Raw genomic sequence first — 57,671 nt, forward strand, 5'->3', positions numbered from 1 at the left:
CACACCGGGACACGAGGTCCGCCGGGGCACGGACCGGGCACCCGCACCCGCCGGATGAGCGGCGGGCGGCGGGCGTGTCCGAGCCGGCCCGCGGGGGACGTGACCGCCTGCAACCACCGCATCGCCCTTGGAGGCCGGTCGCCGTGCTCGCGCTTCAGCCGGAGGCCTCGGGTGCCGGGGCCGGCAGGGGCGCGGAGCAGGTCGCCCGGCCGAACTCACCGGCGGCCGTGGCGCTCTGCACGTGCCGTCCGCGCACGGCGACCGCGCAGCGGGCCTGGCCGCCCTGCTCGCCCAAGGTGATCCTGATGACGGGGTTCTCGCCGAGCGGCACCTCGACCGTCTTCTTCCAGGGCAGCCGGGCACCGGAGACGGTCTCCGCCGTGCCCTGCTCGCTCGCTCCCTGGTAGCTGAGGTCGACGGTTCCCTCGCCGGTCACCTCGTACGTCACGGAGGCGGTGGGGGCCTTGGGCTCGGCCCTGTCCTCGTCGCCGCCGCGCAGCACACCGAACAGCACGACGCCGAGGCAGAGCACGAGGAAGCCGACGGCCGCGATCAGTACGGTGCGGTCGGGGTGGGTCTTGCCGTCTTCGCCGCCTGCGTCGTTCCCGGCGTCGGCGTCGGCCGTCCCGGCCGTCTCCGGAGCGTCCGCGTCCGCCTCCGCACGCTCGGCGGTCGACGTGGAGGGCCCCGCCTCGCGCGTCTCGCTGCTCATCCGAACTCCCCTCAAGCGCAGGCCCGGTCGGGCCCCGCCCGATCCAAGAGGCGCGGCGAGATCTCTGTCAAGGAATCCCGGTCCGCCGATCAGGATTGTCCTGATCCCATCGCGTCGATCTCCGGGGACATTCCGCGCAGGAGCGGGAAAGCAGCAGCTCAGGCATCAACGGGCCGGTCTTTTAGGTGAGTTGTGCGAATAGTCTGTCCGGTTGACATGGACAGGGCGTCCCTTGTTAGGAATCTCGGCTGCCAACTGCCGTCCGGCAGATGGCTATTGGTTCCTCCGAAGGGAAACCGATGTACAGACCACGGGCCGTAAGGCTCTTGGCCTCGAGTGCGGCGCTGGCGGTCCTCGCGACCGTCGCACCGATGACACCGGCATTCGCGGCACCACCCGACACCGGACGGCTCGCCGACAGCCTCCGCGGTCTCTTCGGCGACGGGGACGCCGAACCGGCCGACCCGCCAGAGCTCCCCGACACCGACGTCCCGGCCAGTGACAAGCTCGCCAAGGCGCAGGCCGCACCGAAGGCCAAGCGCGTCAAGGAACTGACGGACCGGCGGACGCCCTACTCCCGTCACTGGCGCATGTCCGACGGGCGGGTCCAGTCCGAGGTCTCGGCCATGCCCACCGCCTACGAGACGGGCAAGGGCAAGGACGCCGAGTGGAAGCCGATCCGGACCGCGGTCACCGACACCGACCGCAAGGGCTTCGAGAAGGCGAACACCACCAACCTCGCCCGCACCTACTTCGGCTCGCGCCCCGGTGAGCTGGTCCGTTTCGAGCTCGACGAGGGCCACTGGGTCGCCATCGGCCTCAAGAACGCCGGTGCCGCGAAGCTGGCCCCGGCGGTCGACGGCAACAAGGTCACCTACAAGGACGCCCTGGGCCGGGGCATCGATCTCTCCTACACGGTCGGCAACGGCAGCGTGAAGGAGGACATCGTCCTCAACGAGCGCCCGAAGGGCACCCCGTCCTTCGAGTTCACGCTCACCACAGGCGGCCTGACCGCGAAGTCGGAGAAGAACGGCACCATCTCGCTGTACGGCGAGAACTCCCCCGTCGGCGCTCCCGCGCTGGTGATCCCCGCGCCGTTCATGACGGACGCGAAGAAGAACACCGGCTCCGCGTACGGCACCACCGGCACCGACGCCGTCCGCCAGGTCCTGTCCGGCAAGGAGGGCTCGTACGGCATCAGCCTGAAGCCGGACGCCAAGTGGCTGGCGGCGCCGGAGCGCCAGTACCCGGTGACGGTCGACCCGACCGTCACGATCGCGCCGACTCCGTCGCAGTCCGCGGACGCGATGATCTCCTCGGACGATCCGAGCGCCAACTACGCGGACCTCTGGCGCCTGTCGGTCGGCAACACCAGCACCGGCACGTCGCGTGCGCTGCTGAGGTTCGGGCTGTCGGGCATACCCGCCGGCACGCAGCTGGATTCGGCCGAACTGAAGCTGTACTTCGACCAGACGCACACCACCGGCGCCACCGAGGTCCAGCTGGAGGCGCACCGGGCCACCACGGCCTGGACCGAGGCCGGCGCCACCTGGAACAACGCCAAGGACCTCACCGGAGAGCTGTCCGGCACGTCGGTCCTGGTCGACGACGGCGACTCCGGTACCACGGCCGCCCAGGGCGCCTGGCCCACCTCCGGGAACACCGCGTACACCCAGTACGCGATCGGGCAGGACTACCGGTACAACAAGGACGCCACGGCAGGCGACAGGTACACCTGGCGGCCGAGCCTCCCCGAGGACGGCGAGTACCAGGTCGACGTGCACTACGTCCCGGCCTCCGACCGCGCCGCCAACGCGCCCTACACGGTGACGTACGACGGCGGCACCAAGACCTACCAGGTCGACCAGCGGGCAGGCACCGAGGGCGTCTGGAAGCCGCTGGGCAAGCACCCCTTCCAGGCCGGCACCACCGGCCAGGTCGTGCTCGGTGACGGCCCTGCCTCGACCTCCACGGCCGTCCTCGCGGACGCGGTGCGCTTCACCAAGGGCGGTGTGGTCACCAAGCAGCCGCAGGAGGTCAACACCTGGCACTCCTTCCCGGTGACCAAGACCGTCCAGCAGTGGCTCGACGGCACCTACGACAACCACGGCTTCGTGGTGAAGGCCGCCGACGAGTCCGCGAGCGCCCCCAAGGGCGGCCCGCGGTACGAGGCCGCCGAGTACGCCTACAAGGGCGAGGCCGCCAACTACCCGAAGCTGGTCCTCACCTGGGGCGACGAGGGCGTCGACGTCGATCCGCCGAAGGTCATCCACTCCACCGGTGCCGAGCTGAGCTGGCCCGCGTACACCGACCCGTCGACCTCGCCGGGCGACGACATCGTCGAGTACCAGGTCCACCGAAGCGTCTTCCAGCACTTCAAGCCGTCCTCGCAGACCCTGGTCTCCCCCGTCGCCAAGGACACGCGCGCGTACACGGACACCTCGGCCCGGCCGACCCCGGCCGACTCCGCCGAGGAGTTCGGCGACGCGTACTACTACATGGTCGCGGTGAAGACCCGTGACGGACAGGTCCTCCCGTCCCGCACGGAGCTGGTGCGCCTGCCGAAGGCGGGCCGCACCACGGTCGTGCTGCAGTCCGGGCAGTCCGACACCACGCTCTCCTCGGCGGAGCCGTCCACCGGCCACGACACGCTCACGGACGCGGGTGCCGCCCACCCGTGGCTGTCGGTGGGCAACAACTCGGCCACGTACGGCACCACCCGTGCCGTGCTGAAGTTCCCCGGCGCCGGCGAGATCCCGGGCAACGCCCGGGTGGTCGAGGCGCAGCTGAACATGTGGGGCTTCCAGACGACGACCGACTCCAGTGGCGCGGTCTACGAGGCGCGCGGTCTGACGCGCGACTTCGACGAGGCGACCGCTTCCTGGTCGAAGGCGGACTCCGCCACCTCGTGGACGACCGCCGGCGGCGACATGGACGCCGCCGTCTCCGACACGGTCGGCACGGTCACCAACGACCCGGCCCGGCAGTCCTGGTCCATCACCTCGCTGGCCCAGAGCTGGATATCCGACCCGGCCGCCAACCACGGCGTCGCCGTCAGACTGCGCGACGAGTCGAGTGCCGGCCCGCGCGAGCGGACGCTGTTCCTCTCCTCCGAGGCCGAGGAACCGCAGCTGCGCCCGCAGCTCGTCGTCACGTACCTGACGAAGTCGACGGAGACGACGTACCACGCCCCGTACACGCCGTCCCGGATGATCCCGGGCGACGAGTACACCGTCGACGTCACCGTCACCAACACCACCACCAGCACCTGGGCGGCGGGCGACCACGCCCTGTCCTACACCTGGTCGCTCCCGGACGGCACCGACGCCACCACCGGCGGCAACCAGGTCCAGACGGCGCTGCCGGACGAGGTCCTGCCCGGCGACTCGGTCACCGTGCCGGCGAAGCTCAAGGCCCCGATCAACTCCGACTCCGGCAACAAGCGCCTGGACTACGTGCTGAAGTGGGACCTGAAGAACACCACCACCGGCACCTGGCTGTCCCAGTCGGAGTCCATCGCCCCGCTGGCACAGAACGTCCGCACCGAGGACCCGACGTCCAACCAGCTCGGTCTGGAGAAGTTCTACTCGTACGCGGGCAAGAACACGGGCGCGGGTTCGTCGCTGATGACGAACCTGTACGCGGGCAACAGCGTCTGGCAGTACAACGCGTTTTCCAACCCGGGCCGCGGCATCACGACCTTCGCCCGGTTCGCGTACAACTCCCAGGACACCTCCGACACGGTCCTCGGCCACGGCTGGTCGGCTCAGGCCGCGATGCCGCTGCGGCTCGGCGCCGCGCTGGACTTCCACCCCAATCCGCACCCGACCGAGGTCACCCTCCCCGACGGTGACGGCACCACCCACGTCTTCCGCAAGCAGGAGGACGGGACGTGGCTGGCGCCGGCGGGTGTGCACTACCTGCTGCGGCAGGGCACCGGCGTGGACTGCACCCCGGACAAGGACGGCGACCCGAAGGCGTGGTCGCTGACCCGGCCGGACCGCACCCAGTTCTTCTTCGACTGCGACGGCTACCTGACCTCGATCGTCGACAAGAACGGCAACACGCAGACGTACACGTACGCCGAGCGCAAGTCGAACAACAAGCCGGTCAAGTTCCTCACCTACATCGAGGACCCGGCCGCGCGCCGGTCGCTGACGGTCGAGTACTACACGAAGGCCGACACCAGCAGCCCGAAGATCATCGACCACGTCAAGTCGATGACCGACATCTCGGGCCGGAAGATCACCTTCGAGTACTCGGACAAGGGCCTGCTCACCACCCTCACCGACGGTGCGGGCAGCGCGCAGCCCAAGGTGTTCCGCTTCACGTACGACATGGAGCAGGGCAACAAGAACGCCAAGCTGGTCGCGGTCACCGATCCGCGCGGCAACTCGACCTCGCTGGACTACTACTACCCCAGCGAGGGCGACGACCCGAAGTTCCACTGGAACACGCAGACGCTGACGGACCGCCTGGGCGGGACCACCGGCTATGTGTACACCGATCCGGACGGCACGGCGGGCTCGGTCGTCAACACCAAGGTGACGGACGCCGAGAACCACGACACGCAGTACGTGCTCGACGGGTACGGCCGCGCCACCCAGATGACCAACGCCAAGTCCGAGACCACCAAGACGGCCTGGGACACCGACAACAATGTGACGCGCCTGGAGGAGGCCAACGGCGCGGTCACAACGTGGAAGTACGACACCAGCACCGGCTATCCGCTGGAAATGAAGGACGCCGAGGCCAACAAGAACGGCACCGCGGCGCAGACCCTCACATACTCCTACGGGCTCAACGGCCATATCGCGGACCTCTTCGAGAAGAAGTCCCCGGAGGGCCGCACCTACCGGTTCGGCTATGACACCAAGGGCAACCTGACCTCGGTCACCGACCCCAAGGGCGTCGCATCCGCCACCGAGGACGACTACACCAGCCGTACCGAGTACGACCAGTACGGCCAGGTCACCAAGGAGACCGACGCCAACGGGCACGCGACACAGTACGGCGAGTTCGAGCCGGTCGGCTATCCGAAGACCATCACGGACGCGGCCGGCAACCCCTCGCACTTCGTCTACGACGTGCGAGGCAACGTCACCAAGGTGACCAACGCCCAGGGCGCCGAGGTCACCCAGGCCTATGACGCGTTCGGCAGACCGCTGGAGAAGCGCGAGCCCAAGGACCAGAAGGCAGGCGAGTTCATCGTCACGCCGGAGCCGGTCTATGACGCCAACGACAACATCACCAAGGCCTTCGCCCCCAACGGGGCCGAGACCACGGCGGTGTTCGACAAGGCGGACCAGCGGATCGAGTCGGTCAAGCCGTCCGACGAGCCCGGCGGTCCGGTGCGCAAGTCCACCTCCGTCTACGACAAGGTCGGCAACCTCGTCTCCGGTACCGGCGCACAGGGCAACCTGACGGCGACCGAGGGCGACTACACCGCCACCACCAAGTTCGACGCGATCTACCAGCCGATCGAGATGGTGGACGCCGAGGGCAACAAGGCGACGGTGGAGTACGACAACGTCGGCAACGTCGTCAAGGTCGTGGACGCGCGCAAGAACGCCACCGCGGACGCCGACGACTACACCACGCGCTACGAATACGACCTGAACCACCGGGTCAAGCGCACGGTCGACGCCCTGGGGTGGGCCACCTCGGTCCGCTACGACAAGGACGGCCTCCAGATCGCGCAGACCGACGCGGAGGGCAACGAGTCGCTCGCGACGTACGACGAACGCGGCGCGCTCGTGGAGTCCAAGGTGCCGGTCAAGGAGGACACCTCCGGCAACATCACCTACCGCACGACCAAGTACGCGTACGACCAGGTCGGCAACCGTACGAAGACCATCACCCCGCGCGGTGTCGCCACCGGTGACGACGACGCGGACTTCATGTCGGAGACGGTCTACGACGAGCTGAACCGGGTCAAGGAGGAGCGCTCGCCCTATGACAAGGACGACGCGGTCTACTCCTCACCGGACTCGGTGTTCTACGAGTACGACTCCGTCGGCAACCTGAAGTCGGTCTCGGCTCCCCCGTCGGATGGCCAGACGGTCCGCAACGTCACCGAGTACACGTACTTCGACAACGGCTGGACACGCACGGCCAAGGACCCGTGGGACATCACCACGGCCTACGAGTACAACAAGCTCGGCCAGCAGACGAAGAACACGCTGACCTCGGCGGGCGGCTCCCAGCAGCGCACCATGACGTGGGACTACTACCCGTCGGGCAACAAGAAGGCCCGCTCGGACGACGGTGTGCCGGTCGGCAACCAGGTCGTCCTGGTGGACAGCTCGGACTTCAACAACACCGCGACCCAGGGCAACTGGTCGCGGACGCAGGCCGAGCAGCAGTACGGCTACGACACGTACGCGCACCCCGCGGGTACCGGCACCTCGTCGCTGTCCTGGCAGTTGAACATCCCGCAGAACGGCACCTACGAGGTGTTCGTCCGTTACCCGAAGCTGACGGGTGCCGCCTCGGACGCCAAGTTCAAGGTCGACCACGACGGCGGCAGCACCACCAAGACCGTCGACCAGACCACGAACGCCGGCGCGTGGGTCTCACTCGGGTCCTACGCGTTCGTGGAGGACGGTCCGCAGAAGGTCACGCTGACCGACGCCGCCAATGGCACGGTGCTCGCCGACGCGGTGAAGCTGGTCCGCTCGAACTCCGGTGAAACGGACAACGAGAAGAAGGACTTCACCTACAGCTACAACGCGAACGGCAACATGACCGAGGTCCGTGACCTCTCGCCGGGCGCGAAGATCGACACGTACAAGATCTCGTACGACGGCCTCAACCACATCACCAAGGTGGAGGAGTACGCGGGCGGCACGGTGAAGAACACCACGTCGCTGACCTACGACGAAAACGGCAACCCCGTCACGTCCACGCACGATCTGACCTGGACGAAGATCGAGTACGACGAGCGCGACATGGTCAAGAAGGTGACCAACGCCGATTCGCCCACCGCGGGCGATCAGCAGATCACCACGATGACCTACACCGGGCGCGGCCAGCTCCTGAAGCAGACCAAGCCCAACGGCAACACGCTCGAAATGCGCTACTACCCCGACGGGTCGGTGGAGCAGTCGCTCGAGAAGACCTCGGGCGGCACCGTGGTGGCGCAGCACGACCTGGAGTACTCGCCCAACGGGCACCGCTCCAAGGACGTCCTGAAGCTGATGAACGCCGATGACAACTCGGCCTACATCAACAACACGTACACCTTCGACTACGACCCGCAGGACCGCGTCACCAAGGTCACCAAGAGCGGCGACGACGCCTCCACCGAGTCCTACCGCTACGACCGCAACAGCAACATCGTCGAGCAGACGGTGGACGACGTCACCACGACCCAGCGCTACGACCGCAACCGCCTGCTGTCGGCGAGTTCGGGCGGGGTCACCTCCACCTACAACTACGACCCGCTGGGCCGGCTCGACACCGTCAGCACCGGCGGTCAGACCGTCGAGAAGCACTACTACGACGGCTTCGACCGTGAGGCGAAGGTCCGGCAGGGCGTGGGCGCCACCGCGGTGACCACCTCGTACGTCTACGACCCGTTCGACCGGACGGTCTCCCAGACCACCTCGGGCGACCAGGGCAAGACCACGGCGTTCACCTACCTCGCCATGGACAAGACGCTCCTGCGCGAGACGGTCGACGGCAAGGCGGACAAGGACTACCAGTACATAGCCGGTGGTCAGCGCGCCACGCAGATCAAGCACAAGGACGACGGCAGCAAGGAGGTCTCGCAGTACGTCACGAGTCCGCGCGGCGACGTCGAGGCGATCACGAAGGAGGACGGCAAGACCCGCTCCACGTACGGCTACACGGCCTACGGTTCGGACGACTCCTCCCAGATGACCGGTGCGGACAAGCCGGGCAGCGGCACCGAGGACAAGAGCGACTACAACTCGTTCCGCTTCAACTCCTCGCGCTGGGACGGTGCCTCGGGCACGTACGACATGGGCTTCCGCAACTACGACCCGGGGCTGAACCGCTTCCTCACCCGGGACTCGTACAGCGGCGCCCTGGCCGACATGTCCCTGGCCACCGACCCGTTCACCGGCAACCGGTACGCGTTCGCCGGCGGCAACCCGATCAGCTTCGTCGAGCTCGACGGGCACCTGTTCGGTCTGTCGCTCTCGGACATCGGCCATGCCGCGCTCGACGTGGTCGGCCTGGTCCCCGTCGTCGGTGAGGTCGCCGACGTCGCCAACGGCATCTGGTACGCGGCCGAGGGCAACTATGTCGACGCCGCACTGTCGTTGACCTCGGCGATCCCGCTCGCGGGGTACGCGGCCACCGCCGTCAAGGCCGGCCGCTACGTCGAGAAGGGTGTCGAGGCGGTGGACTCCGCCAACGACGTCCGCAAGACGGTGGACAACGCCGGTGACGCGGCCAACGCCGCGAGCGACACACGCAAGGTGGACGGCGCCGACGCCCCGACGACGAGGTCGCCGGACAAGCCGGAGGCACCCGCCTGCAAGGTGAACAGCTTCCTGCCGGGAACCCAGGTCGTCCTCGCGGACGGCACCACCCGGGCCATCGAGAAGCTGGAGGTCGGCGACCTGGTCGTGGCCACCGACCCGGAGACCGGGGACACCCGGGCCCGGGAGGTCACCGAGACGCGTGATCACGAGGGCACCAAGGACCTCGTCACCCTGACCGTCGACTCCGGCGGCAAGGGCAAGGCGCTCAAGCTGACCTCGACGGCCGCGCACCTGTACTGGCTGCCGGACTTCGGCAAGTGGGTCCCGGCCAAGGACCTCAAGTCCGGTATGTGGCTGCAGACCTCGGCCGGTACCTGGGTCCAGATCAGTGCGGTCGACACCGCCCACCGCTCGGCCAGGGTCTACAACCTGTCGGTCGAGGGCGTCCACACGTACTACGTGGGGTCGGGTGCCGCCGCGGTCCTGGTCCACAACTGTGGCTACAAGGACGAGGCGGTCAGGGCGCAGCAGCGCGCCCAGGAACTCGCCGGTCAGCTCCACTTCTTCAAGGAGTCCATGGTGACCGTCGCTGTCATCGGGGTCCGGAAGAAGGGCACCAAGGACATCATCGAGAAGGTGGGCATGAGCTCCGGTCAGAAGGGCGACCTTCTGGAACTCTTCGACGGCCAGTCGTTCGTGCCAGGCAACCTGGTGCCCGGGCGTGTGACCAAGAAGGGCAATCCCGCCTACGAGCACGCCGAGGAATCGGTGTTCAGGTGGCTCGAGGAGAACCCGGACTACGAGGTGCTGTACGGCGGCACGTCGAAGAACGTGTGCTCCGACATCTGCGCACCACTCGTCGAGCAGAGCAAGATGAAGCTCGACGGTGAGGTGTTCGGCGGAGCGTCCGACAAGACCGACTTCCGGACGTTCTGGCGCTTGAGGCGCTAGGAGACACCGGCGCCACCTCCAGTGGCGCCGCCGGACACGCAAGCAGGACGCCCGGCCGGGGAGCTTACCCGGCCGGGCGTTCGCGTCGCGGGACGCGCTCAGCTCGCGTCGGCCAGACTCCACAGGTGCACGGCCGTGCGGTCCTCGGCGAGGGTGGCCCACAGGCCGGGGCCGGCCCGCAACGGGCTGCCCGAGACCGGCAGGGAGTAGACGATCCGCCCGCGCAGGGCGAGTGTGCCCGGGTCCACGAGCCAGTGACGGGGCTCGGCGGTGTGCCCATCGGTGCTGACGACGGCGCCGTCCTCGTAGGGGTAGGCGCCCTCGTAATCCCAGCGCGCCATGTCCTCACCCGGCGCGGGTGGCACGACATCCCTGGCGTTGAGGCGTCCGGCCTCCTGCGCGCCGGGGGACTCGTGCAGATACAGCGCCCACTGGCCGGGATCCGTGCACAGGAAGTGCCCACCGGACGGACTGACGTCCTGCAGCAGTACCCCTTCGATGCGTTCGAAACCCAGATGGGTACCGTCCCAATGCCCCCACAGGGAAGGGGAGTCCTCATGCCCCTCACCGACGGTCAGTCCCATGTACGAGCCGTCGGGATGCGGGAAGTGGGCGGACGCCGAACCCACGGTCGAGGTCCTGGTCCGGCCGAGCACCGACCCGTCGGCCGCGTCGAGGACCAGCCACTCCTCGTGCGGCCAGTCCTGTGCGTGCCGCACATGGGCCCACACCAGCTTGCCGTCCGGGCTGAACGCGGCGGAACCGCGGCCTGCGCGCCGATGCCGCGGGTCGTCCGCGTACTCCTCGAACGAGGCATGGACCGCCGTGCACTTGGCGGCGGACCAGCACCCGTGCGGGAGCTCCCAGTGGACCTTGCCTGTCCGGTCCACGGCCCGTACGGCGTGCACGCCGCTGAACACGGCGAGGTCGCCCGTGGGAGAGACGGTGACATCGCCGAAGGGCCGAGGCCAGGGGGCGGGGAAGCGGAACTCGGCGCCGTGCTCCTGCCCTGTCGGGCCGAGCCCGACCACGGCGAGCTCGTCGTCCCCGCGCTGGACGAGCAGCCTGTGGCCGGGCCCGTACTGGATGCGCGGAGCGTCGGCGTCCGCGGCGCCGAGGGGGGTGGGGACCGTGGCAACGAGGCGGGCCGTGTGTGCCACAGCGGCCGCGTCTATGGGATCTGTGGACATGGACGGCATGCTTCCACACACGAGTGGCAGGTAGCGTGCCGCCGCGGGGAGAGCCGCGGGATCCGGACCGAGGCGAACGTCGACGTGAAGGCGCAGGCGCACCTCCCCACGGAGCCGCCCACGCTCGACGTGTCGTCCTTGGGCCACGTTCTGGAGGCCGCCCTCGAAGTGCCGTCGAGCCGTGCAGCAGCAGAACCTGGTGCGGGCTGTGGAGGCGGTATCGCAGCGGACGAGTCCGAGGAGACGATGGAACGGATCCGTGGACTGAAGCCGCACCTCGAATAACTACTGCCAAATGAGGCGCAGTTGGTAGAGTCTCGGTATGGACATCACTAAGAGGTTGTCCACCCTCCCCAACGCCAGGCCGTTCCCAGGCGTCCCTGATGCCTGGGAGTGGTCCCCGGGTCCCGCACCGGTTACTACGTGTCCGAGTACGTCCTCGACGACGAGGGGCGGGTGCTCCTTCTCGACCCGTCACTGCCGGAGCCCCGGTTCGTGAACTCCTCGCTGATCGCGTTCCTCGACGCGCTCGCCGCGTAGGACTACCGGTGCGAGCACCTCGACGACTTCGACGACCTCGAGTCCGACGACGAGGACGACGAGGACCCGGCGGAGGCGGCCAGGGTGGCCTTCGGGCTGGAGATCGGGGACCGACTGCGCAAGCTCGACCCACCGGCGTTCGAGATGGACACCTGGTGGGACCGGGTCTACGAGGAGGTCGAACTCGACGCCACCTGACCGGCGTCGTCGCGTGGCGAAGGGCCCTGTCCGGAGAACATCCGGGCAGGGCCCTTCTGCCGTCGACCGATGGCCGGCCCCTGTCCGCAACCGTTGCCGTCGGCGACCTTGACGCCCCCGGAGTGCCGGTCGACACTGCCCGTGTCAGTCGGCATCGCCGTTCAAGTCGACGCAATCCGGTACTGCGCCGCGCGGGCTCCTGTGCTACAAGGCCCCATCCCCCACGGGCGGTTCGGCTGCGACGGCACGCTCGTCACGGACGCCGGGCGGGGCTCGGGACCCCCTGCCTCGGCGGACGTAGCCGTGGGAACGCACCCTGCACTTCAGGACCGGGGCCGACCGTCCCGGGCCAGGGCCTAGGAGCCGCCATGAGCAACGGAGACATTTTCGTCGGCGAAGTCATCGGTACCGCGATCCTCATCCTGTTCGGCGCGGGCGTCTGCGCCGCCGTCACCCTCAGGTACTCCAAGGCGCGGGCCGCGGGGTGGGTGGTCATCGCGTTCGGCTGGGGGTTCGGCGTACTGGCAGGCGCGTACACCGCCGCGCCGCTCTCCGGCGGGCACCTCAATCCCGCCGTCACGCTCGGCATCGCCGTCGACACCGGTGAGTGGGGCAAGGTCTGGGTCTATCTGCTGGGCCAGATGATCGGCGCCATGATCGGCGCGGTGCTGTGCTACCTGACGTACTTCGCCCAGTTCCAGGCCAACGTGAGCAGGACGGGGACGACGCAGGGCACGGCGGACGAGCCGGTTCCGACGCTCGGCATCTTCTCCACGATCCCGGAGATCCGGCACCCGGTCGCCAACCTGGTCACCGAGATCATCGCCACCGTCGGCCTCGTGCTGCCGATCCTCGCCTTCGGGCTGACCGAGGGGCTCGGCGAGTCCGGCACCCTCGTGCTGATCGTCTCCCTCCTGGTGGTCGGCATCGGTCTCTCGCTCGGCGGGCCGACCGGCTACGCCATCAACCCGGCGCGCGATCTCGGCCCGCGCATCGTGCACACCTTCCTGCCGATCCCGAACAAGGGCACCTCCGACTGGAGTTACGCCTGGATCCCGGTGGCCGGCCCGCTGATCGGCGGAGTGCTCGCCGGCCTCGTCTACAACGCGGCCTTCTGACCGGCCGCCCGAGCAGTCGTCTCAGCAGTTCCGTGAACCCAGCCCAAGGGGTAGCCATGACGGACCATGCCGCGAAGTACGTCGCCGCCATCGACCAGGGCACCACTTCGAGCCGCTGCATCATCTTCGACCGGGGCGGCGCGATCGTCGCCGTCGACCAGCGCGAGCACCGCCAGATCTTCCCCAAGCCCGGCTGGGTGGAGCACGACGCCACCGAGATCTGGTCCAAGGTGCAGGCCGTGGTCGCCGGGGCGATCGCCAAGGCCGGGCTGCGCGCCGACCAGTTGAGCGCGCTCGGCATCACCAACCAGCGCGAGACGACGGTCCTGTGGGACCGCGCGACCGGCAAGCCGGTGCACAACGCGATCGTGTGGCAGGACACGCGCACCGCGTCCCTGTGCACCCGGCTGGGCGGCACGGACGGCCAGGACCGCTTCCGCGAGCAGACCGGCCTGCCGCTGGCCAGTTACTTCTCCGGGCCGAAGGCCGCCTGGCTGCTGGACAACGTGCCCGGTCTCAGGGCCCGCGCCGAGCGCGGTGAGATCGCCTTCGGCACCATCGACTCCTGGCTGATCTGGAACCTCACCGGGGGCACGGACGGCGGCCGGCACGTCACCGACGTGACCAACGCCGGGCGCACCATGCTCATGAACCTGCGGACCCTCCAGTGGGACCCCTCGATCCTCGCCGCGATGAACGTCCCCGAGGCCGTCCTGCCCGAGATCAGGTCGTCCGCCGAGGTGTACGGCACCGCCGTCGGCCAGCTCTCCGGCGTGCCGGTGGCCTCCGCGCTGGGCGACCAGCAGGCGGCGGTGTTCGGGCAGGCCTGCTACGACGTGGGCACGGCGAAGAACACGTACGGCACGGGCAGTTTCCTGCTGCTCAACACCGGGAACCGGCCGGTGCCGTCGAAGAACGGGCTGCTCACGACGATGGGCTACAAGATCGGCGACGAGGCGCCCGTCTACTGCCTGGAGGGGTCGATCGCCATCACGGGCGCCCTGGTGCAGTGGTTCCGGGACCAGCTCGGCATCATCCGCACCGCTGACGAGATAGAGCCGCTGGCGGCGAGCGTGGAGGACAACGGTGGCGCGTACGTCGTGCCCGCGTTCTCCGGACTGTTCGCGCCGTACTGGCGCTCCGACGCGCGCGGGGTCGTCACCGGGCTCACCCGGTACGTCACGAAGGCGCACCTCGCGCGCGCGGTGCTGGAGGCGACGAGCTGGCAGACGCGCGAGGTCGTGGACGCCATGTACCAGGACTCCGGGGTGCGCATCACGACCCTGAAGGTCGACGGCGGCATGACGAAGAACAACCTGCTGATGCAGCATCAGGCCGATGTGCTGGGCGTGCCCGTGATCCGGCCCCGGGTCTCCGAGACGACCTGCCTGGGCGCCGCCTACGCGGCCGGGCTGGCCACCGGCGTGTGGAACGGCCTCGACGAGCTCAAGGCGCACTGGCAGAAGGACGTCGAGTGGTCGCCCGCCATGGAGGCCGGGGTACGGGACCGCGAGTACCGCAACTGGCGCAAGGCGGTGGAGAAGAGCTTCGGGTGGATGGAGGAGGACGAGGGGGCCGAGGGGGCCGACGGGAGCTGAGACTGCCCCCCACCCGCCTCCCCGGTTCCCCCGGGGGGCGGGCCGTCCGGCACGCGCGCGTGGCTCAGGTGGTGACGGCTCTGCGCCGCTCCGCCGCCTGGGCCATCGCGTGCTGGACGATGCCGATCAGGACCTCCTTGACCGACTCGCGGTCACGGGCGTCGCACATCACCAGCGGGACGTGCCCGTCGAGGTCGAGGGCCTGGCGGACCGACTCGGCCGGGTAGCGGGCGGCTCCCTCGAAGCAGTTGACGCCGACGAGGAAGGGGATGGAGCGCCGTTCGAAGTAGTCGACGGCGGCGAAGCAGTCCTCCAGCCGCCGGGTGTCGGCGAGGACGACGGCGCCGAGCGCGCCCTCGGAGAGCTCGTCCCACATGAACCAGAAGCGCTCCTGCCCCGGGGTGCCGAAGAGGTACAGCACCAGGTCCTCGCGCAGGGTGATCCGGCCGAAGTCCATGGCGACCGTGGTGGTGTGCTTGCCCTCCACACCGCTGAGGTCGTCGACGGGCCGCCCGGCCTCGGTGAGGAATTCCTCGGTGCGCAGCGGCCTGATCTCGCTGACCGCGCCGACGAGGGTGGTCTTGCCGACACCGAAGCCGCCGGCCACCAGGATCTTGAGCGTGACGGGCTCGACCGGCGGCTTGCCGCGCTCAGAACGCCCGAAGATCATTGCTCTCTTCTCCTCACAGGGGGCCCCGCGTCCTTGCGGGGCCCGGATCCTCACAGTGCCCGCAGGCCGTTGATCACATCGCGCAGAATGTTCTCGTCCGGCAGCTCGGCCGGGGGCACGGGACGGTTCACGTGCACGAGTTCGGCGTCCACGAGATCGCCGATCAGCACGCGTACGACACCGATCGGCAGGTCGAGTCCGGCGGCGAGTTCGGCGACGGACTGCGGGGTGTCCCGGCACAGTCCGACGATCTCGACGTGCTCCGGAGAGAGTGTGGTGTCCGCTTCCGGGTCGTCCGCGTGGGGTTCCGTGACGACCACCGCGATGAGGTCGAGGCGGTGCTGGGCCGCACTGGTGGTACGGCCGCGCGTCATGGCGTACGGGCGGACGACCGGTCCGGCCTCGTCGTCGAACCAGTGGTTTCTTCCCTGACCGTCTGCGCTCATGTCATCCCACTACCCGCCCGAGGGCAGATCGGTGCGCGGAGCGGTGCCCAGGTGCACGCCGACCCGCTTGACGAGGAGGGTCATCTCGTAGGCGACCTGTCCGATGTCGGAGTCTGCGTCCGACAGGACGGCGAGGCAGCTGCCGTCGCCGGCGGCCGTCACGAACAGGAAGGCGTCGTCGAGTTCGACGACCGTCTGCCGGACGCTGCCGGCCTCGAAGTGGCGGCCCACGCCCTTGGCGAGGCTGTGGAAGCCGGAGGCCACGGCGGCCAGGTGCTCGCTGTCCTCCCGGGTCAGGTCCTTCGAGGCCCCGGTCGCCAGGCCGTCCCCCGACAGGACGACGGCCTTCCGGATGCTCGCGACGCGGTCCACCAGGTCGTCGAGGAGCCAGTTGAGTTCCCCGGACTTGGTCGTGGTGTGGCCGGTCGCCTTCGGTGCGGTCATCGACCGTCCCCCTTTGTCATTCCTCGTGGTGCTTGTGGTGCGTTTGGTTCTGGCGCCGCGGTGCCGCTGTGGGCGTCGCCGTCCGCGACGTTCTCCGTCCGGCCGCGCTGCCAGCCGCGCTGGAGCGAGGCCATGCGGCTGCGGACTTCCTCGGCGTCGCGGTCGGCGGGCTCGGAGCGCTCGGCGGTGTCCCGGCCGGCGGACCGCTTGAGCTGGGGAGCCAGGCTGGCCTGCCGTACGCGCCGGGGCAGGGGGAGCGTGCCCGGGCCGGCGTCGGCCGGGCCGGCGTCGGCCGGGCCGGCGTCGGGACCGGTCTCGGCGGGCGGCGGGCCGGTTTCGGTCTCCCGTGGCCCGGGGCCGTGGTGCCGGGCGGTTCCTGCCGGGGTGCTCGGTGCGGTCCCGGCGCGCCGGGTGCGCGCCGGGAGGGCCGGTGTCCTGGGCGTCTCACCGCCGTCCCGGTCACGGGCGGCCGCGCGTTCCTGGTCCCGCTCGGCCGGGGCTGCCGCGCGCGCGGGCGGTGTGCCGCGCCGGCGGGCGGGCAGCGAGGACAGCTCGTCGGGCTCCGGCCGGGCGGCCGCGGGGTCCTCGCGACGGCGCCGGGCCGGCAGCGCGGGGGGCGCGTCCGGGTCCTCGCGGCGCGCGTCCGGCGCGGGCGCCCCATCCGTCGTGTCCCGGGGGAAGCGGTCGGGGACCGGGCGTCCGTGGGAACTGACCAGCTTCGGGGTCCGGCGGCGGGGCAGCGGGACCGGGGCGTTCAGGTCGTCGTCGGTGCCGGAGGGCTCTGGGGCTCCATGCCGGTCGGTCCGGTCGGTCCGGTCGGCATCCTGGTGCCGCCGTTCGCCGCGGCGTGCCGTGGCATCGTCCTCCGGCGCGAGCAGGGAGCGGCGCGGGCGGAACAGGCCGCCACGTTCGCTCTCCTGGTCGCCGAGCCCGTCCGGGAGGTCGTCGAGGGCGTCCAGGTCGACGGGCGCCTCCAGTTCGACCGGCCCGTCCAGCAGCGGGGCGGCCAGTCGTACGGGCACCTGGGCGAGGGCGGAACGGCGGCTCTCCTCGCGCGTGTTCTCCTTGGGGCGCTGGGGGCGGTCGAGCCGGAAGCCGACGCCGTTGGTGTCCGGGGCGTCGTCCGTCAGCAGCGCGTCGGGGATGAAGACGACCGCGGTGGTGCCGCCGTACGGGGAGGGCTGGAGGGACACCCGGACGTTCTGGCGCTGGGCGAGCCGGCTGACCACGAACAGGCCGAGCCGGTCGGTGTCGGACAGCTCGAACTCGGGTGTCTCGGCGAGCCGCAGGTTGGCGTCGAGGAGGGCGTCGGCGGCCATGCCGAGGCCGCGGTCGTGGATCTCCAGGGTGAAGCCGTTGGCGACCCGCTCGCCGAGCACCTGCACGGCGGTGTGCGGCGGGGAGAACACCGTGGCGTTCTCCAGGAGTTCGGCCACCAGGTGGGTGAGGTCGGCGACCGCCGGGCCGGTGACGGCGACGCGGGGCAGCCGGCGGACCTCGATGCGCTCGTAGTCCTCGACCTCGGCGACGGCGGCGCGCACCACGTCCATCAGCTGGACGGGTTTGCGCCACTGACGGGAGGGGGCGGCGCCGGAGAGGATCACCAGGCCCTCGGCGTGCCGGCGCATGCGGGTGGTCAGGTGGTCCAGCCGGAACAGGTCGGCGAGTTCCTCGGTGTCCTCGGTCCGGCGTTCCATGGTGTCGAGCAGCGTGAGCTGCTTGTGCAGCAGCACCTGGCTGCGGCGGGCGAGGTTGACGAACACCTCGGAGACGCCGGCGCGCAGTTCGGCCTGCTTGACGGCGGCTTCGACGGCGGCGCGCTGCAGGGTGTTGAGGGCCTGGCCGACCTCACCCATCTCGTTCTTGTCGTACTCCAGGCGCGGCACCTCGGTCTCCACGTCGACCTGCTCGCCCGCCGAGAGGCGGCGCATCACGCTGGGCAGGCGTACGCCGGACGCCTCGTGGGCCTCCAGGCGCAGCTGCTTCAGGTCCCGGATGAGTCCGCGGCCGACGCGCACGGACACGAAGAGGGAGAACAGCAGGGCGATCAGGCCGAGGGCGCCGGCGACGACCGCCTTGGCGATGACGTTCATCGCGACGGGCCGGACACGGTCCTGGTAGCGGTCGGCGGCGTGGTCGTCGAGGGTGCCGAGCTCGTCGAGCACGTTCCCGGCGGCGGTGTCCCAGCTCTTGGCGGTGACGGAGCGGGGCGTGCCGGCCTCCGCCGACACGGCCGCCTCCTCGGCGACGCGCAGGGGTGCGGAGGAGGCGTTCTTCCAGAAGCGCTCGTAGCGGCCCCGTTCCGCGGCGGGCAGCAGCGGCAGGTTGATGTCGTACAGCAGGGTGCGCTGCGCCACGAGGTCGGAGACGTCCCGGGTCTCGGCGCGCGTGAGCCTGCCGGCGACCAGGGCGGAGCCGAGGAGGGCGTCCTCCCGGGAGAGCAGTTCACGCGCGCGGGAGAGGTTGACGAGCGCGCGGTACTGCTTGTCCAGCCCGACGTCGTCGACGACGTGGAGGCTGGCGAGGAGCACGTGGCAGGGGTCGACGAGGCGGTTGTAGAGGCCGAGCGCCTGCGAGCGGTCGACGGTGCCGTCCTCGACGCTGCTGCGCAGGGAGCCGAGGCCGTCCAGGGCGTCCAGGACGGCCGTCAGCCGCTCGTCCTCGGCCCGGCCCATCGCGTCGCGCACGTCGGGGTCCGCGGCGTTCCGGCGGACCTCGGCGACGGCCTCGTCGGTCGCGGTGCGGCTGCGCTGCAGGGCGGAGAGGCCGTTCGACGCACGCGGGTCGGCGAGGTGGACGAGGGTCTGCCGGCGTTCCTGCTGGAGGACGCGGATGGTGTCCTCGACGGGGAAGCCGACCTTCTCCACGAGGGTCGAGACGTCGAAGAGGCGGCCCGCCTCGCGTCCCGTGAGCACCGTGGCGAAGGCCCAGATCGCGGTCAGGGACACCAGCGGCACGAGAAGCAGCGCCACGATCTTCCGGCGGATCGACTTCCCGCGAAAGCGCATGGCCTCCCCCAGCTCGACCCCCACCGGCAGGGGGTACACGTGTACGTCAACAAACGGCGCGAGCCTACTACCGACGCACAGGTAACTCGAAGACCCGTCCGGAAGCCGAACTTCCGCAGCGGGGGCGCGGGATGGTCAGTTGTCCGGTCATTGCGGGAGATTGCGGTCCGGGATCCGGCGTCGGGCACCGGAAGGGTTCCGGCTGTTCCTGCGGGGCGGTTGGCCGGATTTTTTCGCTTGTCCCGGGTCCCCGGGAATCTTGAGGGCGCCTCGTTCGTCCTTCTTCACGGGAAATGGAGGCGGATTCGGCCACAGGAGCCGCATCCCGCCTCCGGGCGGCGTAAAGCAGCGCAAGCCGGGCAGCCAGAGGGGAGCCGGGTCTTCGGACACGGGCAAGCGGTCTGCCGGCGGTGGGGAGTGACATGGTGATGGGCACGGCGGAGCGGCGCAGGACGCCGGGGGACGGGGAGCGGGCCCACCCGGCGGTCCGGCCGGGCCCCGAGGCACCGGATCGCGACATTCCGGCTACTCCGCGGAAGGGACCGGCGGCCCGGGCGGACGCGGGCGAATTCGCGGAGGAGTACGCGGGCGTGACCGGAGAGGGCATGGACGGCGCGGCGGACGCCGCCGGTCCGGACGGGGAGCCGCAGGCGGCGTACCGGCCGTTGTGGAAGGAAGAGCCCGCCCGGCGCCGCCGGCTGCCGGACCCGGTGCGTACGGCAGCGGTGCGGGCGGTGCTCATCGTCTCGGTGACGCTGATCCAGGCGATGGTGGCGTTCCTGTGCACGTTGGCCGGATCATGGCTGGCCTTCCCGATGGTGATCGGCAGCATCGCGGGCACGGTGGTGGCCACGTGGGGTGTGCTCGACGTGTGGGTGACGCGCCAGGTCTGGAACCAGCGGCACGGGGTGGTGTCGATGCCGAGCAGCACCGCGCGGGCCCTGCGCCGCGAACGGCGCCGGGCCCGGCGGCAGGCCCGCATCGCCGAGCGCGCGCAGGAGCGGATACGGCGGCGGGGCGGCACGGGGCAGCTGTCCCACTCCTGACGGGCAGCCGGCGATGACCCGACGCTAGGCGGTCGTCGTCGGCTGGGCCGGGCGCTTGAACATCCGGGTGGCCGTGATCTCGCTGTGCACCGCCTCGCCCTCACCGGCCGGGCTCTGCTGGGGCAGTCCGGGCCGGAGGTGTTCCTCGACGCTGATGTACTTCAGCCCGGCCCGCAGGTCGGCGTCGTTGCGCAGCCGGATGACCAGCGGGAACTCGGCGAGCGCGGTCGTGTCGAACAGGCCGGTGGTGTACAGCAGCTGCACGCCGAGCGCGTCGGACACGGCCCGCTGGAGCTCCAGCAGGTAGGTGGCGTTGGCCCGGCCGATCGGGTTGTCGAGGAACAGGGTGCCCGCGTGCCGCTGCCTGTCGCGGCCCCGGTCGTTGCTGCGCAGTGCGGCCATCGTGCAGTACAGGGCGATGGCCGCGGTCAGGAGCTGGCCTCCGGAGAAGACGTCGCCCATCTGTCCGACGGGGACGCGCTCGGCGCGCAGCACGGCGTCGGGCTTGAGGATCTCCACGGCGACGCCCTTGGGCTGGAGGGCCGCGGCGACGCCGCGCAGCAGCAGGGACATGCCGTCGCGGCGCAGGTCGGAGTTCTTCTTCACGGCGGCGCGGGTCGCCTCGTCGATGACCTCGCCCAGCCGCTCGGTGAGGGTGGCCTGGTCGGGTTCCTCGAAGCGGATGCGCAGGAACTCCTGACCGGACCACTCGCCGAGCCCTTCCGGCAGCCGGGACAGCCGCTGGGCGGACCTGAGCGTGGCGAGGGCGGACTCGACCAGGCCGCGCAGCCGGTCCACGATCGAGTCGCGGTTGCGCTCCAGCTGCGCCAGCTCGTCGGTCAGGACGCGCAGGCGCGGGGCGAAGGCGTCCGCCCACTTGCCCGCGTGCTCGGGCAGCGCGGAGGCGGGCAGTTCGCGGATCTGCTGCCGGGCGGGGGTGCGGACCTGTTCGTACCGCGTGGAGTTGGCGTGCCGGACGAGGACGTCGCTCGCCTCGCGCACAGCGGCCTCGGCGGCCGACAGGTCGGCGGCGCAGCCGCGCAGCGACCGGCGGGTCTCGGCCGCGGACTGCCGGGCCTCCTCCAGACTGCCGGGGTACGGCTCCGGTTCCTCCGGCTCCTCCTCGGGCGTGGGCTCGCGCAGCAGGTCACGGAGCATGGCGGCGATCTCGTCGAAGCCGCCGGCGGCGTCCTCGGCGGCCCGGTGCGCGTCGAGCAGTCCGGCGTGCGCCTCGCGGGCCTGCGCCAGCGCCTCGGTGCGCGAGGCCAGTTCGGCCGTGGCCGTGCGCAACAGGGCCTGGGCGTGCTCGGCGTCGCCGGGGACCAGGTCCTCGGGAAGCTCGGTGTGGGCGTCGCCGTCCTCGGGCGCGTGGCGTTCGGCTTCGCCGCGGAGCCGGCCGAGCTGTTCGCTCGCGCTCGACATGCGCGTCTCCAGCAGCTGCACCAGTTCCTCGGCGCGGGCGGCGGCGGCCTGCCGGGACGGCCCGTCGGAGCCGTCGGGCGACTGCAGCAGCTGCTCGGCGCGGGTGCGGACCTTGTTGCTGAGCCGGTCCAGCTCGGCGCGGGCCGCGCTCTCGTCGCTCTCCGCGCGGGCCTGCTCGGCGCGCAGGTCGGCGCCGACACCGACCTTCTCGTACACCTGGGAGGCGGCCCGGTAGGCCTCGCGGAGGGCGGGCAGCGACGCCGTCGGCTCCTGGTCGCCGTCCTCGGGTACGTCGTCGGGGGCGCCCGCGATCTCGGAGCGCTCGGCGCGCAGTGCGCGGGCGGTGCGGCGGGCGTCGTCGGCGGCGCGCTGGGCGGCCCGCCGGTCCTCGTCGGCGGCGCGGGCCCGCTCCAGGCAGCTCTGGGCGCGGGCCTCGGCCTCGGTGGCCTCGTCGGCCAGTTCCCGCAGCCTGGCCTGCCAGCCGGCGCGTTCGCGCAGCCGGAAGGCGAGCCCGGCGAGGGCGTCGGCGGCGCGGCGGGCCTTCTGCGCGGCCTCCTGCCGCTCGTCGCGCACCCGCACGGCCTCGGCGGCGGCCTCGTCGGCCTCGGCCCGTACCGTCCGCGCCTCGGCCAGTTCGGCCTCGGTCTCCTCGGCGAAGGCCCGCGCCTCCTCGGCGGTGCGGGCCAGTTCGGCGAGGCGTCCGGCGGGGCAGCCGGTGCGCCAGGAGGCGAGCCGGGCGGACAGTTCGCGGTCCTTGCCGAGCCGGGCGGCGAGCGTGCGGATCTCCTCGTCGCGCTCGGCCGCCCGCGCGCGCAGCGCGTGCCGTTCCTCGTCGGCGGCGTGCTCGTCGTGCATGGCCGGGTTCGGCGGTACGAGGAAGACCTCGGCGGTGTCGGATCCGGCGGCCGGGGTGGGTGCGAGCAGGGCGGCGGCGGTGCCGACGGCGACGGCGGAGCGCGGCAGCAGGGCGGCGCCGCCGAGGACGTCCCGCGCGCGGGTGTGCGAGTCGGGGTCGGTGATGATCACGCCGTCGACCAGCTCGGGCCGGGCGGCGAGGACGCGGGCGTGGTCGGTGGGGTCGACGGCCTGGGCGAGGTAGCGCCAGCCGGGCAGGGCCGGGATGCCGTGCTCGCCGAGGAACTCCACGGTGGCCAGCACGTCCGGGCCGGGCGGCAGCAGCCCGCCGTCGCCGAGCGCGCCGAGGATGCGGGCGTCGTCGGCGGCCGCGGTGCGCAGCTCGAACAGCTGCCGCTCGGCGGAGGAGACGGTGTCGTCCAGCAGCTCGCGCAGCTCGTCGGCGAAGCGGTCGAGTTCCTCGGGGGTGAGGGCGCCCTCGGCGGGCCGGGGTGGCTCGGCCCGGTCGCCGTCGGAGTCCTGGCGGGGCTGCGGGATCCCCGGGCGTGCGCCGCCGGAGGCCAGACCGAGCAGTTCCGCGAGCCGTTCCTCCGCCGCCAGCGCCTGGGCGGTGCGGCGCTCGGCCTCGTGGGCGCGCTCGGCCGCGGTGGCCGCGTCCGCCGCGCGGGCCGCCGTGAGTTCGGCGCGGGTCTCGGCGGCGGCCGCCTCGCGCGCGTGCTCCGTGGCCCGGCGCGCCGCCTCACGGGCCGTGTCCCAGGCCGCGACCGTGGTCTTCTCGGCGTCGCTGGCCGCGAGCGCGGCGCGGGCCGGGTCGGCGTCGGGCGCGCTGTCGTCGAGCCAGCCGGCGCGCACCGCCTCGGCGGTCTCCTGCTCGACCTCGGTCAGGCGCTGCCGCAGGTGCCCGGCCTCGCTTCGGGCCCGCTGCGCCTCGGTGGCGGCGGCGGTCGAGTCGCGGTGGGCGGCGTCGGCGACCTCCTGGAGCGCCGCGGACCGCTCCTCCTCCTCGTTGGCGTGGCTCTCGGCCCGTCCGGCGGCCGCGTGCAGGGCGCGGACGAGGTCGACGGCGGCCTTGGCGCGTGCGGCGAGCGCGGGTGCGGCGTCCCGCTCGGCCTCCTGGATGGCGGCGGAGACGCGGGCGACGCGGTCGGCGGCGGCGCGGTGGCGCAGGACGGCCTCGGCGGCCTGCCAGGCGGAGTGCAGGGTGCGCGCGTCGGCCAGTTCGCGTTTCTGCGCGGCGGCGGACTTCTCGGCCGCGGCGAGCGCCAGTGAGGCGTGCCGGTAGGCGAGTTCGGCGGCGATGAGCGCGCTGCGGTCCCGGGCGGACTCGGCGTGCGTGACGGCGTACGCGGCGGCCGTGACCCGCTGGGCGAGGTCGGCGGCCCGGGTCCGCTCCTGGGCGCCGCGGGCGGAGAGCCGGCGGGCCAGGGCCCTGGTCCGGCGTTCGGCGGCGGTGTGGATGTCCCGCGCGCGGGTGCGGGCGTCGGCGGCCTCCACGATCCGGCCGAGCAGGTCGACGGAGCCGGCGGTGAAGTCGCGCTCGGCGATCAGCTCGGCGCGCCGGCCCAGCTTGTTGCCGAAACCGCTGACCAGGTCGGCGAGGCCGTCGGTGTCACGGGTGTCGGTGACGGCGCGCAGCAGCAGGTCGGTGAAGTCGGAGTCCTTCTTGACCGCGAAGAGGCCGGCGGCCTCGCCCTCGTCGGCGTTCATCTCCCGCTGGTAGCGGAAGAGTTCGGGGTCGAGGCCGAGGTCACCGAGGTGTTCGTTCCACCGGTCGTGGATCTCCTCCCAGTGCACTTCCAGGTGCGGGTAGGCCTTGCCGGCCTCGGTCAGCGCGTCCCGGAATCCCTTCATGGTGCGCCGTCGGCCCCGGGCGCCGGAGGCACCCTCGACGGGCGGGCGTACGGCGGTGGCCTCGGCGACGGGCAGGTTGTCCAGGGTGAGTCCGGGGCCGGGCCGGAAGGAGTACCAGGCCTCGGCGAACTTGCGCGGGTCGTTCGAGACCTGGCGCCCGCGCCACTCGCTGACCTTGCCGACGACGACGCACTCGCCGGTCTGCACGTGCTGCCACTCCAGCGCCACGTGCCCGCAGTCGTCGGCGAGCAGGAACTTGCGCAGCACGCCGGAGCTGGCGCCGCCCAGGGTGTTGCGGTGGCCCGGCAGCATCACGGAGAAGATCAGCTTGAGCAGGACGGACTTGCCGCCGCCGTTCTCCAGGAAGAGCACGCCGGCGGGCGCGGGCCGGCGCGGCGGGCCGACGGGCTCCTCCTCGAAGAACTCCGCCTGCGTGGGTGCGGGGTCGGGCACGGGCTCGCCCACACCGCGCAGGTCGAGCACGGTGTCGGCGTAGCGTGCGCCGGCGGGCCCGATGGAGTAGAGGCGGACCCGGGACAGCTCGTACATGGCGGACTCTCGTAAGTCTTCGTGAAATCGGGGTGGTTCGCGTGGTGGGGCTCAGGAGGAGTGGAACGGCAGCCCGGCGTCGGCCACCAGCTCCAGGTCGTCGGTGTCCTCGGCCGGCAGCAGGGTCGGCGTGCCGTCGGTCACCGGGACGACGCCCAGCTCCAGCAGTTCGGCCATGGCGGCGCTGCCGGCCATGTCGCGCACCTGGAGCTGGTAGCGGGCGGTCGTGCGGTACGTGCCGCCGCTGTCGTCGCCGGTGCGCTGGAGGAATCCGGAGTCGGTGAGGAAGGCGACGGCCTTGCCGACGATGCCGGTCGTGGAGCCCGGGAGTCTGCGCGCGTCCTTGGTGGCGCCGGTCGCGCTGCGTCTGGCCCAGATCCGCCAGGCGGCCTCCAGGCCCGGGGCGTCGGTGGCCGGGTCGGTGTTCTCGCCCTGTTCCTCGGCCCGTTCCTCCAGGCGCCGGCAGGCCTGGCGCACGAAGGCGTCGACGCCGTTGACGGTGACGCGGCCGATGTAGCCGTCGTCGGCGAGGTCCTCGGGGCGCGGGAACGCCATGGCGGCGACGGCGAGATGGGCGAGTCCGTGCAGGAAGCGGTCGCCGGAGTCGGTGGAGGCGCGGCGCGCGTAGTCGCCCATGCGGACGGCGAAGACGGAGTCCTCCGCCGCCGTCACGGCCATGCCCGCGCGCGGGGACACCTCCAGGACGACCAGTCCGAGCCCGGCGGCCACGGCGTCGGAGAGCCGGGCGAAGGACGGGTCCTCGCGGTACCGGCGCAGCAGGTCGGCGTACTCCTGGTCGCGGGCGGGCAGCAGTTTGGGCTGGAGGCCGAAGGCGACGAGCCGCGCCGCGTCGGCGGCGTCGGCGGGTGTGACGGCCGCGGTGGCCGGTGCGGCGCCCGTCTCCGGTTCGCTCCGGTCGACGTGCTCGGTCACGGTCGGTGCTCCTTGGTGCGTCGGTGCTCGTACGTACTGAGGGGGCGCAGGCTCACGCGGCCTCCGTCCGGTCGGCCGCCATGCCGGCCGCGTCCAGCAGGGCCGTGCCCACGATGAGGTCGGCGCCGCCGAATTCGGGGTCGTCCAGCTCGGTGCCGTCGTCCACGGCGAACAGCAGCTGCCGCTCGCCCTGCCGGTAGGCGGTGCCGACCGGCGGGCTGGCCGCGTGGACGGCGAGCAGGGCGACGAGGTAGGGCAGGTCGGCGTCCCGTGCGCGGGCGTCGGCCAGCAGTCCCGACAGGCGGCGTGGCGCGTCGTGCGGCAGGTCGAGCAGTTCCATGGCCGCCGCGAGCTGCTCCTCGCTGAAGCGGCTGTCGTCCGGCGTGGCGATCAGGTCGGGTTCAGGCATCTCGGCGCCCAGGTGTTCCCGCTCCACGGGCGGGGTCAGCAGGATGTCGACGAGGTCGCCGACCCGGACGGAGACCGGGGTGCGCAGCCCGGTGCCCTGGGCGAAGAAGGCGTCGGTGACGCGGGTCGCGTGCTCCAGGGGGAGCGGGAGGAGCGGGGCCAGGAGGTGGCCGTAGAGGTCGAGGCCCGAGGTCGCCAGGGGCGCGGCGAAGGCCTGCCGGTCCTGTTCGGCGCGGAAGAGCGGGCCGGCCTCCAGCAGGCGGGACTGGAGCTGGGTGTGCCGGCGGATGCAGTCCTTGACGATGTCGACGAGTTCGGCCGCGCGGCGTTTGTGCTCGGGCTCCTCGGACTCGTCGCGCGCCTTGCGGATGTTGGTGAGGATCGCGTTCTCGTGGCGGTACCGGTCGGCGACGTGCTCCAGGGCCTCGGCGATCATGTCGGGGACGGCGCGCAGCCAGTCCACCGCGCGGACGTTGCGCCGGGTGGCGTCGAGGGCCTTGCGCAGGGTCTCCGAGTACTGCACGGTCCGGTAGCGGGCCTGCTCGGCGGCGAGCTGGGCGTCGGCGAGCCGGCCGCGGCTGATCAGCACCTCCAGCTTGACCTCTGCGGCGATCTGGGCGCTGGTGACGTCCGTGTCGAGGGCGCCGACGAGGACGTTGACCGCCTCGTCCGTCGTACGGAGGTAGACGGTGCCGCCGGGGCCGGGGACCTCCTCGATCAGCTTGAAGTCGTAGTCGCGGCGCACGTACGTGCCGTCCGGTCCGAAGGTGCCGTACACCGCGCGGAAGCCGCGGTCGACGCTGCCGACGTTGATCAGGTTCTCCAGGACCCAGCGGGCCACCCGCTCGTGCTCGGCGGCGGGGCGCTGCGGGGCCTGGGCGGCGACGCGCGGGATGAGCCGGGCGACGATCTGGTCGTGGTCGGCGCCCGTGTCGAAGTCCATGTTGAGCGTGACGAGGTCGATGGCGGCGAGGGCGACCTCCGCCATGCCGTAGACCGAGTACTCGCCCGCGAGGTTGGCCTTGCGCGCGTCGAGGTCGTGCAGCGGCGCGGTGCAGGCGAGCGCGCGCAGCCGCCGCGCCAGTCCCTCGTCGGCGGCCGGGCCCGGTGCGGGGCGCGGCCCCGCGCTGAGCTGGGGCGGAACGCTGTCCGTCGATGCAGGCGAAGTCACGGTGCACAGACTAGGTCCTCGGTCTGACAACAACCCAAACGGCGCAGGACGGACCACGGAGCACCGGCCGCGCGAAGACCCCGGGCACGACCCGCCGGAGCCCGTCGCCGCCCCCGCCGGCGGCGAGTACGGGCGCCGGGCGCGCCCACGGGCGGACGGCGGGAGTGCGGCCGGACAGGCCCTAGCCCTCGTCCCCGACCCTTCGCCGGTAGACCTCCACGACCCGCTCCAGCGAGTCGGCGAGGTACACCGCGAGCAGCCGCTCGGCCGCCTCCCGGTCCCCGGCCCGGAGCGCCTGGAGGATCTCGCGGTTGCGGGCGATGTACGGCTCGTGCAGGCTCCGCGGATCGTCCACGACGTGGAAGGCCAGGCGCAGTTCGGCGAAGACGCTGCGCATCAGCTCGTCGGTGCGTTCGCTGCCGGCGAGGGCCACCAGCTCCCGGTGGAAGTGGATGTTGGCGGTACCCACGCCTTTCCAGTCACCTTCGCCGGCCGCCCGCCGCCCGTCCTCCACGGCCTCGGCGAGTGCCCCGATGCGGTAGGGCGGCTCGCCGAGACCCCGCACGACGGCGCACTCGACGAGGGAGCGGGTGCGGTAGATGTCCTCGACGTCCTCGACGGTCAGGACGCGGACGAACACGCCCCGGTTCAGTTCGTGGACGAGCAGGCGTTCGTGGGTGAGCAGCCGGAACGACTCGCGCAGCGTGTTGCGGGAGACGCCGAGCGCGCCGCCGATGCTGTCCTCCGACAGCCGGGTGCCGGGCGGGAAGTACCCCTCGGCGATCCGGCTTCTGAGGATGTCCGAGACCCGCTCGGCCGTACTGGTCCGCCCGAGGAGGGCGCGGTCGTCGGCCAGTCCCGTCAGCTGCTCTGCCATGCCCGGAATTCAACCGCAGACACAAGGACGAAACAACATGAGTATTGAGGGATCGTTGAACGATCCTCTACGGTGCTCGCAACGTGCTGGATCCGGCTCACCCACAAGCACCCTCCGTCCTCCCACTGCGAGGTGCCCATGAGCACGACCCCTCCACCGCGGTCCCTGACCGGAGACGAACGCACGGTCACGGACGGACGCCCCGCCGACGACGGCGCGTTCGGCTGGCTGCGCGCCCTGGGGCCGCGCGGCCGCCGCGCCTTCGCGGGCGCCTTCGGCGGCTACGGCCTCGATTCCTACGACTACTTCACGCTCCCGCTGAGCATGGTCGCGCTGGCCGCCTACTTCGGCCTGGACAGCGGCCAGACCGGCCTGTTCACCACCGTCACCCTGGTCGTCTCGGCGGTCGGCGGCGCCCTCGCGGGCGTGCTGGCGGACCGGGTCGGCCGGGTCAGGGCCCTGCTGGTCACGGTGATCACGTACGCGGTGTTCACGGTGGCGTGCGGATTCGCGCCGAACTACGAGACGCTGCTGGTCTTCCGGGCGCTGCAGGGCCTCGGCTTCGGCGGCGAATGGGCGGTCGGCGCGATCCTGGTCGCCGAGTACGCGAGCGCCAGGCACCGGGGCCGCACCCTCGGTGCCGTCCAGAGTTCGTGGGCCGTGGGCTGGGCGCTGGCCGCGATCGTGTACACCGTGGTGTTCTCGCTGGTCGACGATGACCTGGCATGGCGCATCATGTTCTGGACCGGCGCGCTGCCCGCGCTGCTCGTGGTCTGGGTGCGGCGCCGTGTGCACGACGCCCCCGAGGCGGCCGCGGCCCGCGAGAAGAGCGCCGTGAAGGGCTCCTTCGCGGCGATCTTCAGGCCCGGCACGGCAGGCGCACCGGGGCTGCTGCGCGTCACGCTCTTCGCCGGTCTGCTCTCCACGGGCGTGCAGGGCGGCTATTACACCCTGGCCACCTGGGTGCCGACCTATCTCAAGACCGAACGGGACCTGTCGGTCGTCGGCACCGGCGGATACCTGACGTTCCTGATCTCCGGCGCCTTCATCGGCTACCTCACCGGCGGCTGGCTCACCGACCTGCTCGGACGCAAGCGCAACATCCGGCTCTTCGCCCTGCTGTCGGCGGTCTGCATCGTGGCGTACGCGAACATCCCCAGCGGCGCCGACACCCTGCTCCTGGTGCTCGGTTTCCCGCTCGGCTTCTGCATGTCGGCGATCTTCAGCGGATTCGGTTCCTACCTGGCCGAGCTGTACCCGACGGCGGTGCGCGGCACCGGTCAGGGCTTCACGTACAACACCGGACGTGCCATGGGCGCCGTCTTCCCCACCACGGTCGGCTTCCTGGCCGATAGCTGGGGCGTGGGCGGCGCGCTGGTCTTCGGCGCGATCGGCTACGGCATCGCGGCGCTGGCACTGCTGGGGCTGCCGGAGACACGCGGAAGGGAACTGGCGTGAAGTCCACACACGACGCGGCCGAGCACCGCACGGCCGGGGACAGGCCGATCGCCCTCCTCGACGAGCACGCGCACGCGTGGAGCGCGGAAACGGCCCGTGCCCGCTTCCGGGACGGTCTGTCGGGTCCCACGGCCGGGGTCGCGGCCGGCCGCACCCAGGCCAACCTGATCTCGGTGCCCGCCGACTGGGCCTACGACATGCTGCTGTTCTGCACCCGCAACCCCAAGCCCTGCCCGGTCCTCGACGTCACCGACGCCGGCTCCTGGTCGACGGCGCTCGCCGACGGCGCGGACCTGCGCACCGATCTGCCGCGCTACCGGGTGTGGCAGGACGGCGACCTGGTGGACGAACCGACGGACGTCCGGGCGCACTGGCGGGACGACCTGGTGTCGTTCCTCATCGGCTGCAGCTTCACCTTCGAGTGGGCGCTGGCCGGTGCGGGCGTCCCGCTCCGCCACGTCGAACAGGGCCGCAACGTACCGATGTACGTCACCACGCGGCAGTGCCGTCCGGCGGGCCGGCTGCACGGCCCCGTGGTGGTGTCGATGCGCCCGGTGCCGCCCCGCCACCTGACGTCGGCGATCCGGGAGACCAGTCTGCTGCCCGCGGTGCACGGCGGTCCCGTGCACTGCGGCGACCCCTCGGCACTCGGCATCGAGGACCTGGGGCGGCCCGACTTCGGCGATCCGGTGGACGCCGAGGCGGACGACATCCCGGTGTTCTGGGCGTGCGGGGTCACCCCGCAGGCGGCCGTCATGGCCTCGCGCCCGCCCTTCGCCATCACCCACGCGCCGGGGCAGATGTTCCTCACCGACGCCCGCGACGAGCAGTACCGCGTGGTGTGACGGGGCGCGGGGAGACCCTGGGGGAGCCGGAAACCGGAGACACTGGAGACATGACCTCGATCGACCTCAACGCCGACCTCGGCGAGGGCTTCGGCCGCTGGCGCCTCACCGACGACGAGGGCCTGCTCTCGGTCGTCACCAGCGCCAACGTGGCCTGCGGCTTCCACGCCGGGGACCCGGCCACCATGCGGCGGGTGTGCGAGCTGGCGGCCGGGCGGGGCGTCACGATCGGCGCCCAGGTCTCCTACCGGGACCTGGCCGGTTTCGGGCGGCGCGCGATGGACGTGCCGCCCGACGAGCTGGCGGCCGAGGTGGCCTACCAGATCGGCGCCCTGGAGGTCTTCGCGCGCGCGGCGGGCGCCCGCGTGGCGTACGTCAAGCCGCACGGTGCCCTCTACAACCGCGTCGTGCACGACGCGGAGCAGGCCGCCGCAGTCGTCGAGGGCGTGCTCCTGGCGGGCGATGCGCTGCCCGTGCTCGGCCTGCCCGGCTCGCGTCTGCTGGAGCTGGCCGGCAAGGCCGGTCTGCCGGCCGTCCGGGAGGCGTTCGCGGACCGCGCGTACACCGACGAGGGCACGCTGGTGCCGCGCGGCCGGGAGGGCGCCGTGGTCGCCGATCCGGAGGCCGTCGTGGAGCGCTCGGTGGGCCTGGCCCTGTCGGGCACGGTCACCGCCCGCTCCGGGGCACGCGTCGAGGTACGCGCACGGTCCCTGTGCGTGCACGGCGACACGCCCGGCGCGGTGGACCTGGCCCGCCGGGTCCGGCAGCGGCTGGAGGCGTCGGGCGTCCGGGTGGAGGCCTTCGCGTGAACGTCCTGCCGGTCGGCGACGACGCCCTGCTGGTCGAGGTCTCCTCGGGCGACGAGGCCGAGGCGCTGCACGCGGAGCTGCTGCGGCGCCGCGCGGAGGGCTCGCTGACGGTCCGGGAGATCGTCCCGGCCGCCCGCACGGTCCTCCTCGACGGCCTCGCCGACCCGGACCGGCTGGCGTCCGAACTGACCGCCGCCGAGGTGCCGCCCGCTCCCCCGCGCGCGGGCGACGTCGTGGAGATCCCGGTGCGCTACGACGGCCCCGACCTGGCCGACGTCGCCGCGCACTGGGGAGTGGCGCAGGAGGAGGTGGCCCGTATCCACGCGGGCACCGAGTACCACGTCGCCTTCTGCGGCTTCGCGCCCGGATTCGGCTACCTGACCGGACTGCCCGCGCGGTACGACGTCCCGCGCCGGGCCACGCCGCGCACGGCCGTCCCCGCCGGTTCGGTGGCGCTGGCGGGTCCGTACACGGGCGTCTACCCGCGCTCCTCCCCGGGCGGCTGGCAGCTGATCGGCACCACGGACGCCGTGCTGTGGGACCACACGCGCGTGCCCGCGGCCCTGCTGTCGCCGGGCACGCGCGTGCGGTTCGTTCCCGTGGGGCCGGCGAGAGCGGTGGAGGCGTGATGACGGACCGTGCGCTCGCCGTCGTCCGGGCCGGGGCCCTGACCACGGTCCAGGACCGGGGCCGCCCCGGGCACGCCCACCTCGGCGTGCCGCGCTCCGGCGCGCTCGACGCCCCGGCGGCGGCCCTGGTCAACCGGCTCGTCGGCAATCGGCCCGAGGCCGCCGTGCTGGAGACCACCCTCGACGGCTGTGCCCTGCGCCCGCGCTCCGCGGTCACCGTGGCGGTCGGCGGGGCCCCCTGCCGGGTGACGGTGGACGGACGTCCGGTGCCCTGGGCGGCGCCGGTCGACGTCCCGGCCGGTGCGGTGCTGGACGTCGGAGCGGCCGACTCCGGCGTACGCAGCTATGTGGCCGTCTCCGGCGGCATCGTCGTCGAGCCGGTGCTCGGCAGCCGTTCCACCGACCTGCTGTCGGGGCTCGGACCGCCACCCCTCACCGACGGCGCGGTACTGCCCCTGGGGCGTCCACGCGCGCCGCACGCGCGCGTGGACGTCGCTCCGCAGCCGGCACCACCGGCCGAGCTGGTACTGCGGGTGACGCCGGGGCCCCGCGACGACTGGTTCACGCCCGAGGCGGTACGGACGTTCACCTCGCGCCCGTACCGGGTGTCGCCCGCGAGCAACCGCATCGGGCTGCGCATGGACGGCCCCGTCCTGCAACGGGTCCGCCCGGGCGAACTGCCCAGTGAGGGCATGGTGCTGGGGGCGGTCCAGGTACCCCCCGACGGCAGGCCGGTGGTGTTCCTGGCCGACCATCCGACGACCGGCGGCTACCCGGTGATCGCCGTCGTCCGCGCCGCCTGCCTCGCGGCGGCGGCCCAGGCGGTACCGGGCACACCGGTGCGGTTCCTGGCCGTACGCCGACGCTGAAGCCGCCGCCGACGGACGCACCGCCCACGCCCCCTGACACCGCACCAGGCTGCCCATGCCCCCTGACACCGCACCAGGGAAGCAACGAAGCGTGCCGACACCGCCTCGTCCCAGGCGTCACCGGGTGCCGTGCCGGTCCTGCCGATGCTCAGGCCGCGTCCGCCCGCTGCGGCGTCGGCAGTGCGGCGAGGGCCGCCGACACCGCCGCGGACGTCCGCAGGTCCAGCCGGGCGGTCGTCCCGCGCGCACGGTGCCGCAGTTCGCCGGCGGCCAGTGTCAGCAGCTGGGGCAGCAGGTCGGTGCAGCGCCGGGCCACCCAGCCGGTGCCCGCGGTGGCCAGCCACCACAGGCGCGCCGACCGGGTCGGGGCCGGGAACCCGGCCTCCGGCGAGGGCGCGGGCCCGGTGGCGACGCCCCGCTCGGCGAGCAGGGCGTGGAAGCGCAGCGCCAGTTGCCGGTGTCCCCGCTCGCCGGGGTGCAGCCGATCGGCGCTCCACATCGCCCGGTCCGTGATCCAGTCCCCCTCGCACGCGTGCAGGTGGACGGCCCCGTACCGCTCGGACAGCGCGTGCACCACGGCGTTGACCGCGCGCTGCCGCCGGGCCAGCGGACGGGCCAGGGCGCCCGGGAGGCCCAGCATCGTGCCCGGGTCGGGCAGGCACGCGGTGAGCAGCAGCGCGCCGCGCTCGGTGAAGGCGGCGTACACGGTGTCGAGGCGGCCGGCGACGGCCCGGAGGTCGAAGGTGCGGCGCAGCGTGTCGTTGACGCCGACGACGACGGACGCGACGTCGGGCCGCTCGGCCAGTCCCGCGGGCAACTGCCGCTCCAGGACGTCCCGGGTCTGCGCCCCGCTCACGGCGAGGTTGGTGAACTCCACGGGCTCCTCGGCGAGTCCGGCGGCGAGCAGCGCGGCCCAGCCCCGCCACCCGTCCCCGGCGGGGTCGCCCACGCCCTCGGTCAGCGAGTCGCCGAGGGCCACGAACCGGACGCGTCTCATGACACTCCCTCGGGCACCGCGGGCAGCGCCGTGACGGGCGCGTCGTGCGCGGCGAGGAACGCGGCGACCGCCGTGTCCCAGCCGAAGCACTCAGCACGCGCGCGTGCCGCCTCCCTCCGGTCCGCCTCCAGGCGTTCCAGGAGCAGGTCCACGGCGTCCGCGAAGGCCTCCCCGTGGTCGGCGGCGACGGCTCCGGCGGGGCCGATCACCTCGGGCAGCGCGGACGAGGCGCTGGCCACCACGGGCGTGCCGCACGCCATCGCCTCCAGTGCGGCGAGCCCGAACGTCTCGGCGGGCCCCGGCGCCAGGCACACGTCGGCGGACGCCTGGAGCGCCCCGAGCAGCCCGCGGTCGGCGACATGGCCGAGGAAGGTCACCGGCAGCCCGCGCTCCCGTGCCCGCCGTTCGAGCCGCGGGCGCAGCGGCCCGTCCCCGGCCACGACCAGTACCGTCCGGCCGCCGCGCCGCCGCAGCGCCTCCAGCGCGTCGAGTGCCGTGCCGGGCCGTTTCTCCACGGACAGCCGGGAGCACATCACCAGCAGCGTCTGGTCCCCGCGCGCGTACCGGTCCCGCAGCCGCGGATCGCGCAGCGCCGGGTGCCGCCCCGTCAGGTCGACGCCCAGCGGGGCCCGTACGACGTTGCGCGCCCCGATCCGCACGAACTCCCGTTCGGCGAACTCGGTGGTGCACACCACGCGCGCGTAGCTGTGCGCCGTACGGATGTTGAGGGCGTCGGCGGTGCGCCGGGCCGCCCGCTCGGGCAGGCCCCAGGTACGGAGCACACCGTCGGCGGTCTCGTGGGAGACCATCACGGCGGGGACCCTGGCCCGGCGGGCCCATCTGCCCGTCCAGCGCAGCGTGGTGCGGTCGGACACCTCCAGGCGGTCGGGCGCCAGCTCCTCCAGCAGCGCGGCCACCCGGCGCCTGTCGGCCAGGACGCGGTAGCCGCCGGTACCGGGCAGCCGCGGCCCCGGCAGGGTGATCACCCGGCCCTGCTCGGTCTCCCGGTCGCCGGCACGCTCACCGGGGACGACGAGGACGGGATCGTGGCCCGCCGCGGCGTAGCCCCTGCCCAGCTCACGGAGCGCGGTGCGCAGGCCGCCGGATGCGGGCGCGACGAAGTTGGCCAGCCGGACGATCCGCAGCGCGCTCATGCCGCCAGCACCGCCTTCCGCGCGGCGAGCACGTCCGCGTAGTGACCGATCAGCCGGTCGCCGACGGCCGCCCAGGTGCGCCCTTCGACGGCCGCCCGGCCGGCCGCGCCGTACGCGGCGCGCAGACCGGGATCGGCCGCCAGGGCCCCCACGGCGTCGCGTACGGCGGCGCTGTCGCGCGGCGGCACCAGCAGCCCGGTGCGGCCGTGCGCGACCAGGTCCAGCGGACCGCCGGCGGCGGGCGCGACCACGGGCACACCGCTCGCCATGGCCTCCTGCACGGTCTGGCAGAACGTCTCGAAGGGGCCGGTGTGCACGAAGACGTCCAGGGAGGCGAAGACCCGGGCGAGGTCGTCACCGGTGCGGCGGCCGAGGAAGACGGCCCCGGGCAGCGCCTGCTCCAGGCCGGGCCGGCTGGGCCCGTCGCCGACGACCACGACCCGTACGCCGTCCAGGCCGCAGGCCCCGGCCAGCAGCTCGACCTGCTTCTCGGGTGCGAGCCGCCCGACGTAGCCGACGATCCGCTCGCCGCCCGGCGCGAGTCGCCGGCGCAGCGCCTCGTCGCGGCGGCCGGGTCGGAAGCGGACGGTGTCCACCCCGCGCGGCCACAGCGCGGCCCGGGGCACACCGTGCGCCTCGAGGTCGTGCAGGGCGGCGCTGGACGGGGCGAGGGTGAGGTCGGCGGCGGCGTGCACGGAGCGGATGCGCCGCCAGGCGGCCGCCTCCCCCGCCCCCATGTACGTACGGGCGTATCCGGCGAGGTCGGTCTGGTAGACGGCGACGGCCGGGACGCCGAGCCGGGCGGCGGCCGCCATGCCGCGCACGCCGAGGACGAAGGGGCTGGCCAGGTGGACCAGGTCGGCGCGGTGCTCGGCGATCGCCGCGGCGACCCGCCGGCTCGGCAGGGCCACGCGGACCTGGGGGTAGCCGGGGAGCGGAAGGGAGGGGACGCGGACGACGGGGCACGGCGCGTGGGCGTCGCCCCCGCTGCCGGGAGCGGTGGCCGGGGCGACGACGACACAGGCGTGACCGCGGTCGACGAGGTGCCGGGCGGTCTGGAGCGCGCAGTGGGCCACGCCGTTCACATCGGGGGGAAAGGACTCGGTCACGATGACGACACGCATACCGGTGTTGTCGCCAAACTGGACGTGCCCGCGTCAACGTCGATCTTTCCGGACAGGGAACGTCCCATGAGCGTTGCGTCGCCCGCCCGAGCGGGCCGGCCCGCGGCCACACCCGGCTGACCCGCGCGCCATCCGCCGTTCACACGAGCCGCCGCCCGCTCGGCCGGCGGCACCCCGTCAGCTCACCGGTCGGGCACGGAAGAACCCCCGGTCCGCACCGGCGCCCACCGCCCGCACCGGCGCGCCGCCTGCCCGCACGGCGCGCGCCGCCTGCCCGCACCGGCGCCGCCCGCTCACACGGCGGGCGCGTCCGGACCGATCCTGCTCCGCACGGCGGTCTGTACCTCGGCCTCCTCCGCCGGGTCGGCGGCGAGCCGGCGCAGTCGCTCGACGACGCGGTTGTCGCCGGTCTCGGCGTACCGGGCGGCGACCTCGCGGGTGGTCTCCTCGCAGTCCCACAGGCACTCGACGGCGAAGCCGGCGGGGAAGGACGGGTCGGTGGCGGCCAGCGCGCGGGCGGCCCGGCCACGGAGGTGGGAGGAGGTGGTCTCGCGGTAGATGTGACGCAGTACGGGAGCGGCGCAGGCGATACCGAGCCGGCCGGTGCCGTCGACGAGGGTCCACAGGGTCGGCGCGTCGGGCCCTTCGCCGCGCACCGCCTCCCTCAGCGCGGCGAGGACGAGGTCGCGGTCCCGGGCCCCGCCCCGGCAGGCCAGCACCCGGCCGGCGGCGGCGCCCAGGGCGTCGGGCCGGTGCGCCCAGCCGCGCGCCCGCTCCACGGCGGCGACGCTGCGCATGCGCTCGAAGGCGTCGACGGCGGCCTCCACGACCGGTGTCGAGCCGGTGGCCACGGCGCCCTCGACGAGATCGAGGGCGTCGGGATCGTTGCTGTCGGCGAGGTACCGCAGGGCGGTGCAGCGGGCCCCCTCGTCACCGGACCTCGCGGCCTCGACGATCTCGGGCCGGTCCTCGGGGCCGGCGACGGCCGCGAGACATCGGGCCGCCGGGACGTGCAGCGCGGCACCGCGTTCGACGCCCTGCTGGGCCCACTCGAACACCGCCCGCACGCTCCACCCCGGACGCGGTCCGGTGGGGCGCATCTGCCGCTGCCAGCGGTCGAAACAGCCGGCCTCCTGGGCTGCACGCACGCGCGTGCCGATCGATTCACGGGGATCCTCGGCCCACAGCCGCCAGGGCCTGGGCTCGAAGGCGTCGCGCACGGCGACGGCAAGCTCGGCCTCGCCCTCGGGATCTCGGGGAAAGCGTGCGAGCACGGGCTCGGCGAGGGCGCGCAGACCGGCGTCGTCGTCGCGCAGTGCCAGCTCGTCCAGGGCCCAGGCCCAGTTCACGCCGTGGGCGGCGTACCGGCGCAGCAGGTCGAGGGCGTCCCGCCTGCCGTAGGAGGCGAGGTGGCCGAGGACCGCGAGGGCGAGCCCGGTGCGTGACTCGTCGGCGTCGAGGACGTCCTCGGGGTCGAAGAGGTGGGCCTCGATCGCGTCCAGGCCGCCGTTCAGGTCGAGGTAGAGGCGGGCGTAGTAGAGGGAGCGGTTCTCCACCTGCCAGTCGTGGCGCGGGTCGCGCAGCACGCAGTGGTTCAGGGCCGCGAGCGCCTCGGCGCGCGGGGCGGTGAGCGCGTGCAGCGTGCCGTCGCCGCGACCCCGCTGAAGCAGGCCGAGCAGCGTACCGCTGGGCGCTATGACCGGATCGAACATGGGAAACAGCCTCACATCAAGCGTCGACGCAACCGGTGAACACGCGTTACCTGGCCGCGCGACAACACGTCGGAGCGCCCGCCGTTTCTTGCTTGCTGTAGACCATCTTCCTCTGCCTCTCGTCGGTGGCCCATGCGGGCCGCATCACGGCCCGCGCGGTGCGGCAACACCTGCCCAGCCATCGCGTCCGTGAATCACGTCGTCATGATGACCCGGCGGTCACATCTGCCGCGACCGAAATTTCGGCGGCCTTGTACCGCCTCCCCCGTTTTCCGTGTTTTCCCTGGTGATCAGGGCGGTGATCAGTACCGGCTCACTGCTCGCCGAACAGTTCCAGCAGCTCCGTGCGGGCGAACATCCGGGCCGTGTCGACGGCGGACGGCGTGCCCGCGGACGGGTCCGCACCACCCTCCAGGAGGGCCTTGATGACCTCGGTCTCACCCTTGAAGACGGCTCCGGCGAGCGGGGTCTGGCCCCGGTCGTTGATCCGGTCGGCCTCGGCGCCGCGGGCCAGCAGCGCCCGCACCGCGTCGGCGTGGCCGTGGTAGGCGGCGAGCATGACGAGGGAGTCGCCGCGGTCGTTGGTGAGGTTGGCGGGGACGCCGGCGTCCACGTACGCCACCAGGGCCTCGGTCCGTCCCTGCCGGGCCAGATCGAAGATCTTGGTCGCCAGCTCCACGACCTCGGGGTCGGGGGCTTCACTCATCGGCCGGACCACCTCTCACATACGAACGTACGAACGTTGGGGACTGCGTGTGCGCAGGACTGCGAGCGGTGCAGCCGTGCGGGTGAATCGCCAGGGTACTGGCTCGCGCGGCACATGACCCGAGGCGCCGGAGGTAAAGATCACTACGGACCCGCCCGGACGCAACCGCCCTGCTCAGCCCGCACTCCGAACGCTACGCCGGACGGAGGAAATCGATCAAATTCCCCCCATTTGCACCTTTTATCGTATAGATACATCCTGTGTTCCTGGAAGTACTCATGGTGACTGTCCCCACGAACCAGGAGAACTCACATGATCCTCCCGATCTCAGGCGTCGTCCTGCTCGGCATCGTCTGCTTCATCTTCTGCCGCAAGGACGGCCTCAAGACCTCACACCTGCTGTGCGCGGTCCTGTTCGGCTTCTACCTGGCGAGCACGGCCGTCGCCCCGAGCATCAAGGCGGGAGGCGAGAGCCTGGCGAGCCTCCTCGGCGGGCTGAAGTTCTGACGGCCCTCTCCGTCCGCATCCGCCCGTACGCACTCCCAGGAGGCAGCAGTGGCCCGGCGGCCCCTCCCCCGCATTCTGAGCAACGGCGGCGCCCAGCTCGCCCGCAGCCGGGAGCTGGCCAGGACGGCGGCCGACAGCGCCACCGACGTCCTCCAGCCGCTGATCACCATCGCCCGCGGTCTGCGCCGGCTGGCCTCGGCCGCGGGGCGCAGGTGGGCAGAGACCCCCAAGGACCGGCGCGGTGCTCTGCTGTTCCTGGCGGCCTCGGTGGTCCTGGTCGTGGCACTGGCGCCGTACGGCCCGCTGCTCGCCGTCATCGCCCTGATGGCGGCGGCGGCCTGGCAGGGCAGGGACCGCACCCCGCCGGCCTCCGAGGGCCCCGACGTCTCCCAGGCGCAGCGCCTGAAGTCGCTCTACGAGGCGCTGGTCCCGTACTTCTCGGTCGCCGAGGACCCCGACCCCCTGTACACCCACGGCGGCGAGTGGGAGAAGGCGTTCCCCGCCTACGAGTTCGACGAGACCGGGCGCTTCGCTCACCTGGTGATCCGTTACCCGGCGTACTTCACCGACGGGGAGACCGAGTCCCGGGCCCGGATCGAGCACCTGCTCAGCGCCAAGGCGGGCAGGGGCCGGGAGTACCACTTCGCCTGGCACGAGGAGGCCAACCACCTCTCGCTCACCGCCCTCTCTCCCCTGCCCACCGACATCGCGGCACAGCGCTTCGTCACGGCACCCGGCGAGACGGTGCTCGGCTTCACCGACCCCACCCAGGTGCAGCGCACCCTGCCGCTCACCCACGGCCAGGAGGAGCGGGACGTGCCGCCGGTCGTCTGGCGCACGGGCGTACGTTCGACGGAGCCGCATCTGCTGGTCCTGGGGCAGCCGGGCAGCGGTACGTCCACCCTGCTGCGCTCCGTCGCCCTGCAGGCCCTCCTCCACGGCGACCTGCTGATCGTCGACGGGGGCGGCACCGGCGAGTACGCCTGCCTGACCGGCCGGGACGGGGTGCTGGCCGTCGAGTGCGGCCTGACCGGCGCGCTCACCAGCCTGGAGTGGGCCACCCACGAGACCGAACGCCGGCTGGTCGCGGTCAACCAGGCCCGGCAGGAGGGCCGCCCGCCGCCGGAGGACGCCAGGCGGCCGTTGTGGATCCTCGTGGACCGGCCGAGCGCGTTCGCGCACCTGGCCGCAGCGGACGGGCGGCGGGATCCGCAGTCCCTGCTCCAGGTCCCGCTGCGGCACGGCCGCGCGGCGAACGTGACGGTCGTCGTGGCCGACCATCTGGACGCTCTGGATCTCCTCGGCGACGGCGTACGGCAGCACACGCGCGCGCGTGTCGTCCTCGGCCCGGCCACGGCGGACCAGTTGGCGACCGTACTCGGTGCTCCCGCGCACACCACGCCCGTGGACCAGGTCCCGCCGGGCCGGGGCTACGCCCGTCTGGGCGCGGGACCGGTCCACCGCATCCAGGTCCCGGCCACGCCGGACCCGTACGACGACGCGACGAGCGACGCCCACCGGCAGGCGGTGCTCGACCTGCTGCCGCCGCGCACGCAACCGGCGGACGGGGAGCAGGCCCCGCCTCCCCCGGGAGAGGAGCCGGAGCCGCCACCGGCCGAGGAGAAGCCCGCCCCGGCCGGAAAGGAGACGGAGAAGGAGAAGGAGACTGTCCCGGCGGGGAAGCAGAAGGTCCCGGCGGAGGCGGCACCGGCGCCGATCACGGCGCAGGACACGTCACCCGCGACGGTCGGGGCGGAGACGGTGCCCGCCAAGGCGGTGGCGGCGGAATCCTCCTGAGGGAGCGGGACCGTCGTGAAGGAGCGGGATCCCTCCCGGGACGGGACCCCCGCCCCGGGACCGTGGCCGGCCACCCCGCTACGCCACGAACGTCCTCGGCGCCTCGCCCGCGCCCACCCCGCCGTTCTCCACCAGGCGGGCCGCCGCGGCCAGCCGTACCGCCGCCTCCTCCGCCACCGCCCCGCCGACGGTGAAGGGCAGCCGCACGTACCCCTCGAAGGCCCCGTCGACCCCGAAGCGCGGGCCGGACGGGACCCGCACCCCCACGCGCTCGCCCGCCTCGGCCAGCCGCGACCCCGACAGTCCCCCGGTGCGCACCCACAGGGTGAGCCCGCCCCGCGGCACCTCGAACTCCCAGTCCGGCAGCTCCCTGCGTACCGCCGCCACCAGCTCGTCCCGGTTCTCCCGGGCCTGCTCGCGCCGCACCTGCACCGCCTGCTCCCAGCCACCCGTGCTGAACAGCCAGTTCACGGCCAGCTGCTCCAGTACGGGCGTGCCCAGGTCGGCGTACGCGCGTGCGGCGACCAGGCTGCGGATGACATCGGGGGCGGCGCGCACCCAGCCGATGCGCATGCCCGCCCAGAACGCCTTGCTGGCGGAGCCGACGGTGACGACCGTGGACCCGGCCGGGTCGAAGGCGCACACCGGGCGCGGCATCTCGACGTCGTCGTCCAGCCACAGCTCGCTCATCGTCTCGTCGGCCACGAGGACGGTCCCCGCCGAGCGGGCCGCGTCCACCAGCCGCCGCCGCTGGTCGTCGTCGGCCAGCGCACCCGTGGGGTTGTGGAAGTCGGCGACGACGTAGGCGATGCGGGGCGCGGCCTCCCGCAGTACCTGCCGCCAGCGGTCGAGGTCCCACCCGGCGAGCCCCTCGGCCATCGCCACGGGAACCAGCCGCGCCCCCGCCTCCCGCATCAGCTGGAGGATGTTCGCGTACGACGGCGATTCCACGGCGATGCGCTCGCCCCGGCCGCCGAAGAGATGGCAGATCGCGTCGATGGCCCCCATCGCGCCCGTGGTCACCATGATCTGCTCGGGCATGGTCGGGATCCCGCGCGCGGTGTAGCGGTCGGCGATCATCGAGCGCAGCGCGGGCAGCCCGGCCGGATAGTCGCCGTGCGTGTGCGCGTACGGCGGCAGTTCCTCCAGGGCTCCCTGCACGGCCCGGGTGAGCCAGGGCTCGGGGGCGGGCAGCGCGGCGCAGCCGAGGTCGATCATCGAGCCCAGGGCCTCGGGCGGCAGGGGTTCGAGCCCGCGCGCGGGCAGCGGGTTCCCGGCCGGTACGGCGGTCCAGCTGCCGGCCCCGCGCCGGGACTCCAGGAAGCCCTCGGCGCGCAGGGCCTCGTAGGCGGCGGCGACGGTGGTGCGGCTGACGGACAGGGCGAGGGCCAGCTCGCGTTCGGCGGGCAGCCGGGCGGCGACCGGCACCCGTCCTTCGAGCACCAGCAGGCGGATGCCGTCGGCGAGCGCACGGTAGGCGGGCGGGCGGCGGGTGCCGGGACCGGCAGGGCGGTCCTGCTGGGAGCCGAGCAGCCGGGCGAGCTGGGCCGCCCCCACGGCCGAAGTCCACTGAGCCATGGAAATCAGTCCACCTTCCCCGGATTGGCCATGGATGGCCTTCCTTCTCAAGCCACAGGGTGTCATGAAACAGGCCACTACCACCACACAGGGGGGACGTCTTGTCCAGGCAAGGGCATCTCGCACGACGGCTGACTCAGCTCTACGGCGGTCTCGTGCTGTACGGCGCGAGTTCGGCGCTGCTGGTCAGGTCGGGACTCGGACTGGAGCCGTGGAACGTGCTGCACCAGGGCCTCGCCGAGCGCACCGGACTGTCGATGGGCGTGGTGCTGACCATCGTCGGCGCCGCGGTGCTGCTGCTGTGGATCCCGCTGCGGCAGCGGCCCGGCCTCGGCACGGTCTCCAACGTGCTGGTGATCGGCGCGGCGATGGACGCGACGCTCGCGGTGGTGCCCGACGTCCACGGCCCGACCGCGCGGATAGCGCTGATGGTGGCGGGGATCGTGCTCAACGGCGCGGCGACCGGCCTGTACATCGCGGCGCGCTTCGGTCCGGGCCCGCGCGACGGCCTGATGACGGGCCTGAACCGGCGCACGGGACTGTCGGTGCGCCTCGTGCGCACGGCCCTGGAGATCGCGGTCGTGGCGACCGGCTTCGCCCTCGGCGGCACGGTGGGCATCGGGACCCTGCTGTACGCGGTGTCGATCGGTCCGCTCGCCCAGGTCTTCCTGCGCGTGTTCGCCGTCCCCGCGGCACCGGGCGGCAGCACGGTCGTTGCCGCCGGGCAACCCCGACGCGCGATACTTCGTCCGTGAGCTCGCCGATACGCCACCCCTACCTCGACCATCCCGGCCCGATCGCCTTCGCCCACCGGGGCGGGGCCGCGGACGGTCTCGAGAACACCCTCCGGCAGTTCCGGCGCGCGGTCGAGACGGGCTACCGGTACATCGAAACCGACGTCCACGCCACGCGGGACGGCAGGCTCGTCGCCTTCCACGACGCGACCCTGGACCGGGTGACGGACGGCGCCGGCCGGATCGCCGACCTGAGGTGGGACGAGGTGCGCCACGCGCGCGTGGCGGGCCGGGAGCCGATCCCCCTCTTCGAGGAACTCCTGGAGACCCTCCCCGAGGTGCGGTGGAACGTCGACGTCAAGGCGGAGCCCGCGCTGCTGCCCTTCCTGGAACTGATCGGGCGCGCGAACGCCTGGGACCGCATCTGCCTCGGCTCGTTCTCCGAGGCCCGCGTCGTGCGCGCCCAGCGGCTGGCCGGCCCTCGCCTGGCCACCTCGTACGGCACCCGGGGCGTGCTCAACCTGCGGCTGCGCTCCTGGGGCGTCCCGGCGGCGCTGCGGCGCTCGGCGGTGGCCGCGCAGGTGCCCGAGGTCCAGTCGGGCATCCAGGTGGTCGACCACCGCTTCGTCCGCACCGCGCACGCGCGCGGGCTGCAGGTGCACGTGTGGACCGTGAACGACGCGGACCACATGCACCGGCTCCTCGACCTGGGGGTGGATGGCATCATGACCGATCACATCGACACACTGCGCAAGGTCATGGAGGACCGCGGCGTCTGGGTCTGAGACCTCGGCCGGACCCCGGGCCGCCGCGCGTTCACGGGGAAGCGAGGGCACGGGTGGGCACCGACACCGTGCGGACGGACGCGGCCGACGGGGCCGCCGAGCGGCGGCGCGAACAGCGCGGCTGGTACTTCTACGACTGGGCGTGCTCGGTCTACTCCACGAGCGTGCTCACGGTGTTCCTTGGGCCCTACCTGACCTCGGTCGCCGAGTCGGCGGCGGACGCGGACGGATACGTCCATCCCCTGGGGATCCCGGTGCGCGCCGGCTCCTTCTTCGCGTACTCGGTGTCCCTGTCGGTGATCGTGGCCGTCCTGCTGATGCCCCTGGTGGGTGCGGCGGCCGACCGCACGGGCCGCAAGAAGCCGCTCCTGGGCGCCGCCGCCTACACGGGCGCGGCGGCGACGGCCGGCATGTTCTTCCTCGACGGCGACCGCTATCTGCTCGGCGGCGTGCTCCTGGTCGTCGCGAACGCCGCGCAGTCCGTGGCGATGATGCTCTACAACTCCTACCTGCCGCAGATCGCCCCGCCGGAGGAGCGCGACGCGGTCTCCTCCCGCGGCTGGGCCTTCGGCTACGCGGCCGGGTCACTGGTGCTGGTCGTGAACCTGGTCCTCTACACCGCCCACGACTCCTTCGGCCTGACCGAGAGCGCGGCGGTCCGCATCTGCCTGGCGTCGGCCGGCCTGTGGTGGGGCGCCTTCGCCCTCATACCGCTGCGCCGGCTGCGCGACCGCCGGGTTCCGGCCCGCGAGGCCGCCCTCCCCGGGTTCCGGCAGCTCGCGGCGACCGTGCGCGACATGCGCCGGCGCCCGCTGACGCTGGCCTTCCTGCTGGCGTACCTGGTCTACAACGACGGCATCCAGACGGTGATCTCCCAGGCCTCCGTCTACGGCTCCGAGGAACTGGACCTCGGGCAGTCCACCCTCATCGTGGCCGTGCTGCTGGTCCAGGTGCTGGCGGTGGCGGGCGCCCTGGCGCTGGGCCGGCTGGCCCGGAGGTACGGGGCGAAGCGCACGATCCTCGGCTCGCTGGTCGCCTGGACGGTCACACTCGCCGCCGGGTACTTCCTGCCGGCGCGGGCGCCGGTGTGGTTCTTCGTCCTGGCCGCCGGGATCGGTCTCGTCCTGGGCGGAAGCCAGGCGCTGTCCCGCTCGCTGTTCTCGCACCTGGTGCCGCCCGGCAAGGAGGCCGAGTACTTCTCGGCGTACGAGCTGAGCGACCGCGGCATGAGCTGGCTCGGACCGCTGCTGTTCGGCCTCACCTACCAGCTGACCGGGAGCTACCGGGACGCGATCATCTCGCTGGTGGCCTTCTTCGTCCTCGGTTTCCTGCTCCTCGCCCGGGTCCCGGTGCGGCGGGCGATCACCGAGGCCGGCAACCCCGTACCCGAAAGGATTTAGCACTCGGCGCGAAAGGGCGGTAGTGTACGCGTTTGGCCTGCCAGGCGTACCGTTACTGCGCGTCAAAGGCGCCGAAGCGCTGGGTCACATCTGCTGCCAGAGGTGACAAACCGGACGCCGGTGGGTACTGCACTGGTTGACAAGGCTGCGGCTACGACGGCGACGCATGGCCCCGGAACGGGACTCGGGACGGGAATCTTTACCGCCGACCGGACGTTGACCGGATGACGACGACAGCGACACCTGTCCTGTGGGCGACAAGCCCGGGAGGCACGATTCATGAGTGAGCGAGCTCTTCGCGGCACGCGCCTCGTGGTGACCAGCTACGAGACGGACCGCGGCATCGACCTGGCCCCGCGCCAGGCCGTGGAGTACGCATGCGAGAAGGGGCACCGCTTCGAGATGCCCTTCTCGGTCGAGGCGGAGATCCCGCCGGAGTGGGAGTGCAAGGTCTGCGGGGCCCAGGCACTCCTGGTGGACGGCGACGGCCCGGAGGAGAAGAAGGCCAAGCCCGCGCGTACGCACTGGGACATGCTGATGGAGCGGCGCACCCGCGAGGAGCTCGAAGAGGTCCTCGAGGAGCGGCTGGCCGTTCTGCGCTCGGGCGCGATGAACATCGCGGTTCATCCCCGGGACAGCCGCAAGAGTGCGTAGTCCCAGCGGGGGCTGAGCGAGGTTTCAGCGCACGTTGACAACCGCGGGCGCCGTACGTGGCTTCACGTACGGCGCCCGCGGTTTGTCGTGCGTGCGGGCCGGGACGCCCCGTGGACACCGGGGTGTTCGCCGGGAGGTTCGTCACGGACTCAGATTTGATTTGTCATGCATGCGACCAGGACCGGGCGGGCCGGAGGTCAGCGCGTCAGCGGCGGGCGGGGCTCCTGCGGTGTGCCGTCCGCGTCGTCCCGTATGACCTCGCCCTGGACGACCTTGCCGTCCGGGCGGTACATCCGGGCCTGGCGGAAGGCGTCGCCGAGGGTGCCGGGCCCGGCCTCACGGAGCCTGCGCTCGAAGGTGCGCTCCGCGTAGCGGCTCACGGCCTTCTGGACCGGGGGCAGCAGCAGGAGCAGGCCCAGCGCGTCCGAGACGAGGCCGGGGATCATCAGGAGCAGGCCGCCCAGCATCATCAGGCCGTTGCCCTCGCTGTTCGGCCGTGCCGTGGGCATCGCGCCGGGCTGCTGCTGTTGCAGCGTCTCGGTGAGGTTGCGGAAGGCCCGGCGGCCGGCCCCCTTGATGACCACGGAGCCGAGGACCACGCCGGCGACCAGCAGCAGGAACACCACCAGGCCGCTCGACGCGCCCGCGACCAGGGTCAGCAGCCAGATCTCCAGCACGAGCCAGGCCGCGAGGCCCAGAGGCAGGAAGGTGCGCAGCCTGGAGCGCCGGGGCCGGGCGGGGGACCTGGGGGTCTGAGCGCCTGTCGTCATGTCTCCAGTGTGCCTGGGCCCGGCTCTGCGCGGGATAAGGGGCAGGATCAGGAGTCCTCGTGCGGCGCCCGGGCCGGCTGGTCGGACGCCCCGGCGTCCCCCCGCCCGGCGGTTTTCCCGTCGCCCGCCCGGTCGCGGCCCAGCACCTTGCCGACCCGCTCGCCCACGCCCCAGGTGGTGACTCGCCACAGGGCCTCCACCAGGATGTCCCGGCTCATCTTGGAGTCGCCCAGTTCCCGCTCGACGAACGTGATGGGGACCTCGACGACGTGATAGCCGGCCTTGATCGCGCGGCGGGCGAGGTCGACCTGGAAGCAGTAGCCCTGGGAGGCGACGTCGTCCAGGCCGAGCCCCTCCAGGGTCTCCCGGCGGAAGGCACGGTAGCCGCCCGTGATGTCGCGCAGTGGCAGGTCGAGCGCGAGGCGGGAGTACAGGCTGCCGCCGCGGGAGATGAACTCGCGGGACTTGGGCCAGTTCACCACCCGGCCGCCCGGCACCCACCGGGAGCCGAGCACGAGGTCGGCGCCCTTCAGGGCGGTCAGCAGGCGGGGCAGCTCCTCCGGCTGGTGGGAGCCGTCGGCGTCCATCTCGACCAGCACGCCGTAGCCGCGTTCCAGACCCCAGCGGAAGCCCGCGAGATAGGCCGCGCCCAGCCCCTCCTTGCCCTTGCGGTGCAGGACGTGGACGTGGTCGTCCTCGGCGGCGAGTTCGTCGGCGAGCTTGCCGGTGCCGTCGGGGCTGTTGTCGTCGGCCACCAGAACGTGCGCCTCGGGGACCGCCTCGCGCACGCGGCCGACGATCGCCTTGATGTTCTCCGCCTCGTTGTAGGTCGGGATGATCACCAGGGCCGTGCCCAGGGGGCCGAACCGCCTCCCCTGGCCCGCTGCCGCGGGAGTCCCCTCGCCGTCGTTCACTGCTGCCCCTTCATGTCCGTACGCAGGGAACCACCATAGTGGCCACGGCCTGCGCCGACGCGACAGGACGCCCGTCTGGTGGTGTCGATTCCGCAGGACCTGGGTAGGACTGCACTTTTCGGACCGCTCCCCGGCGGATGGGGGCCCGGCGCCCTTCGGGCCGACCTGGGACCCGCTGGCTGCGGATCGACCGAAAGCCGTTGTCTACTGAGCGCCCGGGCCCCACCCGGGTCACACCTCCCGACCGGCCGGAACGTTCCCCCGTCGCCGCGCGAGCACTGAGCCTGGCTCCCAGTGGCGGTGCCCCGGTGCGGCACACCGCCCCTGACCCAGCGGCGCCGCGACGAGTGCGCGGAGGTTCCCCGGTCGGGCGTCCGGTGGTGGACTCGCCGAACCTATCGGCCCCCCGCCGTCGGCTGTCAACAGTCGTTCGACCTGCGACTCCTGTGGCAATCCCCAGGTCAGCGCGGAGGACGCGCAGGTGGGGCGGAACCGAAGATCATCGCCCCGTCGGCGGTGGAGATCACTCGCCCGGCCGTACGTACACCGTCCGGCCGCCGACGACGGTGCGCAGGCAGACGGGCAGGTCCCGGCCCGGGGAGAGATCGGGCAGGCCGGGGGTGCCGGAGCGCGGATCGGTCGACCACCGGGCCACCCGGTCGTCGGGGGCGTGGACCACCAGTTCGCCGGTGCGCCACACCGCGTAGTCGGCGGGTGCGCCCGGTACCAGGACGCCCGCGTCGTCGCGTCCGATCGCCCGCCAGCCGCCGCGCGTGTGCGCCGTGAAGGCCGCGCGCACCGAGACACGGTGCTCGGGCGTGCGGTGGAAGGCGGCGGCCCGGACGGTGCCCCACGGGTCGAGGGGCGTGACCGGGCTGTCGGAGCCGAAGGCGAGCGGGACGCCGGCGCGCAGCAGGGCGGCGAAGGGGTTGAGGGTGCGGGCCCGCTCGGGACCGAGGCGCCGGGCGTACATGCCCTCCTCGCCGCCCCACAGCGCGTCGAAGGCGGGCTGGACGGAGGCCGTCAGGCCGAGTTCGGCGAAGGCCGCGATCGTCTCGGGGGTGAGCATCTCGGCGTGCTCGACGCGGTGGCGGGCGGCGCGGACACGGGCGAGGCCGACCTTGTCGGCGGCGGCGCGCACGCCCTCCACGACGGCGGTGACGGCGGCGTCGCCGATGGCATGGAAGCCCGCCTGGAGGCCGGCCTCGCCGCAGGCGACGACGTGGGCGGCGACGTCCGCGGCGTCCAGGTAGGCGGTGCCGGTGTGGCCGGCGTCGGCGTACGGCTGGTGCAGGCAGGCGGTGTGCGAGCCGAGGGCCCCGTCGACGAACAGGTCGCCGGCGGCGCCGGCCGCGCCCAGTTCGCGGGCCTTGTCGACGTCCTGCTCCGCCCAGTATCCGACCACCCGGGGGCCGGGCTCCTCGGCCGCCAGCTTCAGCAGACCCGTGAGGTCGTCCTCGGAGGAGATCTCCGGGCCTGCGCATTCGTGAACGGTGCCGATGCCGAGGGAGGCGGCGTGGGCGAGCGCGGCGCGCTGGGCCTCGGTGCGCTGGGCGGGGGTGACGGCCCCGAGGGCGGTGGCGCGTACGGCGTGGTGGGCGTCCGCGGTGAGCGGTCCGTCGGCGCGGCCCACGCCACCGGGGACCAGGTCCAGCAGGGCCGTCGTGACGACCGCCGAGTGGACGTCGATCCTGCTGAGGTAGAGGGGACGGCCGCCGGTGGCCTCGTCGAGTTCGGCGCGCGTCGGCGGCCGGCCGTCGGGCCAGCGCGAGGCGTCCCAGCCGTGGCCGAGCAGGACCCGGTCGTCCGGCCGGGCGGCGGCGAACTCCCGCACGAGGGCGAGGGCCGCCTGGAGGGTGGGGGCACCGGACAGGTCGAGGCCGGTGAGGGCGAGGCCGGTGGACGTGGTGTGCACGTGTGCGTCGGTGAACGCCGGGGTGACCAGGGCGCCGTCCAGGTCGATCACCTCGTCCACGCCGTCCGCGAAGGCGTCCGCGGCGCCTTCGGAGCCGACCCAGGCGACCTGGCCGCGCTCGACGACCATGGCCGTCGCGAAGGGGTCGGCGGGACTGTGGACTTCTCCACGGCGCAGCAGGACGGTCGTGGAGGGGGCGGATGACTCACTCATGGGCACCAGTCTCGCCCCTCGGGCGGACCGGCCGGCACGCAGGTCGCCCCCGCGGGGGGGGGCGTGCGCGCCCCGGGCGGTCAGATCCGCGGCGGACGGGCCTCGTACGGCGTGGACAGCACCACCGTCGTGCGCGTCGACACCCCGGCGAGGGAGCGCAGCCGGGCGAGCAGTTCCTCCAGCTCGTGCGGGGTGGCCACGCGCACCTTGAGGATGTAGTTCTCGTCGCCCGCCACGCTGTGGCAGGCCTCGATCTCGGGCACGCCGGCCAGGCGGTCGGCGATGTCGTCGGGGGCGCTGGGATCGAACGGTTTCACCGAGATGAAGGCGGTCAGCGGCAGCCCGACGGCCTCCGGGTCGACGACCGCGGCGTAACCGCGGATGACACCACGCTGCTCCAGCCGCCGCACCCGCTGGTGCACGGCCGACGTGGACAGGCCCGTGGCCTTGCCCAGGTCGGTGTAGCTCATCCGCCCGTCCTTGACGAGCAGCTGCACGATCTGTCGGTCCAGCTCCTCCATGGCGCAAGAACCTACAGTGCGCTTGACCTCCTCGGATACCTGAGCAGCGAGGTCATACCCGGTTCGTGATGTGACGGGGGCCGGCCGCCGGTCGGCGGCGGATCCGGCGCACGGGCACCTGCGAGGGGCATGTGACCAACGCCACACCCCTGGAGCCGTCTCCGTGATGTTCTCGTGATTACCGCCGAGGGGGGACGGGAAGTGCTTGGTGTGGTCGAGGCCGCAGTGCCTTCACGGCCCAGCCCGAGGGGGAGAATCCCATGCAGAGTCTTAAGCGCCCTGGTCGTACCGCGCCCAAGCGGCAGCAGCCCGTCGTCGAGCCCGAGCCGGAGTGCGTCGAACCCGACGCCTTCGACGAGGACGAGCTCGACGCGTACGACACCTTCGAGATGTACCGGGTGATCTGCCCGGACTGCGCGCAGCCCATCGCGCTGCTGGCGGACGAGGAGATCCTGCCGGAGCACGCGCTGTGCGCCTCGCCGTGGAACCCGTTCGGGTTGACGGTCTGCACCGGCACCGGCCGCCGGGCCACCGACGCCCGCCCCGCGGACGAGTCCTTCCGGCCCCATGAGCAGGACACGGCGCTTCTGTTGACGCTCCCTCAGGGGCTCGACTGGCGGACGCAGCCCTTCTCCCACGTCGGCGGCCCGGGCTCGCGCCCGATGCGCGTGCCGGCGATGCGGCGCAACGCCGCCTGAGCGTCCGCCGTCCGCGAGGACACCGCTCGATTCCGTCGACCGGCCCGCGCCACGGCCCCCGAGGGGCTGCCGTGGCGCGGGCCGGCGCGTTGGCCCGGAGCAAGGAGGCCGCGCACCGGCCGGGGGGACTCGGAGAGGGGCGGCGGCAACCGGCACCCGGTGGCGGACGCCCGCGAACTCACGCCCGATTCCGCGGGCCGGTGACCTGTCCGCGCTCCCCCGCGTTGCCCGGGTATGACCGCCACGTACTCAGCGACCGGGAGCCGACGCCGCGTGTTCGTCCCGGTGCCCGCGGGAGCGGTCCCGCCGGCGCCCCAGCTCCCGGACCCGCCGATCTACCGCGAGCTGATGCGGACCTGGGCCGACCGCGGCCGTACCCTGCCCGGGCGGGACGACCCGGAGTGGGTCAGGCTCGCGGCGCTCCCGCACGGACTCGGTGACTTCAACGTGCCTCGGGACCCGCGAGGTGACGGGCGATGACCATCCGCTGGATCTGATTGGTGCCCTCGACGATCTGCAGGACCTTGGCCTCGCGCATGTACCGCTCGGCGGGGAAGTCCGCGGTGTAGCCGTAGCCGCCGAGGATCTGCACGGCGTCGGTGGTGACCCGCATCGCCGTGTCGGTGCAGTGCAGCTTGGCCATCGCGGCCTGCTTGGCGAACGGCAGCCCGGCGTCGCGCAGCCGTGCGGCCGCGAGGTACAGCGCGCGGCCGGCCTCGATCTGGGTGGCCATGTCGGCGAGCATGAAGCGCAGCCCCTGGAAGTCGGCGATCGGCTTGCCGAACTGCCGCCGCTCCGTCGCGTAGCCCACCGCCTCGTCCAGCGCGGCCTGGGCCACGCCGATCGCGCAGGCGGCGATGCCGAGCCGCCCGGAGTCGAGGGCGGACAGCGCGATGGTGAAGCCCTGGCCCTCCTCGCCGAGGCGCCGGGAGTCGGGGACCCGCACGCCGTCGAAGTGCACCTGGGCGGTGGGCGAGCCCTTCAGCCCCATCTTCTTCTCGGGCACCGCGGAGCTGAGCCCTTCGGCGTCGCCGGGGACCAGGAAGGCGGTGATGCCGCGCGGGCCCTCCTCCCCCGTGCGTGCCATCACGGTGTAGAAGTCGGCGATGCCGCCGTGCGTGATCCAGGCCTTGGTGCCGGTGATCACCCAGTCGTCGCCGTCGCGCACGGCCTTGGTGCGCAGGGATGCGGCGTCCGAGCCGGAGGCGGGTTCGGAGAGGCAGTAGGCGCCGAGCAGACCGCCGCCGAGCATCGCGGGCAGGTGCTCGACCTGCTGTTCCTTGGTGCCGTGGGCGGCGAGTGCGTAGGAGGCGAGGGTGTGCACGCTGACGCCGAGACCGACGGTGAGCCGGGCCGCGGCGAGCTCTTCGAGGACCTGGAGGTAGACCTCGTAGGGCTGCTCCCCGCCGCCGTACTCGGCGTCGTAGGGCAGGCCGAGCAGGCCGGAGTCGGAGAGCAGGGCGAAGACCTCGCGCGGGAAGCGTCCGGCGTCCTCCTCCTCGGCCGCCTTCGGGGCGATCTCGCGCTGCGCGATGTCGCGGACGAGCGAGATCAGGTCCCGTGCCTCGTCCGTGGGCAGTTGCCGGTCCACCGGCTGCGGGGCGCGGTCGGGCATGGCGACGCTCTCCTCCCTGTCGGGCACATCGGCGGACGTGCGCCTTGGGTGGAGGCGGCTCCGCCGGGTCGTTCCGGGCCTGGCCGATGCTCGCACTCCCGGGTCACGGAAGCGGCTGACCAGCGGCTGTGCGCTGTGAGTATGCCCGATCGGAGGCACGGAGTCACCAGTTAACGACCGCTCACTTCAAGAAATGTTCCCCTCGGCGGGCGGGCTCGGGAGCCGGGCACGAGGGGTCCATCTCCTCGATGGCCCGCAGGGTGCCGCCCAGCGTCCTGACCAGCAGATCGCGCATGGTCTCGCGGGGCAGCCGGGGGCAGCCGATCCAGTCCAGGGTGGCGCCCTCGACGCCGCACACCCAGGAGAGCAGGCCCGTACGGGCCAGCGGGCCGACGTCGCCGCGGCCGTACGCCCCCTCGGCGATGGTCGTGACGATCGCCTCGCGCACCTCGTCGCGGATGGCGTGCACCTCCGCGTCGAAGCCGACGCCGCCGCTGACGATGGTGCGGTAGGCGGCCTGGTTGTGCTCGGCGTAGCGCAGGTAGCCGTCGATGGTGCGGTGGACCCGGTCCACGGGCGGCAGGTCGAGGCCGCTCGCGGCGAAGGCGACCAGGCCGGCGACGGAGTCCTGGATGATCGCCAGGTAGTAGCCGCGCTTGGACCCGAAGTAGTAGTAGATCAGCCCCTTGGCGACATGCGCCTGTCGGGCGATGTCGTCCATCGAGAGCGCGTCGTACGACGTGTCGGCGAACAGCCTCCGCCCGATGGCGATGAGTTCGGCGCGGCGAGCCAGCGAGCGCTCGGTGCCGCGCGCCCGGGGACGGGTGCCGGCCCGCTGTTGACTGATATTCAATTTCGGCCCTGGATTCCTACGGAGTGCGGGACGTCCGCAGTATGGCAGGCCGGGCCGTGGCTCAGGTCACAGGCGGCCCACGGTCACAGCAGGCCGAGCTGGGCCACGAGCATCGCGATCACCACGACGAGGGTCCAGCCCATGACGTGTTCGAGGATCTTCGGGCCGTCGTCCTTGGGACCGCCGGTGCGGACGCGGGCGGCGGTGGCGGTGTGTGCGGTCATGGCTTCTCGCTGGTCTCGGACGTACCGGGTCGGTCGCGGACGCACCGGTTCGCTGTACGTCGGCGTACGGATGGACTTCCCCCCACCGATCCGTCCACCTTGCCACCGGAAACGGCGTCCGTGACAGAGACGTCGGTCACACGCCGAGGCCCCGGCAGTCTGCCGGGGCCTCGGAGCCGGAGCGGTTCAGCTCACGCCCACCGCGGCGAGCGCCTTGCGCTGGCGCGGGCTCGGCTGCGCGGGGAAGTACAGGTAGCAGACGCCGCCGGTGCCGGAGACGACCTTGCCGCTGGCGTTGTACCGCTTGGTGCGCAGCCAGATGTTCTCCCACTCGCGCCGCTTGTAGACGCGGCGCACGGCCTCGTTGCTCGGCGAGGCGGGGTCGTTGGCGATCACGTCGCCGTCGGCGGTGAAGCCGATCACGGTCATCAGGTGGCCGGAGGTGCCGTAACCCGCCCCGGTGAGCTCCTTCTCCAGGAAGGACTGGGACGTTATGGCCGGGATGCCGGCCGCGATCAGCGTCTCCAGGTCGGTGAGGGAGCGGAGCCGGGTGACCACGCCCTGAAGGCCCGGGAAGGTGGCCGCGTAGGCGGCGTTGAACGGCCAGTTGCCGCAGCCGGCGTACTGGTAGTCGTACGTGTACCGGGCCGCGTGGCAGACCTGCGGGTCGGCGTAGGCCGGGTCGACCCAGGCCAGTTGGTCCTCGGTGAGCCGGCCGCCCCAGTACTCGATGATCATCTGCGAGGAGGTGGGGCTGCACCAGGCCTCGCCGCCGTTGTCGTACTCGGGGTACTGGCCCTTGTGGATCTCCTGCGAGTAGCGCGGGACGAGCAGTTCCTGGGCGAGGCCGGGCGTGGAGGCCGGGACCGTGAAGCGGTCGGGGATGTCGGAGCCCATGGCGCCGAGCCGCCAGACGGTGGGCGTCGCCCTGGTGCCGGGCCGGCGGTAGAGGGTGAGCCGGAGCCGGTAGGAGACCAGACGCAGGCCGGTGGAGGCGTCGTCGATGGCGAAGGTGTCCGTCCAGACACTGCTCTTGCCGTCGCCCTGGTCGTCGACCGAGGTCCGGCGGATGTCCTGGTCGCCGGCCGCCCAGCGGCCCATCACGTACCAGGGGGTGTCCGTGCCGTCGGAGTAGGTGCCCTTGAGTTCGACCTGGAGCCAGGTGCCGGACGGGGTGTGGGCGTTCCAGGAGGCGATCGCCTCCGTCGAGGGCACGGCGAGCCGGTGGACGGGGGACGTCCAGACGGCGTACTCCCAGGTGGTGGTCTTGCCGGTGTGCGGGTCGGCGTAGTCGGTGGTGCCGGCGGGGGCGCCGATGACGACGCCGGGCCGGGTGCCCGCGACGGCACGGGTGCCCTGCGCGGTTCCGCCGCGCCAGTCGCGGAAGGTCGTCCAGGCGCGGTAGTCGACCGGGCTCGCCGCGGCGCCCCCGCGGGTCGCGGCGCGGGTGCCGGCGCCGGGCGCGGCCTCGGCGGCCGCCGGGGCGGCGCTGCCCGCGACGGCGGCCACGACTGCGGCGGCCAGGACGGTTCTGCGGGACGGCTGTTCGGCTCTGCTCATGGGCGGAAAACCCCCAGGTGTTCGAGTCGGGGCAGGTCCGTTGCACGGTTGTGCGCCAACTATGGCCGCAGAGGTCCGCTCCTGCCAGCGCTTTCGCCCACGCCACGCGTACGAATATTGGTGTCGACCACTGGCGTGAACCGGTACGGGGCCTGGTGCGTCCCGTCGGCCACCGGGGCGGGCCGGGTGCCGCGGGCGGCCGGTGCGGGCCGCCGTTAGAGTGCTCGGGACCGCCGTCCGCCCCTCCGCCCGCCAGGACCCGCCATCCACGACCTCGCCCAACGGCTCCGCCGCCTTCCCCCTTCCTGCGGTCCCGTCCGCCTGATCGGCGTCGACGGGCACGCCGGCTCCGGCAAGTCCACGTTCGCCGGGCGGCTGGCCGCCGCCCTGGGCGACGCGCCGGTTCTGCACCTCGACGACATCGCCAGCCACGACGAACTGTTCGACTGGACCGGGCGGCTGCTGGACCAGGTGATCGAACCCCTCCGGCACGGCGGCACCGCGCACTACGCGCCCTACGACTGGCGGGCCCGGCGCTTCCGGGAGCCGCGCGCGCTGCCGCCCGCGCCGGTGATCCTCGTCGAGGGGGTCGGCGCGGGCCGCCGGGCACTGCGCCCGTACCTGGCCCGGCTGCTGTGGATGGACGTGCCGCCCGAGGAGGCGTGGGAGCGCGGACGGGCGCGTGACGGGGAGGAGCAGCGGACGTTCTGGGCCGGATGGATCCCGGCGGAGCGCCGGCACTTCGCCGACGACCCCTCACGCCCCTTCGCGCACCTTCTGGTGCGGCAGAGGGAAAAGGGATACCAGGTGCTCCAGGGGCCTGTTGGACCCGTGGAACCAGACCTGCCCCTCACGCAGAGTGACGATCCATCGGCTATGTGTTGAGCCTGTGAAGATCGCCGTCCGGCAACTTGCCGGAGTGGCCCAACTGCGCTTGACCCAGGGGCCGTACAGGACTTACGTTCTCAATGTGCGGCCAATCGGAGCCGCCGACAGACGCGAAGCCCCCGGTTGTTCCCCCGTGATCGGGGGCTTCGTTCTGTCCTGATCTTGCCTTTCGCCCGCTGCGCGAGGTGAGCCGATCACCCTCGGTCACCTTTCGCCGCTCTCCCCACCCGCCCCCACCTCGCCGAACAGCCTGTCCCGGCACCCTTCGGAGGACAGACCGCCGCGGGTACGATGCCCTCGGTGCGGCCTGCGGACGACTGCTTCGCGCACCTTGCAACTCCGGTCCGCGGTACAGCGGTTGGACCAAGGCGGCCGACGGGCGACGGCCCGGCGGCATACCGACGGGGGCACGGTTTGTGGGGGACCTGATGGACTTCGGCACGCAGAGCCCGCAGGCCCCGGCCGACCTCGCCTGGCTGCGGGGTGTGGACGCCTACACCATGGGCGCCTACCCGCAGGCGGAGGAGGAGTTCCGGGCGGCGGTGCGCATCGATCCCGGGATGGCCGACGGCTGGCTCGGGCTGCACGCGCTGCGCGTCGACACGACGACCGCGCTGCTCAGGATGTTCCGGCACCGCGACCGCTTCGGCGAACAGCGCGCCCGTCACCGCCGTACGCTCAACTCCTGGTACTGGCTGGGCTGGTGGGTGCAGCCCGTGCTGGAGAGCCCCCGCGACCTGCTGCTCGCGCACGCCTCCCACTGGCTGGACGGCCGCCACGTCCCCGAGCTGGACCGGGCCCTGGCCGGGCTGCCACCGGTGGACACCGACCCGCAGGTCCGCTTCCTGCACGCCTGCCGCGCCTACCTGGTCAAGGACTGGGAGCAACTGGTGCGGCACACCGACCCGCTGCTCGGCGAGCCGCTGCTGGGCATCGAGGCCGGCCTGTTCGGCGGCATGGCCCGGGTGCGCCTGGAGATGTACGGGCAGGCCGAACCGCTGCTGTCGGCGGCCCTGATGCGGTGCCGCAGCGAGCAGCCGCAGCGCAAGGAGCTGCGCTACTGGCTGGCCCGGGCCCACGAGGGCACCGGCCGCAGCGCGGCGGCGCTGCCGCTGTACCGGGCGGTGCACCGCGTCGACCCCGCCTTCATGGACACCTCCGCCCGGCTGGCGGCGATCGCCGAGAGCGACGGCTACGACGACTCCGCCGACTTCATGACGCTCGCTCCGGCCGGCGCCGGGACGGACGCCCTGGACGGCCCCGACGGGCTGGACCCGCTCTTCGGCACCGAGGAGCGCGACC

Annotated in this window: 43 protein-coding genes and 1 pseudogene (1 of these 44 running past the window's edge); 20 read left to right on the top strand and 24 right to left on the bottom strand. The window is 72.8% G+C overall.

From position 1 onward, the window contains the following. Positions 1 to 154 precede the first annotated feature (154 nt). Complete coding sequence (locus H0H10_RS39780; protein ID WP_223179652.1) at positions 155 to 712, bottom strand: hypothetical protein; 558 nt, start codon at positions 710 to 712, stop codon at positions 155 to 157. 371 nt (positions 713 to 1,083) lie between these two features. Between H0H10_RS39780 and H0H10_RS09800 the strand changes: the two genes are divergently transcribed. Then, positions 1,084 to 10,116: a golvesin C-terminal-like domain-containing protein gene (locus tag H0H10_RS09800; RefSeq protein WP_223179653.1), complete on the top strand. Its 9,033-nt coding sequence runs from the start codon at positions 1,084 to 1,086 to the stop codon at positions 10,114 to 10,116. Between the two features lie 98 nt (positions 10,117 to 10,214). Here H0H10_RS09800 and H0H10_RS09805 read toward each other — a convergent pair whose 3' ends face one another. Beyond that, entirely contained in the window at positions 10,215 to 11,306 is a 1,092-nt protein-coding gene (locus H0H10_RS09805; protein ID WP_188180476.1) for a hypothetical protein, read from the bottom strand. A gap of 597 nt (positions 11,307 to 11,903) precedes the next feature. Between H0H10_RS09805 and H0H10_RS39785 the strand changes: the two are divergent. The 3 genes and pseudogenes from H0H10_RS39785 to glpK all read left to right on the top strand — a co-directional run. Continuing rightward, a pseudogene (locus tag H0H10_RS39785) lies at positions 11,904 to 12,044 on the top strand (SUKH-4 family immunity protein); the annotation flags it as partial. A 368-nt stretch (positions 12,045 to 12,412) separates the two neighbouring features. Next, on the top strand, positions 12,413 to 13,162 hold the full coding sequence (locus tag H0H10_RS09815) for an MIP/aquaporin family protein (protein WP_188180477.1): 750 nt from the start codon (positions 12,413 to 12,415) through the stop codon (positions 13,160 to 13,162). 56 nt (positions 13,163 to 13,218) lie between these two features. After that, positions 13,219 to 14,760 carry a glycerol kinase GlpK gene (gene glpK, locus H0H10_RS09820; protein WP_188180478.1) on the top strand — a complete coding sequence of 514 codons (1,542 nt, stop codon included), beginning with the start codon at positions 13,219 to 13,221 and terminating at the stop codon, positions 14,758 to 14,760. A 64-nt stretch (positions 14,761 to 14,824) separates the two neighbouring features. Here the strand turns inward: glpK and H0H10_RS09825 are convergent, their stop codons facing one another. Genes H0H10_RS09825 through H0H10_RS09840 form a run of 4 tightly spaced genes read right to left on the bottom strand, consistent with a single transcriptional unit; the run spans position 14,825 to position 19,328 of the window. Further along, positions 14,825 to 15,430, bottom strand: a complete 606-nt coding sequence (locus tag H0H10_RS09825; protein WP_188180479.1) for a GTP-binding protein — start codon at positions 15,428 to 15,430, stop codon at positions 14,825 to 14,827. Positions 15,431 to 15,480: 50 nt separating this feature from the next. Then, complete coding sequence (locus tag H0H10_RS09830; RefSeq protein WP_188180480.1) at positions 15,481 to 15,876, bottom strand: DUF742 domain-containing protein; 396 nt, start codon at positions 15,874 to 15,876, stop codon at positions 15,481 to 15,483. Positions 15,877 to 15,885: 9 nt separating this feature from the next. Then, on the bottom strand, positions 15,886 to 16,320 hold the full coding sequence (locus H0H10_RS09835) for a roadblock/LC7 domain-containing protein (protein WP_188180481.1): 435 nt from the start codon (positions 16,318 to 16,320) through the stop codon (positions 15,886 to 15,888). Next, entirely contained in the window at positions 16,317 to 19,328 is a 3,012-nt protein-coding gene (locus H0H10_RS09840) for a sensor histidine kinase (protein WP_188180482.1), read from the bottom strand. The genes H0H10_RS09835 and H0H10_RS09840 overlap by 4 nt, the downstream gene beginning before the upstream one ends. Positions 19,329 to 19,750: 422 nt before the next feature. On the opposite strand from H0H10_RS09840, the gene H0H10_RS09845 reads away from it, so the two are divergent. Then, a complete protein-coding gene (locus H0H10_RS09845; protein ID WP_188180483.1) occupies positions 19,751 to 20,374 on the top strand; it encodes a hypothetical protein in 624 nt (207 codons plus the stop codon). A 24-nt stretch (positions 20,375 to 20,398) separates the two neighbouring features. On the opposite strand, the gene H0H10_RS09850 is transcribed toward H0H10_RS09845, so the two are convergent. From H0H10_RS09850 to H0H10_RS09865, 4 genes are all read right to left on the bottom strand, one after another. Beyond that, positions 20,399 to 25,051: a hypothetical protein gene (locus H0H10_RS09850; protein WP_188180484.1), complete on the bottom strand. Its 4,653-nt coding sequence runs from the start codon at positions 25,049 to 25,051 to the stop codon at positions 20,399 to 20,401. A 51-nt stretch (positions 25,052 to 25,102) separates the two neighbouring features. After that, complete coding sequence (locus H0H10_RS09855) at positions 25,103 to 25,984, bottom strand: hypothetical protein (RefSeq protein WP_188180485.1); 882 nt, start codon at positions 25,982 to 25,984, stop codon at positions 25,103 to 25,105. A gap of 52 nt (positions 25,985 to 26,036) precedes the next feature. Continuing rightward, positions 26,037 to 27,563: a hypothetical protein gene (locus tag H0H10_RS09860; RefSeq protein WP_188180486.1), complete on the bottom strand. Its 1,527-nt coding sequence runs from the start codon at positions 27,561 to 27,563 to the stop codon at positions 26,037 to 26,039. A 181-nt stretch (positions 27,564 to 27,744) separates the two neighbouring features. Beyond that, positions 27,745 to 28,440, bottom strand: coding sequence for a GntR family transcriptional regulator (locus H0H10_RS09865; protein WP_188180487.1), 696 nt, complete (start codon positions 28,438 to 28,440; stop codon positions 27,745 to 27,747). A 138-nt stretch (positions 28,441 to 28,578) separates the two neighbouring features. Between H0H10_RS09865 and H0H10_RS09870 the strand changes: the two genes are divergently transcribed. The 5 genes from H0H10_RS09870 to H0H10_RS09890 are packed head-to-tail and all read left to right on the top strand — an operon-like array spanning position 28,579 to position 33,050. After that, positions 28,579 to 29,898: an MFS transporter gene (locus H0H10_RS09870; protein WP_188180488.1), complete on the top strand. Its 1,320-nt coding sequence runs from the start codon at positions 28,579 to 28,581 to the stop codon at positions 29,896 to 29,898. Next, complete coding sequence (locus H0H10_RS09875) at positions 29,895 to 30,743, top strand: putative hydro-lyase (RefSeq protein WP_188180489.1); 849 nt, start codon at positions 29,895 to 29,897, stop codon at positions 30,741 to 30,743. Before H0H10_RS09870 ends, H0H10_RS09875 begins: the two co-directional genes overlap by 4 nt. A gap of 50 nt (positions 30,744 to 30,793) precedes the next feature. Further along, entirely contained in the window at positions 30,794 to 31,552 is a 759-nt protein-coding gene (locus H0H10_RS09880) for a LamB/YcsF family protein (protein WP_188180490.1), read from the top strand. Next, complete coding sequence (pxpB, locus tag H0H10_RS09885) at positions 31,549 to 32,181, top strand: 5-oxoprolinase subunit PxpB (RefSeq protein WP_188180491.1); 633 nt, start codon at positions 31,549 to 31,551, stop codon at positions 32,179 to 32,181. The genes H0H10_RS09880 and pxpB overlap by 4 nt, the downstream gene beginning before the upstream one ends. Beyond that, positions 32,181 to 33,050 carry a 5-oxoprolinase subunit C family protein gene (locus tag H0H10_RS09890; protein WP_188180492.1) on the top strand — a complete coding sequence of 290 codons (870 nt, stop codon included), beginning with the start codon at positions 32,181 to 32,183 and terminating at the stop codon, positions 33,048 to 33,050. Before pxpB ends, H0H10_RS09890 begins: the two co-directional genes overlap by 1 nt. 148 nt (positions 33,051 to 33,198) lie before the next feature. On the opposite strand, the gene H0H10_RS09895 is transcribed toward H0H10_RS09890, so the two are convergent. The 5 genes from H0H10_RS09895 to H0H10_RS09915 all read right to left on the bottom strand — a co-directional run bounded on the left by H0H10_RS09895 (position 33,199) and on the right by H0H10_RS09915 (position 38,743). Next, positions 33,199 to 34,047 carry an SGNH/GDSL hydrolase family protein gene (locus H0H10_RS09895; RefSeq protein ID WP_188180493.1) on the bottom strand — a complete coding sequence of 283 codons (849 nt, stop codon included), beginning with the start codon at positions 34,045 to 34,047 and terminating at the stop codon, positions 33,199 to 33,201. Continuing rightward, positions 34,044 to 35,201, bottom strand: a complete 1,158-nt coding sequence (locus H0H10_RS09900; RefSeq protein ID WP_188180494.1) for a glycosyltransferase — start codon at positions 35,199 to 35,201, stop codon at positions 34,044 to 34,046. Before H0H10_RS09900 ends, H0H10_RS09895 begins: the two co-directional genes overlap by 4 nt. Next, entirely contained in the window at positions 35,198 to 36,325 is a 1,128-nt protein-coding gene (locus H0H10_RS09905) for a glycosyltransferase family 4 protein (RefSeq protein ID WP_188180495.1), read from the bottom strand. The genes H0H10_RS09900 and H0H10_RS09905 overlap by 4 nt, the downstream gene beginning before the upstream one ends. Positions 36,326 to 36,618: 293 nt before the next feature. Then, the gene (locus tag H0H10_RS09910; RefSeq protein ID WP_188180496.1) at positions 36,619 to 38,037 is read right to left on the bottom strand and encodes a HEAT repeat domain-containing protein; all 1,419 of its coding nucleotides are present in this window, start codon (positions 38,035 to 38,037) and stop codon (positions 36,619 to 36,621) included. A 313-nt stretch (positions 38,038 to 38,350) separates the two neighbouring features. Then, the gene (locus tag H0H10_RS09915; RefSeq protein WP_188180497.1) at positions 38,351 to 38,743 is read right to left on the bottom strand and encodes an ankyrin repeat domain-containing protein; all 393 of its coding nucleotides are present in this window, start codon (positions 38,741 to 38,743) and stop codon (positions 38,351 to 38,353) included. 312 nt (positions 38,744 to 39,055) lie between these two features. Between H0H10_RS09915 and H0H10_RS09920 the strand changes: the two genes are divergently transcribed. Next, positions 39,056 to 39,250 carry a hypothetical protein gene (locus H0H10_RS09920; RefSeq protein WP_188180498.1) on the top strand — a complete coding sequence of 65 codons (195 nt, stop codon included), beginning with the start codon at positions 39,056 to 39,058 and terminating at the stop codon, positions 39,248 to 39,250. Between the two features lie 48 nt (positions 39,251 to 39,298). Next, positions 39,299 to 41,047 carry a hypothetical protein gene (locus tag H0H10_RS09925; protein WP_188180499.1) on the top strand — a complete coding sequence of 583 codons (1,749 nt, stop codon included), beginning with the start codon at positions 39,299 to 39,301 and terminating at the stop codon, positions 41,045 to 41,047. A 78-nt stretch (positions 41,048 to 41,125) separates the two neighbouring features. Here the strand turns inward: H0H10_RS09925 and H0H10_RS09930 are convergent, their stop codons facing one another. After that, a complete protein-coding gene (locus tag H0H10_RS09930; RefSeq protein ID WP_188180500.1) occupies positions 41,126 to 42,625 on the bottom strand; it encodes an SCO1417 family PLP biosynthesis transcription factor in 1,500 nt (499 codons plus the stop codon). Between the two features lie 101 nt (positions 42,626 to 42,726). On the opposite strand from H0H10_RS09930, the gene yczE reads away from it, so the two are divergent. The 4 genes from yczE (at position 42,727) to H0H10_RS09950 (ending at position 46,198) form a co-directional block, all read left to right on the top strand. Further along, positions 42,727 to 43,380, top strand: a complete 654-nt coding sequence (gene yczE / locus H0H10_RS09935; RefSeq protein ID WP_188180501.1) for a membrane protein YczE — start codon at positions 42,727 to 42,729, stop codon at positions 43,378 to 43,380. Next, on the top strand, positions 43,377 to 44,144 hold the full coding sequence (locus H0H10_RS09940) for a glycerophosphodiester phosphodiesterase family protein (RefSeq protein ID WP_188180502.1): 768 nt from the start codon (positions 43,377 to 43,379) through the stop codon (positions 44,142 to 44,144). The genes yczE and H0H10_RS09940 overlap by 4 nt, the downstream gene beginning before the upstream one ends. 53 nt (positions 44,145 to 44,197) lie before the next feature. Further along, positions 44,198 to 45,544 (top strand): MFS transporter, encoded by a 1,347-nt coding sequence (locus tag H0H10_RS09945; RefSeq protein ID WP_188180503.1) that lies wholly within the window; start codon positions 44,198 to 44,200, stop codon positions 45,542 to 45,544. Between the two features lie 279 nt (positions 45,545 to 45,823). Next, a complete protein-coding gene (locus tag H0H10_RS09950; RefSeq protein WP_003977404.1) occupies positions 45,824 to 46,198 on the top strand; it encodes an RNA polymerase-binding protein RbpA in 375 nt (124 codons plus the stop codon). 197 nt (positions 46,199 to 46,395) lie between these two features. Here the strand turns inward: H0H10_RS09950 and fxsA are convergent, their stop codons facing one another. The 4 genes from fxsA to H0H10_RS09970 form a co-directional block, all read right to left on the bottom strand. Continuing rightward, the gene (fxsA, locus tag H0H10_RS09955) at positions 46,396 to 46,968 is read right to left on the bottom strand and encodes an FxsA family membrane protein (RefSeq protein ID WP_188180504.1); all 573 of its coding nucleotides are present in this window, start codon (positions 46,966 to 46,968) and stop codon (positions 46,396 to 46,398) included. A 47-nt stretch (positions 46,969 to 47,015) separates the two neighbouring features. Next, complete coding sequence (locus H0H10_RS09960; protein ID WP_188180505.1) at positions 47,016 to 47,882, bottom strand: polyprenol monophosphomannose synthase; 867 nt, start codon at positions 47,880 to 47,882, stop codon at positions 47,016 to 47,018. A 523-nt stretch (positions 47,883 to 48,405) separates the two neighbouring features. Next, on the bottom strand, positions 48,406 to 50,010 hold the full coding sequence (locus H0H10_RS09965; RefSeq protein WP_188180506.1) for an amidohydrolase: 1,605 nt from the start codon (positions 50,008 to 50,010) through the stop codon (positions 48,406 to 48,408). An 80-nt stretch (positions 50,011 to 50,090) separates the two neighbouring features. Continuing rightward, a complete protein-coding gene (locus tag H0H10_RS09970) occupies positions 50,091 to 50,531 on the bottom strand; it encodes an Lrp/AsnC family transcriptional regulator (RefSeq protein WP_018548954.1) in 441 nt (146 codons plus the stop codon). 260 nt (positions 50,532 to 50,791) lie between these two features. Between H0H10_RS09970 and H0H10_RS09975 the strand changes: the two genes are divergently transcribed. Next, a complete protein-coding gene (locus H0H10_RS09975) occupies positions 50,792 to 51,229 on the top strand; it encodes a uroporphyrinogen-III synthase (RefSeq protein WP_188180507.1) in 438 nt (145 codons plus the stop codon). Positions 51,230 to 51,463: 234 nt separating this feature from the next. Next, entirely contained in the window at positions 51,464 to 51,709 is a 246-nt protein-coding gene (locus tag H0H10_RS41205; RefSeq protein ID WP_373566829.1) for a hypothetical protein, read from the top strand. Here H0H10_RS41205 and H0H10_RS09980 read toward each other — a convergent pair. The 4 genes from H0H10_RS09980 to H0H10_RS09995 form a co-directional block, all read right to left on the bottom strand. Beyond that, a complete protein-coding gene (locus tag H0H10_RS09980; RefSeq protein ID WP_188180508.1) occupies positions 51,672 to 52,844 on the bottom strand; it encodes an acyl-CoA dehydrogenase in 1,173 nt (390 codons plus the stop codon). The genes H0H10_RS41205 and H0H10_RS09980 overlap by 38 nt on opposite strands. Positions 52,845 to 53,025: 181 nt before the next feature. Further along, on the bottom strand, positions 53,026 to 53,697 hold the full coding sequence (locus H0H10_RS09985; protein ID WP_188180509.1) for a TetR/AcrR family transcriptional regulator: 672 nt from the start codon (positions 53,695 to 53,697) through the stop codon (positions 53,026 to 53,028). Positions 53,698 to 53,780: 83 nt separating this feature from the next. Then, complete coding sequence (locus H0H10_RS09990; RefSeq protein ID WP_188180510.1) at positions 53,781 to 53,921, bottom strand: SCO1431 family membrane protein; 141 nt, start codon at positions 53,919 to 53,921, stop codon at positions 53,781 to 53,783. 186 nt (positions 53,922 to 54,107) lie between these two features. Further along, positions 54,108 to 55,481, bottom strand: a complete 1,374-nt coding sequence (locus tag H0H10_RS09995; RefSeq protein WP_188180511.1) for a C39 family peptidase — start codon at positions 55,479 to 55,481, stop codon at positions 54,108 to 54,110. A 264-nt stretch (positions 55,482 to 55,745) separates the two neighbouring features. Here H0H10_RS09995 and H0H10_RS10000 point away from each other — a divergent pair, with 264 nt between their 5' ends. Together H0H10_RS10000 and H0H10_RS10005 are read left to right on the top strand one after the other, a co-directional pair. Continuing rightward, positions 55,746 to 56,366, top strand: coding sequence for a uridine kinase family protein (locus tag H0H10_RS10000; protein WP_188180609.1), 621 nt, complete (start codon positions 55,746 to 55,748; stop codon positions 56,364 to 56,366). Positions 56,367 to 56,797: 431 nt separating this feature from the next. After that, on the top strand, positions 56,798 to 57,671 hold the 5' portion of the coding sequence (locus H0H10_RS10005; RefSeq protein WP_188180512.1) for an AAA family ATPase. It continues 989 nt past the right edge of the window; the window shows 874 of its 1,863 coding nt (coding positions 1-874); its start codon is at positions 56,798 to 56,800; its stop codon lies beyond the right edge, outside the window.

Source organism: Streptomyces griseicoloratus (assembly GCF_014534645.1).
GTDB lineage: Bacteria > Actinomycetota > Actinomycetes > Streptomycetales > Streptomycetaceae > Streptomyces > Streptomyces griseicoloratus.

Coding starts and splice junctions, on each gene's coding strand:
- fxsA (WP_188180504.1), bottom strand. CDS start 46,968: ATGACGACAGGCGCTCAGACCCCCAGGTCCCCCGCCCGGCCCCGGCGC.
- H0H10_RS09890 (WP_188180492.1), top strand. CDS start 32,181: ATGACGGACCGTGCGCTCGCCGTCGTCCGGGCCGGGGCCCTGACCACG.
- H0H10_RS09845 (WP_188180483.1), top strand. CDS start 19,751: ATGGTGATGGGCACGGCGGAGCGGCGCAGGACGCCGGGGGACGGGGAG.
- H0H10_RS09870 (WP_188180488.1), top strand. CDS start 28,579: ATGAGCACGACCCCTCCACCGCGGTCCCTGACCGGAGACGAACGCACG.
- H0H10_RS09950 (WP_003977404.1), top strand. CDS start 45,824: ATGAGTGAGCGAGCTCTTCGCGGCACGCGCCTCGTGGTGACCAGCTAC.
- H0H10_RS09835 (WP_188180481.1), bottom strand. CDS start 16,320: ATGACCGCACCGAAGGCGACCGGCCACACCACGACCAAGTCCGGGGAA.
- H0H10_RS09830 (WP_188180480.1), bottom strand. CDS start 15,876: ATGAGCGCAGACGGTCAGGGAAGAAACCACTGGTTCGACGACGAGGCC.
- H0H10_RS09975 (WP_188180507.1), top strand. CDS start 50,792: ATGCAGAGTCTTAAGCGCCCTGGTCGTACCGCGCCCAAGCGGCAGCAG.
- H0H10_RS09980 (WP_188180508.1), bottom strand. CDS start 52,844: ATGCCCGACCGCGCCCCGCAGCCGGTGGACCGGCAACTGCCCACGGAC.
- H0H10_RS09840 (WP_188180482.1), bottom strand. CDS start 19,328: ATGCGCTTTCGCGGGAAGTCGATCCGCCGGAAGATCGTGGCGCTGCTT.
- H0H10_RS41205 (WP_373566829.1), top strand. CDS start 51,464: ATGACCGCCACGTACTCAGCGACCGGGAGCCGACGCCGCGTGTTCGTC.
- H0H10_RS09825 (WP_188180479.1), bottom strand. CDS start 15,430: ATGATCTTCGGGCGTTCTGAGCGCGGCAAGCCGCCGGTCGAGCCCGTC.
- H0H10_RS09905 (WP_188180495.1), bottom strand. CDS start 36,325: ATGCGTGTCGTCATCGTGACCGAGTCCTTTCCCCCCGATGTGAACGGC.
- H0H10_RS09990 (WP_188180510.1), bottom strand. CDS start 53,921: ATGACCGCACACACCGCCACCGCCGCCCGCGTCCGCACCGGCGGTCCC.
- H0H10_RS09920 (WP_188180498.1), top strand. CDS start 39,056: ATGATCCTCCCGATCTCAGGCGTCGTCCTGCTCGGCATCGTCTGCTTC.
- H0H10_RS09815 (WP_188180477.1), top strand. CDS start 12,413: ATGAGCAACGGAGACATTTTCGTCGGCGAAGTCATCGGTACCGCGATC.
- H0H10_RS09865 (WP_188180487.1), bottom strand. CDS start 28,440: ATGGCAGAGCAGCTGACGGGACTGGCCGACGACCGCGCCCTCCTCGGG.
- H0H10_RS09900 (WP_188180494.1), bottom strand. CDS start 35,201: ATGAGCGCGCTGCGGATCGTCCGGCTGGCCAACTTCGTCGCGCCCGCA.
- H0H10_RS09880 (WP_188180490.1), top strand. CDS start 30,794: ATGACCTCGATCGACCTCAACGCCGACCTCGGCGAGGGCTTCGGCCGC.
- H0H10_RS09800 (WP_223179653.1), top strand. CDS start 1,084: ATGACACCGGCATTCGCGGCACCACCCGACACCGGACGGCTCGCCGAC.
- H0H10_RS09965 (WP_188180506.1), bottom strand. CDS start 50,010: ATGAGTGAGTCATCCGCCCCCTCCACGACCGTCCTGCTGCGCCGTGGA.
- H0H10_RS09970 (WP_018548954.1), bottom strand. CDS start 50,531: ATGGAGGAGCTGGACCGACAGATCGTGCAGCTGCTCGTCAAGGACGGG.
- H0H10_RS09805 (WP_188180476.1), bottom strand. CDS start 11,306: ATGTCCACAGATCCCATAGACGCGGCCGCTGTGGCACACACGGCCCGC.
- glpK (WP_188180478.1), top strand. CDS start 13,219: ATGACGGACCATGCCGCGAAGTACGTCGCCGCCATCGACCAGGGCACC.
- H0H10_RS09930 (WP_188180500.1), bottom strand. CDS start 42,625: ATGGCTCAGTGGACTTCGGCCGTGGGGGCGGCCCAGCTCGCCCGGCTG.
- H0H10_RS09910 (WP_188180496.1), bottom strand. CDS start 38,037: ATGTTCGATCCGGTCATAGCGCCCAGCGGTACGCTGCTCGGCCTGCTT.
- H0H10_RS09915 (WP_188180497.1), bottom strand. CDS start 38,743: ATGAGTGAAGCCCCCGACCCCGAGGTCGTGGAGCTGGCGACCAAGATC.
- H0H10_RS09895 (WP_188180493.1), bottom strand. CDS start 34,047: ATGAGACGCGTCCGGTTCGTGGCCCTCGGCGACTCGCTGACCGAGGGC.
- H0H10_RS39780 (WP_223179652.1), bottom strand. CDS start 712: ATGAGCAGCGAGACGCGCGAGGCGGGGCCCTCCACGTCGACCGCCGAG.
- H0H10_RS09995 (WP_188180511.1), bottom strand. CDS start 55,481: ATGAGCAGAGCCGAACAGCCGTCCCGCAGAACCGTCCTGGCCGCCGCA.
- H0H10_RS09850 (WP_188180484.1), bottom strand. CDS start 25,051: ATGTACGAGCTGTCCCGGGTCCGCCTCTACTCCATCGGGCCCGCCGGC.